At 70.8% G+C, this 55288-nt stretch carries 53 protein-coding genes and 3 pseudogenes (2 of these 56 only partly in view); 16 read left to right on the top strand and 40 right to left on the bottom strand.

Annotation, left to right across the window (positions count from 1 at the left end):
* The 5 genes from AC0KTA_RS36095 to AC0KTA_RS36115 all read right to left on the bottom strand — a co-directional run.
* Positions 1–541, bottom strand: the beginning of a protein-coding gene (locus tag AC0KTA_RS36095; protein ID WP_481052400.1) for a PP2C family protein-serine/threonine phosphatase. It extends 881 nt beyond the left edge of the window; 541 of the gene's 1422 nt are visible here — the first part of the coding sequence; it begins with the start codon at positions 539–541; its stop codon lies off the left edge, out of view.
* A gap of 320 nt (positions 542–861) precedes the next feature.
* Positions 862–1506: a LuxR C-terminal-related transcriptional regulator gene (locus AC0KTA_RS36100; RefSeq protein ID WP_481052401.1), complete on the bottom strand. Its 645-nt coding sequence runs from the start codon at positions 1504–1506 to the stop codon at positions 862–864.
* A gap of 12 nt (positions 1507–1518) precedes the next feature.
* On the bottom strand, positions 1519–3036 hold the full coding sequence (locus tag AC0KTA_RS36105) for a sensor histidine kinase (RefSeq protein WP_481052402.1): 1518 nt from the start codon (positions 3034–3036) through the stop codon (positions 1519–1521).
* Positions 3037–3063: 27 nt separating this feature from the next.
* Positions 3064–3882 (bottom strand): ABC transporter permease, encoded by an 819-nt coding sequence (locus tag AC0KTA_RS36110; protein ID WP_481052403.1) that lies wholly within the window; start codon positions 3880–3882, stop codon positions 3064–3066.
* Entirely contained in the window at positions 3879–4718 is an 840-nt protein-coding gene (locus AC0KTA_RS36115) for an ABC transporter ATP-binding protein (protein WP_481052404.1), read from the bottom strand. Before AC0KTA_RS36115 ends, AC0KTA_RS36110 begins: the two co-directional genes overlap by 4 nt.
* Before the next feature lie 500 nt (positions 4719–5218).
* Here AC0KTA_RS36115 and AC0KTA_RS36120 point away from each other — a divergent pair, with 500 nt between their 5' ends.
* On the top strand, positions 5219–5347 hold the full coding sequence (locus AC0KTA_RS36120) for a hypothetical protein (protein WP_481052405.1): 129 nt from the start codon (positions 5219–5221) through the stop codon (positions 5345–5347).
* Between the two features lie 45 nt (positions 5348–5392).
* Here AC0KTA_RS36120 and hemC read toward each other — a convergent pair whose 3' ends face one another.
* From hemC to AC0KTA_RS36150, 6 genes and pseudogenes are all read right to left on the bottom strand, one after another.
* On the bottom strand, positions 5393–6328 hold the full coding sequence (gene hemC, locus AC0KTA_RS36125) for a hydroxymethylbilane synthase (RefSeq protein ID WP_481052406.1): 936 nt from the start codon (positions 6326–6328) through the stop codon (positions 5393–5395).
* 148 nt (positions 6329–6476) lie between these two features.
* Positions 6477–8024, bottom strand: coding sequence for an MFS transporter (locus AC0KTA_RS36130; protein WP_481052407.1), 1548 nt, complete (start codon positions 8022–8024; stop codon positions 6477–6479).
* A gap of 70 nt (positions 8025–8094) precedes the next feature.
* Positions 8095–9656 (bottom strand): annotated as a pseudogene (locus AC0KTA_RS36135) (MFS transporter).
* A 96-nt stretch (positions 9657–9752) separates the two neighbouring features.
* A complete protein-coding gene (locus AC0KTA_RS36140; protein ID WP_481056686.1) occupies positions 9753–10151 on the bottom strand; it encodes a nuclear transport factor 2 family protein in 399 nt (132 codons plus the stop codon).
* A 130-nt stretch (positions 10152–10281) separates the two neighbouring features.
* A complete protein-coding gene (locus AC0KTA_RS36145; RefSeq protein ID WP_481052408.1) occupies positions 10282–11607 on the bottom strand; it encodes a cation:proton antiporter in 1326 nt (441 codons plus the stop codon).
* Positions 11608–11611: 4 nt separating this feature from the next.
* Positions 11612–12082 carry a cation:proton antiporter regulatory subunit gene (locus AC0KTA_RS36150; RefSeq protein WP_481052409.1) on the bottom strand — a complete coding sequence of 157 codons (471 nt, stop codon included), beginning with the start codon at positions 12080–12082 and terminating at the stop codon, positions 11612–11614.
* A gap of 177 nt (positions 12083–12259) precedes the next feature.
* On the opposite strand from AC0KTA_RS36150, the gene AC0KTA_RS36155 reads away from it, so the two are divergent.
* Positions 12260–12733 (top strand): carboxymuconolactone decarboxylase family protein, encoded by a 474-nt coding sequence (locus tag AC0KTA_RS36155; RefSeq protein ID WP_481052410.1) that lies wholly within the window; start codon positions 12260–12262, stop codon positions 12731–12733.
* 14 nt (positions 12734–12747) lie between these two features.
* Here AC0KTA_RS36155 and AC0KTA_RS36160 read toward each other — a convergent pair whose 3' ends face one another.
* The 3 genes from AC0KTA_RS36160 to AC0KTA_RS36170 all read right to left on the bottom strand — a co-directional run bounded on the left by AC0KTA_RS36160 (position 12748) and on the right by AC0KTA_RS36170 (position 16466).
* Complete coding sequence (locus AC0KTA_RS36160; protein ID WP_481052411.1) at positions 12748–14313, bottom strand: serine/threonine-protein kinase; 1566 nt, start codon at positions 14311–14313, stop codon at positions 12748–12750.
* A 345-nt stretch (positions 14314–14658) separates the two neighbouring features.
* The gene (locus AC0KTA_RS36165; RefSeq protein ID WP_481052412.1) at positions 14659–14949 is read right to left on the bottom strand and encodes a hypothetical protein; all 291 of its coding nucleotides are present in this window, start codon (positions 14947–14949) and stop codon (positions 14659–14661) included.
* A gap of 200 nt (positions 14950–15149) precedes the next feature.
* Complete coding sequence (locus AC0KTA_RS36170; protein ID WP_481052413.1) at positions 15150–16466, bottom strand: flavin-containing monooxygenase; 1317 nt, start codon at positions 16464–16466, stop codon at positions 15150–15152.
* 114 nt (positions 16467–16580) lie between these two features.
* Here AC0KTA_RS36170 and AC0KTA_RS36175 point away from each other — a divergent pair, with 114 nt between their 5' ends.
* Entirely contained in the window at positions 16581–17243 is a 663-nt protein-coding gene (locus AC0KTA_RS36175) for a helix-turn-helix domain-containing protein (protein WP_481052414.1), read from the top strand.
* A 46-nt stretch (positions 17244–17289) separates the two neighbouring features.
* Here the strand turns inward: AC0KTA_RS36175 and AC0KTA_RS36180 are convergent, their stop codons facing one another.
* A complete protein-coding gene (locus AC0KTA_RS36180) occupies positions 17290–18204 on the bottom strand; it encodes a LysR family transcriptional regulator (protein ID WP_481052415.1) in 915 nt (304 codons plus the stop codon).
* A gap of 107 nt (positions 18205–18311) precedes the next feature.
* Here AC0KTA_RS36180 and AC0KTA_RS36185 point away from each other — a divergent pair, with 107 nt between their 5' ends.
* The 3 genes from AC0KTA_RS36185 to AC0KTA_RS36195 all read left to right on the top strand — a co-directional run bounded on the left by AC0KTA_RS36185 (position 18312) and on the right by AC0KTA_RS36195 (position 19920).
* Positions 18312–18752 carry a nuclear transport factor 2 family protein gene (locus AC0KTA_RS36185; protein WP_481052416.1) on the top strand — a complete coding sequence of 147 codons (441 nt, stop codon included), beginning with the start codon at positions 18312–18314 and terminating at the stop codon, positions 18750–18752.
* 14 nt (positions 18753–18766) lie between these two features.
* Positions 18767–19360, top strand: a complete 594-nt coding sequence (locus AC0KTA_RS36190; RefSeq protein ID WP_481052417.1) for a short chain dehydrogenase — start codon at positions 18767–18769, stop codon at positions 19358–19360.
* A 119-nt stretch (positions 19361–19479) separates the two neighbouring features.
* On the top strand, positions 19480–19920 hold the full coding sequence (locus AC0KTA_RS36195; RefSeq protein ID WP_481052418.1) for a DUF3592 domain-containing protein: 441 nt from the start codon (positions 19480–19482) through the stop codon (positions 19918–19920).
* A gap of 32 nt (positions 19921–19952) precedes the next feature.
* On the opposite strand, the gene AC0KTA_RS36200 is transcribed toward AC0KTA_RS36195, so the two are convergent.
* The 3 genes from AC0KTA_RS36200 to AC0KTA_RS36210 all read right to left on the bottom strand — a co-directional run bounded on the left by AC0KTA_RS36200 (position 19953) and on the right by AC0KTA_RS36210 (position 24903).
* Positions 19953–21491 carry an ATP-dependent DNA ligase gene (locus tag AC0KTA_RS36200; protein WP_481052419.1) on the bottom strand — a complete coding sequence of 513 codons (1539 nt, stop codon included), beginning with the start codon at positions 21489–21491 and terminating at the stop codon, positions 19953–19955.
* A 53-nt stretch (positions 21492–21544) separates the two neighbouring features.
* Positions 21545–22870, bottom strand: a complete 1326-nt coding sequence (locus AC0KTA_RS36205) for a carboxyl transferase domain-containing protein (RefSeq protein ID WP_481056687.1) — start codon at positions 22868–22870, stop codon at positions 21545–21547.
* Between the two features lie 143 nt (positions 22871–23013).
* Positions 23014–24903: a sigma factor gene (locus tag AC0KTA_RS36210; RefSeq protein WP_481052420.1), complete on the bottom strand. Its 1890-nt coding sequence runs from the start codon at positions 24901–24903 to the stop codon at positions 23014–23016.
* 190 nt (positions 24904–25093) lie between these two features.
* Between AC0KTA_RS36210 and AC0KTA_RS36215 the strand changes: the two genes are divergently transcribed.
* Positions 25094–25507: an SsgA family sporulation/cell division regulator gene (locus tag AC0KTA_RS36215; RefSeq protein ID WP_481052421.1), complete on the top strand. Its 414-nt coding sequence runs from the start codon at positions 25094–25096 to the stop codon at positions 25505–25507.
* 110 nt (positions 25508–25617) lie between these two features.
* Here the strand turns inward: AC0KTA_RS36215 and AC0KTA_RS36220 are convergent, their stop codons facing one another.
* Together AC0KTA_RS36220 and AC0KTA_RS36225 are read right to left on the bottom strand one after the other, a co-directional pair.
* Positions 25618–26631 (bottom strand): Gfo/Idh/MocA family protein, encoded by a 1014-nt coding sequence (locus tag AC0KTA_RS36220; protein ID WP_481052422.1) that lies wholly within the window; start codon positions 26629–26631, stop codon positions 25618–25620.
* Positions 26628–27833 (bottom strand): D-alanyl-D-alanine carboxypeptidase family protein, encoded by a 1206-nt coding sequence (locus AC0KTA_RS36225; RefSeq protein ID WP_481052423.1) that lies wholly within the window; start codon positions 27831–27833, stop codon positions 26628–26630. Before AC0KTA_RS36225 ends, AC0KTA_RS36220 begins: the two co-directional genes overlap by 4 nt.
* A gap of 579 nt (positions 27834–28412) precedes the next feature.
* Here AC0KTA_RS36225 and AC0KTA_RS36230 point away from each other — a divergent pair.
* Positions 28413–28556 (top strand): hypothetical protein, encoded by a 144-nt coding sequence (locus tag AC0KTA_RS36230; RefSeq protein ID WP_481052424.1) that lies wholly within the window; start codon positions 28413–28415, stop codon positions 28554–28556.
* A 38-nt stretch (positions 28557–28594) separates the two neighbouring features.
* Positions 28595–29068 carry a TrmO family methyltransferase domain-containing protein gene (locus AC0KTA_RS36235; RefSeq protein ID WP_481052425.1) on the top strand — a complete coding sequence of 158 codons (474 nt, stop codon included), beginning with the start codon at positions 28595–28597 and terminating at the stop codon, positions 29066–29068.
* A gap of 5 nt (positions 29069–29073) precedes the next feature.
* Here the strand turns inward: AC0KTA_RS36235 and AC0KTA_RS36240 are convergent, their stop codons facing one another.
* The 4 genes from AC0KTA_RS36240 to AC0KTA_RS36255 form a co-directional block, all read right to left on the bottom strand.
* Entirely contained in the window at positions 29074–30030 is a 957-nt protein-coding gene (locus tag AC0KTA_RS36240) for an LLM class F420-dependent oxidoreductase (RefSeq protein ID WP_481052426.1), read from the bottom strand.
* Positions 30031–30099: 69 nt separating this feature from the next.
* Entirely contained in the window at positions 30100–30516 is a 417-nt protein-coding gene (locus AC0KTA_RS36245; protein ID WP_481052427.1) for a CBS domain-containing protein, read from the bottom strand.
* Positions 30517–30556: 40 nt separating this feature from the next.
* Entirely contained in the window at positions 30557–31636 is a 1080-nt protein-coding gene (locus AC0KTA_RS36250) for an iron-containing redox enzyme family protein (RefSeq protein ID WP_481052428.1), read from the bottom strand.
* Positions 31633–31821 carry a CDGSH iron-sulfur domain-containing protein gene (locus tag AC0KTA_RS36255; RefSeq protein ID WP_481052429.1) on the bottom strand — a complete coding sequence of 63 codons (189 nt, stop codon included), beginning with the start codon at positions 31819–31821 and terminating at the stop codon, positions 31633–31635. Before AC0KTA_RS36255 ends, AC0KTA_RS36250 begins: the two co-directional genes overlap by 4 nt.
* Between AC0KTA_RS36255 and AC0KTA_RS36260 the strand changes: the two genes are divergently transcribed.
* Entirely contained in the window at positions 31754–31972 is a 219-nt protein-coding gene (locus AC0KTA_RS36260) for a hypothetical protein (RefSeq protein WP_481056740.1), read from the top strand. The genes AC0KTA_RS36255 and AC0KTA_RS36260 overlap by 68 nt on opposite strands.
* 90 nt (positions 31973–32062) lie before the next feature.
* Complete coding sequence (locus AC0KTA_RS36265; protein WP_481052430.1) at positions 32063–32419, top strand: peptide ligase PGM1-related protein; 357 nt, start codon at positions 32063–32065, stop codon at positions 32417–32419.
* 46 nt (positions 32420–32465) lie between these two features.
* On the opposite strand, the gene AC0KTA_RS36270 is transcribed toward AC0KTA_RS36265, so the two are convergent.
* Both AC0KTA_RS36270 and AC0KTA_RS36275 read right to left on the bottom strand, forming a co-directional pair.
* Positions 32466–33509 carry an SDR family NAD(P)-dependent oxidoreductase gene (locus AC0KTA_RS36270; RefSeq protein ID WP_481052431.1) on the bottom strand — a complete coding sequence of 348 codons (1044 nt, stop codon included), beginning with the start codon at positions 33507–33509 and terminating at the stop codon, positions 32466–32468.
* A gap of 121 nt (positions 33510–33630) precedes the next feature.
* The gene (locus AC0KTA_RS36275) at positions 33631–33786 is read right to left on the bottom strand and encodes a hypothetical protein (protein WP_481052432.1); all 156 of its coding nucleotides are present in this window, start codon (positions 33784–33786) and stop codon (positions 33631–33633) included.
* 662 nt (positions 33787–34448) lie between these two features.
* On the opposite strand from AC0KTA_RS36275, the pseudogene AC0KTA_RS36280 reads away from it, so the two are divergent.
* Positions 34449–34862 (top strand): annotated as a pseudogene (locus tag AC0KTA_RS36280) (MBL fold metallo-hydrolase); the annotation flags it as partial.
* A gap of 93 nt (positions 34863–34955) precedes the next feature.
* Here AC0KTA_RS36280 and AC0KTA_RS36285 read toward each other — a convergent pair.
* Entirely contained in the window at positions 34956–35279 is a 324-nt protein-coding gene (locus tag AC0KTA_RS36285; RefSeq protein WP_481052433.1) for a cupin domain-containing protein, read from the bottom strand.
* A 70-nt stretch (positions 35280–35349) separates the two neighbouring features.
* Here AC0KTA_RS36285 and AC0KTA_RS36290 point away from each other — a divergent pair, with 70 nt between their 5' ends.
* On the top strand, positions 35350–36330 hold the full coding sequence (locus AC0KTA_RS36290; protein ID WP_481052434.1) for a helix-turn-helix domain-containing protein: 981 nt from the start codon (positions 35350–35352) through the stop codon (positions 36328–36330).
* Between the two features lie 28 nt (positions 36331–36358).
* On the opposite strand, the gene ku is transcribed toward AC0KTA_RS36290, so the two are convergent.
* The gene (gene ku / locus AC0KTA_RS36295; protein ID WP_481052435.1) at positions 36359–37420 is read right to left on the bottom strand and encodes a non-homologous end joining protein Ku; all 1062 of its coding nucleotides are present in this window, start codon (positions 37418–37420) and stop codon (positions 36359–36361) included.
* A gap of 296 nt (positions 37421–37716) precedes the next feature.
* Entirely contained in the window at positions 37717–38148 is a 432-nt protein-coding gene (locus tag AC0KTA_RS36300) for a chaplin family protein (protein ID WP_481052436.1), read from the bottom strand.
* Between the two features lie 1019 nt (positions 38149–39167).
* Between AC0KTA_RS36300 and AC0KTA_RS36305 the strand changes: the two genes are divergently transcribed.
* Positions 39168–39440, top strand: a complete 273-nt coding sequence (locus AC0KTA_RS36305; protein WP_481052437.1) for a LysE family translocator — start codon at positions 39168–39170, stop codon at positions 39438–39440.
* Positions 39441–39451: 11 nt separating this feature from the next.
* On the opposite strand, the gene AC0KTA_RS36310 is transcribed toward AC0KTA_RS36305, so the two are convergent.
* From AC0KTA_RS36310 to AC0KTA_RS36350, 9 genes are all read right to left on the bottom strand, one after another.
* Positions 39452–39859 carry a hypothetical protein gene (locus tag AC0KTA_RS36310; protein ID WP_481052438.1) on the bottom strand — a complete coding sequence of 136 codons (408 nt, stop codon included), beginning with the start codon at positions 39857–39859 and terminating at the stop codon, positions 39452–39454.
* Positions 39822–40508: a hypothetical protein gene (locus AC0KTA_RS36315; RefSeq protein ID WP_481052439.1), complete on the bottom strand. Its 687-nt coding sequence runs from the start codon at positions 40506–40508 to the stop codon at positions 39822–39824. Before AC0KTA_RS36315 ends, AC0KTA_RS36310 begins: the two co-directional genes overlap by 38 nt.
* Positions 40509–40919: 411 nt before the next feature.
* Positions 40920–42104, bottom strand: coding sequence for a hypothetical protein (locus AC0KTA_RS36320; RefSeq protein ID WP_481052440.1), 1185 nt, complete (start codon positions 42102–42104; stop codon positions 40920–40922).
* Positions 42105–42254: 150 nt separating this feature from the next.
* Positions 42255–42989 carry an ANTAR domain-containing protein gene (locus AC0KTA_RS36325; RefSeq protein WP_481052441.1) on the bottom strand — a complete coding sequence of 245 codons (735 nt, stop codon included), beginning with the start codon at positions 42987–42989 and terminating at the stop codon, positions 42255–42257.
* Positions 42990–43118: 129 nt separating this feature from the next.
* Positions 43119–44147 carry a Ppx/GppA family phosphatase gene (locus tag AC0KTA_RS36330; RefSeq protein ID WP_481052442.1) on the bottom strand — a complete coding sequence of 343 codons (1029 nt, stop codon included), beginning with the start codon at positions 44145–44147 and terminating at the stop codon, positions 43119–43121.
* Positions 44148–44395: 248 nt separating this feature from the next.
* Positions 44396–44722 carry a plasmid stabilization protein gene (locus AC0KTA_RS36335; RefSeq protein WP_481052443.1) on the bottom strand — a complete coding sequence of 109 codons (327 nt, stop codon included), beginning with the start codon at positions 44720–44722 and terminating at the stop codon, positions 44396–44398.
* Between the two features lie 62 nt (positions 44723–44784).
* Positions 44785–45609, bottom strand: coding sequence for a SigB/SigF/SigG family RNA polymerase sigma factor (locus AC0KTA_RS36340; protein ID WP_481052444.1), 825 nt, complete (start codon positions 45607–45609; stop codon positions 44785–44787).
* Between the two features lie 210 nt (positions 45610–45819).
* Positions 45820–46056, bottom strand: coding sequence for a DUF6480 family protein (locus AC0KTA_RS36345; protein WP_481052445.1), 237 nt, complete (start codon positions 46054–46056; stop codon positions 45820–45822).
* 1254 nt (positions 46057–47310) lie between these two features.
* Positions 47311–48435 (bottom strand): RICIN domain-containing protein, encoded by a 1125-nt coding sequence (locus tag AC0KTA_RS36350; RefSeq protein WP_481052446.1) that lies wholly within the window; start codon positions 48433–48435, stop codon positions 47311–47313.
* Positions 48436–48685: 250 nt separating this feature from the next.
* Here AC0KTA_RS36350 and AC0KTA_RS36355 point away from each other — a divergent pair, with 250 nt between their 5' ends.
* Together AC0KTA_RS36355 and AC0KTA_RS36360 are read left to right on the top strand one after the other, a co-directional pair.
* Entirely contained in the window at positions 48686–49273 is a 588-nt protein-coding gene (locus AC0KTA_RS36355; protein WP_481056688.1) for an AMP-binding protein, read from the top strand.
* 285 nt (positions 49274–49558) lie between these two features.
* Positions 49559–50737, top strand: a complete 1179-nt coding sequence (locus tag AC0KTA_RS36360) for a LacI family DNA-binding transcriptional regulator (RefSeq protein ID WP_481052447.1) — start codon at positions 49559–49561, stop codon at positions 50735–50737.
* Between the two features lie 102 nt (positions 50738–50839).
* Here AC0KTA_RS36360 and AC0KTA_RS36365 read toward each other — a convergent pair whose 3' ends face one another.
* Both AC0KTA_RS36365 and AC0KTA_RS36370 read right to left on the bottom strand, forming a co-directional pair.
* Positions 50840–53755 carry a GH59 galactosidase gene (locus AC0KTA_RS36365; protein WP_481052448.1) on the bottom strand — a complete coding sequence of 972 codons (2916 nt, stop codon included), beginning with the start codon at positions 53753–53755 and terminating at the stop codon, positions 50840–50842.
* A gap of 135 nt (positions 53756–53890) precedes the next feature.
* Positions 53891–55288, bottom strand: a pseudogene (locus tag AC0KTA_RS36370) (BNR repeat-containing protein); it runs 8 nt beyond the window's last position.

Consider the following 55288-nt stretch of genomic DNA (forward strand, 5'->3'; position numbering starts at 1 on the left):
GCCGTACGCCGCCGTCGGCGTGCACGACCCGGAACTCGCCGTCGATCGGCTTGCCGTCGACCAGACAGTCCGTGACCATCGCCGTCAGCATCGGCTGGTCCTCGGGGTGGATCAGGGAGGGCAGCTCGTCGAGGGAGAGCGGCGGTGTGGCCGGGTCGCGGCCGAGGATCTGGTACAGCTCGGGGGACCAGCTCGCCGCGTCCGTCAGCAGGTTCCACTCGGCGCTGCCGACCCGGCTGAGCAGCGAGCCGCGCCGCGGCTCCGGCCGCACGGGCCCGGCGGGGGCGGTGGAGGCGGTGTGGGTACGCGGCAGGCCGTCCCGCAACTGCGCCAAGTGGCCGTGCAGATCGTTGAGTTGATGCACCGCCAGGTCGCAGAGGGCGCGCTGCCAGCGGCCCGCTGGGTCGCTGTGGTCGGCCACCGCCTCGCGGCGGACGGCGTCGACCTCGCCGCGCAGCCGGCGCGTCTGCGAGATGAGCGCGTCGACCGCGCCGTGCTCGTGCGACCGGTCGGGGCGGCCTTCGAACACATGGGACGGCATGGGGTGCTCCGTTGGTGATGCGGTGCGACCGGGCTTGCTGTGGGGATCGCCGGTCATGGCTCCTCGACCGGTAGCGGCGTGGCGTTCCTACTGGCCTTCGCGCGTGGCGTACGTGACTTCCCTACGTGACGTGCGTGTCGGCTTCCGTACTGACTTCAGTAACAACTCTTCGACCGGTAACGACTCTGGCACAGCGGACCGGTGCCCGTAAGGGATTTGGCAACACCCGATGCGGTGGTGCTACTGACATATGCCCCCGTCCTTCGGCGCCGGTCGAGTGCCTGTACGAGTCTGTCGAGGGTGGTGAGTCGCGCTGTGCGTCAGCTCCGCAGATAGCGCAGCACCGCGAGGACCCGCCGGTTGGCGTCGTGCGACGCGGGCAGTCCGAGCTTGTCGAAGACCGCGGCCACATGCTTCTCGACGGTGCCCGCGGAGACCACGAGGGACTGCGCGATCGCGGCGTTCGAGCGGCCCTCCGCCATCAGGGAGAGGACCTGGCGTTCGCGCGCGGTCAGGGGCGTGAGCTCGGCCGCGCGCCGGCTCGCGCCCGCGAGCTGGGTGACGACCTCCGGGTCGAGCGCCGTGCCGCCGCCGGCCACGCGGGCCAGCGCGTCGGTGAACTCGGCGATGTTCGCGACGCGGTCCTTGAGCAGATAGCCGACGCCCGCCGAGCCGTCCGCGAGCAGCCGCGTGGCGTACTTCGTCTCGACGTACTGGGAGAAGAGGAGCACGCCCGTGCCGGGGTGGTCGTGGCGGATGTCGATGGCGGCGCGCAGGCCCTCGTCGGTGTGCGACGGGGGCATCCGGATGTCGACGACCGTGACGTCCGGGCGGTGCTCGGCGACGGCGGCGCGCAGCGCGTCCGCGTCACCGACGGTCGCGCACACCTCGTGGCCGCGCTCCACCAGCATCTGGGCCAGCAATTCCCGCAGGACGGCGGCATCCTCAGCGATCACTACGCGCATGGCGGAATGTTCTCACGCGTGCAGCGGCAGCTCGACGGTGACCGCCGTCGGGCCGCCCTCCGGACTGTGCACGCGCAGCCGGCCGTCGACCGTGCGCACCCGCTGCACCAGGCCGGTCAGCCCGCTGCCCGCGCCCACCGTGGCGCCGCCGCGCCCGTCGTCGGTGACGCGCAGCCGCAGCACGCCGACGCCGTCCTCGGTCTCCTCGGCCACCGTGATCGTGGCCCGCCCGGCGCCGCTGTGCTTGATGACGTTGGTGAGCAGCTCGGCCGCGCAGAAGTACGCGATGGTCTCGATGGCGGGCGTCGGGCGGCGCGGCATGTCCGTGGCCAGCTCGACGGGCAGGACGCTGCGGGCCGCGAGGGTGGCGAGGGCGTCGGGCAGCCCGTCGTCGAGGACCGGCGGATGGATGCCGCGCGCCAGGTCGCGCAGCTCGGTGAGGGCTTCGGTGGCGTTGTGGTGCGCGAGGTCGACGAGTTGGCGTACGCGGGGGAGGTCGAGGGGCGGGGGAGTGGCGCCGTCAGGTCCCGCGCCGTCACGCCCCGCGTCGTGCGCCGCGCTCGGACGAGCGGAGCCCGCGCCGCCCTCGGCCACGCCGCCCTCACCCTGGCCGCCCCCGCCCCGACCCTCGTCCTCCGCCTTGCCGAGCCGCTCCTTGATCATGTCCAGGCTCATGGCCACCGCCACCAGACGCACCTGCGCGCCGTCGTGCAGATCCCGCTCGACGCGGCGCAGCAGCGCCACCGAGTCGTCGACGGCGAGCGCGCGCGTCTCCTCCAAGTCCCGTACGCGGTCGGCCAGTTGGCCCGGCCCCAGGAGCGCCCGCAGCAGCCGCCGGTCGGCCTCCACGACAAGGCGCGTCGCCCACGGCGCAAGCAACAGCAGGGCAAGGCCGAGGGCGAGCGCCGCGAACGTACCGGCGAAGGTGTGCACTTCGAGGCTGCCGACCGGGATCGGCGTCAGAACGGGCATGCCGCCCACGTCGCCGGACCCGGTGTCCTGCCCGAAGACGCCCCACCGCAGCGGTGCCGTGAGGTTGATCAGCCCGGTGAGCCACCACAGCACCGCGTACATGCCGAGCGCGCTCACGGGCAGCTTCACCAGGACGTACGACGTGGCCCGCCACCCGGCCCCGTCCCGCAGCCGCGCGTCGATCCTGCCGAACACCCCGGAGCCGGGCCGCGGCGGCACCGGCCCCGGCAGCCGCTCGCCGAGCAGCCCCGCCGCGAGCCCCCGGTGCAGCGCGCCGAGCCCCCGCGCAAGCCGCACGCACCCCACCAGGACGAGCACGCCGACCACCGCGCCCACCAGCGAGACCGTCAGGCCCGCGCCCAGCGCGAGCAGGACGGCCAGCAGGACGCCGCCCGCCAGGCCGAGCGGGAACGCGAGGAAGCAGTAGGCCGCCTCGGCCCAGGCGCGGCGGGTGAGCGGGGCGCGCAGGAGTGCCGCCACGCGGGTCCGGGCCGTGCCGGGGTCCCGGAGCGCCGTGCCGGGTTCGTGGAGCGGTGTGGCCGGTGAGCTGTCGTACATGGTGATCAGTGTCCCTGTGTTTGCCTGTCAGGCGTCGTTTCCCTGTCTGGCGTCGCGGCGGGCCAGCAGCCGCGCGCCCGCGCCGAGGACGGCGGCGACGTACAGACACAGCACGGCGAAGCCGGTCCAGGGCGAGAGCATGTCGGAGACGGGCTTGGCGACGGCCAGGGAATTACCGGCGATCATCGTCGGGAAGAACTTCGCGACGGTCGTCCCCGAGATGCCGCCGATGACGGCGGGCAGCACGAAGGTCACGCCGACGAGCGCGGCGATCGCGCTCGCCGTGTGCCGGGTGAGGGCGCCGATGCCGATGCCCAGGAGGCCGATGAGGCCCAGGTAGGCGCCGGAGAGGAGCACCGCCCGCAGCACGCCCGGGTCGCCGATGCCGGGACGCGGCACGCCGTCTCCCAGCGCCGCCCGGCCGGCGAAGAACGTCACGAGGGCGACCGCCTCGCCCACGAGCAGGGTGAGCGTGCCGTACACGGCCGCCTTCGCGGTGAGCAGGGTGCGCGGGTCGGGGATGGCGGCGAGCGTGGAGCGGATGGAGCCGGAGGAGTACTCGCCGGTGACGACCAGGACGCCGAGCACGCCGACGACGAGCTGGCCGAGCGCGACGCCCGCGAGGACGTTGTTCGTGGGGTCGAACTCGGCGGCCTTGGCGGCCGAGGGGACCTTGGTGTTGGCCATCGTGACGACACCGATGGCGATCATGCCGGCGACGGTGAGCAGCAGCGCCCACGCCGTGGAGCGCAGGCTGCGCAGCTTGATCCACTCCATGCGGGCGGCATGCGCGAAGCCGTAGTGCCCGGCGGGCGCCGAGGTGGTGGGGGCGGTCGGGGCGGTCATCGGTCGTTCCTCTCCGGCGCGGCGTCGACGGCGGACGCGGCGTCGTGGTGGTCGGCGGACGCGGCATCGTGGTCCGCGTGGTGTGCCTGGTCCGCGTGGCGCGCCTGGTGTGCCTGGTGGGCCGCGCCCCGGTAGTCGGCGCTCGCTCCCGTCAGTGCGAAGAACGCCTCCTCCAGGGACCGCCCCCGCGCGGTGAGTTCCCGCACGGACGTGTCCGCGAGGAGGCGCCCCTGCCCGATCACCACCAAGTGGTCCGCGGTGAGCGCCATTTCGCTGATGAGGTGGCTGGACAGCAGCACCGTGCGGCCCTCCGCGGCCAGCGACTTCATCAGCTCCCGGATCCAGCGCACGCCCTCCGGGTCGAGCCCGTTCACCGGCTCGTCGAACAGCAGCACCCCGGGGTCGCCGAGCAGCGCGGCCGCGATGCCGAGCCGCTGGGCCATGCCGAGCGAGTACGTTCCGGCGCGCCGCCCGGCGACGCCGCTCAGGCCGACGGTGCCGAGCACCTCGTCCACGCGCCCGGGCCGGATGCCGCCCGCGGCGGCGAGGGCGGACAGATGCGCCCGCGCGCTGCGTCCGGGGTGGAACGTACGCGCTTCGAGGAGCGCCCCCACTTCGCGCAGTGGCCAGCGCAGTTCGCCGTACCGGCGCCCCGCGATCAGCGCCTGCCCGGCGTCGGGCCGGTCGAGGCCCATGATCATGCGCATGGTGGTCGACTTGCCCGAGCCGTTCGGGCCGAGAAAGCCCGTCACGGCCCCGGGCCGTACCTCGAAACTCAGCGCCTCTACGGCGGTGGTGGGCCCGTACCGTTTGGTCAGCCCGTGGACCTCGATCATGACAACTCCCGCTCCAAGCCCGGCGTGCACCCGGCGTGATCAACACACCTCACGCTAGGTCCGGCACCAGCCCTGCGGGAACGCGGCTTTCCTCCGACTGACCTGGGGGTTTTCCCCCACGCTCCGGCTAACGAGCCCCCCGTGCTCCGCTTCCGCTCGTGTGGGTGATGTTGCCGCGCGGGGGCCGGGGCGACGATCCGGAGACACACCGAGACCGAGGAGGAGACCCATGTCGTACGGACGGAACACCCTGCGCTTCGCCCTCACCTGCGTGCTGGCCGTCGGCCTGACCGGCCTGGCCCAGACGGGCGGCGGAGCGCGTTCGAGCGCGCAGACCCCGGCGGAGCCCGGAATCATGGAACCGGCCTGCCCACCGCCCGGCGGTGGGACCTGCTACTTCGAGTACTACGACGACGCCGGGCGCCGCGGCATCGAGTTCAGTCCCGAGGTCGGCGCCTGCTACAACATGAGCTCGGCCGGGGCCGTCAGGGGGCACCAACATGACCAGCAAGAGGGTCCATCTGTGGCCCACAAGCGACTGCTTCGGCGGCGCGACCGCACTGGTCGACCCGGGCTTCTCCTGGAACGACCCGTCCCACCACTACTACTCGTTCCGGCCGATCCGCTGAGACAGGCCCCCGGGCGTGCCGATCCCACGCCGGGGAGCCGACGCCTCAGTGCGCGATCGAGTCGATCAGCTCCCGTGCCCCCTGCCGCAGCAGCGTGACCGCCACGGACGTGCCGAGGGTCGCCGGGTCGAGCGGCCCGGCCCACTCGTGGGCGTTGAGGACCGTCTTGCCGTCGGGTGTGAACACGCGGGCGCGCAGCGACAGATCGCCGCTCGGCTCGCTGCGGGCATAGCCCGCGATCGGCGAGTTGCAGTGCCCCTGGAGCACGTGCAGGAACATCCGCTCGGCGGTGGCCTCCCGCCAGGCGTCGCGGTCGCCGAGGCCGCTCACGGTGTCGATCGTGGTGGCGTCGTCCTCGCGGCACTGCAGCGCGAGGACCCCCGCGCCGATCGGCGGGCACATCGTCTCGACGGACAGCACCTCGGAGATGTGCTCGGTCGCGCCGATCCGCTCCAGGCCGGACACGGCGAGCAGCAGCGCGTCCGCTTCGCCCCCGGCCAGCTTCGCGAGCCGGCGGCCCGCGTTGCCGCGCATCGGTACGCAGGTCAGGTGCGGGTGGGACGCGGCGAGCTGGGCGATGCGGCGCACCGACGACGTGCCGATGCGGGTGCCGGAGGGCAGTTGGTCGAGGGTGCGGCCCGCGGGGTGGAGGAGGGCGTCACGGATGTCGTCGCGCTTGAGGAACGCCGCGAACGTGGTGCCCGCGGGCAGCGGCCGGTCCGCCGGCACGTCCTTCACGCAGTGCACCGCGAGGTCCGCCTCCCCGGCGAGCAGCGCCGCGTCGACCTCCTTGGTGAACGCGCCCTTGCCGCCGAGCTTGGCCAGGTCGCCCATCCAGCGGTCGCCGGAGGTCGTCACCGGCAGGACCTCCGTGCGGATGCCCGGGTGCAGCGCGGCGAGTTCGGTGCGTACGCGCTCCACCTGGGCGAGGGCCATGGGCGAGGAGCGGGAGACGATGCGGATCAGCTCGGGAGCGGACATGGCGTACACGATAGGCCCATCCCGTGGCGTCACCCGCATCGGAGCTTGCGCCAACTGGGTTAGCGCGCAGAGTGGTTGATGCCGCCGACAGAGGTCTGGGACACTCCGCGCGCGCCCCCGCCCCGCCGGTGCGCACGCCCCCTCCGCGCTACCCCGCGCGCCGGGCCCGCGCCGCGTCGGCCCGGCCGCATTCACCCGGCTCCAGCGGCGGCGATGTCACCGCCATGTTCGCCGTGCAGTGCGGGGTGTTGCCCTCCTCGGCGTGCCAGTCCGCGGGCCGCGGCCGGATGAACGCGAAGGCCGCGACGCCCGCCAGGACGAACAGTCCCGCGCAGCCCCAGGCCGCCTTCTCGAAGGCCGAGTCGAGCGCGGCTGGATCCGTGTACGCCGTGCCGGTCAAGCCGACCGCGAGCGGAAGTGCGGCGACGACCAGGAGCTGGGCGATGCGGGCCGCGGTGTTATTGACGCCGCTGGCGAGACCGGCGCGGGCCGCGTCCACCGACGCGAGCACGGTCGCCGTGAGCGGCGCCACGAACACGCTCATGCCGAGGCCCAGGACGACGACGGCGGGCAGCACGTCGGCGGCGTACGAGGCATCGGGGCCGACCCGCAGCATCAGCAGGACGCCCGCGGCGGCGACGAGCGGGCCCGCGCACAGCGGCAGGCGCGGCCCGAGCCTGCGGGCCAGATCCCCCGCGGGCGCCGAGAGCAGCAGCATCAGGACGGTGATCGGCAGCGTCGCCGTACCGGCCTGCAGCGCGTCGTAGCCGAGCGTCGTCTGCAACTGCACGGGCAGCATGAACAGGATGCCGCCGATGGCCGCGTACAGGCACAGTGTCATCACGTTCGCCGCCGAGAACAGGCCGGAGCGGAACAGTTCGAGCGGCAGCATCGGGTGCCGACGGCGGTGCTCGACGAGCAGGAACATCGCGCCCGCGGCGAGCCCCGCAAGACCCGGCAGCAGCGCCGCCACGAACGAGGAGTCGCCGGACGCGCCGATCAGCGCGAAGCTCACCCCCGCCAGGAACAGCGCCCCGAGGACCGCGCCCGGCACGTCGAACCGCTGCCCCGCGACGCTCTCGCCCCGGCTCTCCGGCACGTGCCGCGCCGCGAACAGGACCAGCGCGGCCAGCGGCACATTGATGAGGAAGATCCACCGCCAGCCGGGACCGTCGATCAGCCAGCCGCCGAGGAAAGGACCGACCGCCCCCGCGACCCCGCCGAGCCCCGACCACGCGCCCACCGCCTTGGCCTGGTCCCGGGGCCGGAACGAGGAGCGCACAAGCGCCAGCGAGCCCGGCGTGAGCAGCGCGCCGCCCACCCCCTGCAGCGCCCGCGCCGCGATCAGCGTGCCCGCGTCCTGCGCGAGCCCGCACAGCGCCGACGCGAGGGCGAACCACACCACGCCGATGACGAGCGTGCGCCGCCGCCCGATCCGGTCGCCGAGCGCCCCGCCGAGCAGCAACAGCGCGGACAGCGTGAGCATGTAGGCGTTGACCACCCACTGCAGGGCGGAGATCGACGCGTCCAGGTCGCGGCCGAGGGTGGGCAGCGCGACGTTCACCACCGTGCCGTCGAGCATGGCCATGCCGGAGGCGAGGACCGCGCTGGTCAGCACCCAGCGGCCGCGCGCCGAGGCCAGAGCCACACCGCCGTCGCCGCCCGTGCCGCCCGCGTCACCGGGGGACGTCGTCACGGATCCACCGCCCTCCTGACCGAAGCGCTCGCGCGAAGGAACCGGTCTACATCTCGTGAGAAGGACCGGTCTACATGTGGACGGCGCCGTCGCCCAAGTGGCTGTTGGCGGGGCGTCCCTTGCGGTACAGCACGACGGTGACGGCGCACCCGATGGCGAAGAAGAGGGCCGACCACCAGTACGCCGTCTCGTAGCTGTGCACCTGTGCCTGGGCCTGTGCCTGGGGCGTCGGCCGCTTGCCGACGAGGTAGTTGGTGGCGGCGCTCGTGGCGAGGGTGTTCAGCAGCGCCGTACCGATCGAACCGCCCACCTGCTGGCTGGTGTTGACCATCGCGGAGGCCACGCCCGAGTCGTGCGCGGCGACGCCCGCGGTGGCCATGCTCATCGCCGGAGCGAAGATCAGCCCGAGCCCGAGCCCGAAGACGAGCAGCGGCGGCAGCACGTGGGAGGGGTAACCGCTGGTGGTGCCGAGCGTCGTCAGCCACACCATCCCGGCCGCCGAAAGGCCATGCCGAGCGGCACGACCGGCTTCGCGCCGAACCGCGGCACGAGGACGTTGGTGGTCAGCACGGACACCACGACCATCACCGCGACCATCGGCAGGAACGCGAGACCCGTCTTGACGGGCGTGTAGCCGAGGATCTGCTGCATGTAGTACGTCAGGAACAGGAAGACGCCGAACATCCCGGCGCCGGAGATGAACATCGCCAGGAACGACGCGCCCCGGTCCCGGTCGAGCACCACCCGCAGCGGAAGCAGCGGATGCGCGGCCCGCGTCTGCCACCAGCCGAAGGCGGTCACGAGGACAGCGCCGACGACGAGGAACCCCCACGTGATCGGCTCGCCCCAGGCGTGCTTCTCGGCGTTGGAGAAGCCGTAGACGATGCAGAACAGACCGGCCGACACCAACACCGTGCCCGGCACGTCGAGTTTGGGCCGGTCGTCCGGCGCCCCCGGGTGCAGCAGCCGCGCGCCGCCGATCATCGCGGCCGCGGCGAAGGCGAGGTTCACGTACAGGCACCAGCGCCAGTCCAGATACTCCGTCAGTACGCCGCCGAGCAGCAGCCCGACCGCGGCGCCGGAGCCGGCCACGGCGCCGTAGATGCCGAACGCCTTCGCGCGCTCGCGCGGGTCCGTGAACGTGGTGCTGAGCAGGGACAGCGCGGCGGGTGCGAGAAGCGCGCCGAACAGGCCCTGCAGCGCGCGGGCGGCCACCAGCATCCCGAAGCTGGTGGCGGCGCCGCCGAGCGCCGAGGCCACCGCGAACCCGGCGAGCCCCGCCATGAAGACCGCCTTGCGCCCCACCAGGTCGGCGATGCGCCCGCCGAGCAGCAGCAGACTGCCGAACGCGAGCGCGTACGCGGTGACGACCCACTGCCGGTTGCCGTCGGTGAACCCCAGGTCGTTCTGCGCGGACGGCAGCGCGATGTTCACGATCGTCGCGTCCAGGACCACCATGAGCTGCGCGGTGGCGATGACCGCGAGGATCAGCCAGCGGTGCTCGTGCTTGCCGCCGGTGTGGTGGGCGGAGGGCGGCGGGGGCGGGGTCTCGGTGGACGGGGCCGGCTGTGACACCGGCTGCGGTATGCCGTCCGGTATGCCCTCGGCTCCGGGGCCGGGCGAGCGGTCCATGGGTGACCTCCAGACCCCCCGCCTAGACAGGCAACCCCTGTCACACGCTAAGCGCCCCGCCCAGGCCTCGCGACCTGGGCGGATGACGTTCCGGAATCACGCTCCGCCGAAGGCCTGCGCGACGGCCAGCGAGTCCTCGTACACGTGATGCCGGGTGACCAGGCCGTCCTCGACGGTCAGGTGCAGGGCGAAGCGCGCCCGGTAGGCGCGCCCCGTGGGCCTGGCGGTCTGCCGGATCTCGCCCATGACCACGGCGTGCTCGCCGTCGACGAGGATCTGTTCGACCTGGGTGTCCGCCGCCTCCGGCACATGGTGCTCGGCGATCCCGCCGTAGTGCGCGACGGCCTCGGCGCCGCGCGTGCGGTGCCGGATCCAGGGCGTTGCGGCCCGCCCGTGCTCGGCCTCCGGCCAGTTCAGCTTCCAGTCGACGTGCTCGGCGTACATCTCGGCGACGCGGGCAGTGTCGCCTGCGCCGATGCGGCCGAGCAGCTCCATGACGACGGCGCGGGTGGTGGCGGAGCGGGTGGTGTGGGTGTCCTGCACGGCCTGCGCGATCTGCGCGTCCTGCGTGTTCTGCGTGGCCTCGGGCATGAGGGTTTCCTCCAAGGTGCCGCTGTGCGAATGATCAAGACTCTCGCGGCCGGGTGCCTTCGGTGTCGATGACCTGGGAGGTAAGCGAGGGCGCGAGGGGCTGCACTTCGGGCTGCCCGGCTTCCGCGACGTCGGCCGGCCCGGCCCCCCGCGCACCGGACACCCCGGCATCCCGCGCACCGGACACCCCGGCGTCCCGGCGCCGGGACACCCGTCCGGCCAGCGCCGCGACCGGCTCCGCATAGCGGGCGGTGAGCGGCCCGACCACGACCAGGATCAGTACGTACGCCGTGGCCAGCGGGCCCAGGGACGGCTCGATGCCCGCCGAGACCGCGAGGCCCGCGATCACGATGGAGAACTCACCGCGCGCCACCAGCGCGCCGCCCGCCCGCCACCGCCCCTTGACGGAGATGCCCGCCCGCCGCGCCGCCCAGTACCCGGTGGCGACCTTCGTGCACGCGGTGACGGCGGCGAGCGCGAGCGCGGGCAGCAGGACCGGGGGAATGCTTGCCGGATCGGTGTGCAGGCCGAAGAAGACGAAGAACACGGCGGCGAACAGGTCCCGCAGGGGCGCGAGGAGACTGTGCGCGCCCTCCGCGACCTCACCCGACAGCGCGATGCCGACGAGGAACGCCCCGACCGCCGCGGACACTTGGAGCTGCTGCGCGATGCCCGCGACCAGGATGGTGAGCCCGAGCACGACGAGCAGCAGCTTCTCCGGATCGTCGCTCGACACGAACCGTGAGATCACCCGCCCGTAGCGCACCGCGACGAACAGCACCGCGCCCGCCGCGCCCAGCGCGATCGCGAGCGTGAGGCTGCCCGCGGCCCAGCCGACGCCCGCGAGGAGCGCGGTGATGATGGGCAGATAGACCGCCATGGCCAGGTCTTCGAGGACGAGGATGCTCAGGATGACCGGCGTCTCGCGGTTGCCGAGCCGTCCCAGGTCGCCGAGGACCTTCGCGATGACGCCGGAGGACGAGATCCAGGTGACACCGGCGAGTACGACGGCGGCCACCGGGCCCCACCCCATCAGGAGCGCGGCCGCGGCGCCCGGCAGCGCGTTGAGCGCGCAGTCCACGAGCCCGGCCGGGTACTGGGTCTTGAGATTGCTGACGAGATCACTGGCCGTGTACTCCAGCCCGAGCATCAACAGCAGCAGGATGACGCCGATCTCGGCGCCGATGGCCACGAACTCCTCGCTGGTCCCGAGCGGCAGCAGCCCGCCCGTCCCGAACGCGAGCCCGGCAAGGAGATAGAGCGGAATCGGTGAGAACTGGAAGCGGCCGGCGAAGCGGCCGAGCAGTCCGAGCGCGAGAATGATCGCGCCGAACTCGATGAGCAGGACCGCGGAGTGCACGCGATCACTCCCGGCCGAGTATCGCCGCGGCGCTCTCGACGCCTTCCCGGGTACCGATCACGATGAGGGTGTCCCCGCCCGCGAGCCGGAAGTCCGGCGTGGGCGAGGGGATGGCCTCGGCCCGCCGCAGCACCGCCACCACCGACGCGCCGGTCTCGGTGCGCAGGTGCGTCTCGCCGAGCACGCGCCCGTTCCAGTGCGAGGTCGCCGCGACCTCGATGCGCTCGGCGACGAGCCCGAGGTCGGTGGTGTGCAGCAGGTTGGGGTTCTGGTGCCCCGGCAGCAGCGCGTCCACCAGCGCGGCCGCCTCGCCGGGCGTCAGCCGCAGGGAGAGCGCGCAGGCGTCCGGATCGTCGGAGCGGTACGCGCTGAGCGTGCGGCCGCCGTCCCGGTGCGCCACGACGGAAAGCCGCTGCAGTTCGCGCGTGGTGAGGTCGTAGCGCATGCCGATGCCCGGCAGCGGCGTTCGGCTCATACGTGAAGCGGGCACAGCTCTCCCCTGGTGCTGTTGGTGACTACGTGCATATGCCACCCTATCGGTTCAAATTTTACCGATCCTTGAAGGAAGGCTCAGGTCGGGCACGCATGTCACATTCCGCCGAGCTGTGCCGTCGTAAGGGTGCAGGCATCGAAAACGGCAAAGGAGATCACCATGAGCGCCCGACTGGACGCCTTCGGCAACCCGACCATCGGCAAGGTCTTCAAGCACATCGTCGCCGCGAACAAGGTGCTCGAGGACTCCACGCTGCCGGCCACGACGCAGGAGCTGGTGAGGCTCCGCGCCAGCCAGATCAACGGGTGCGGTTTCTGCACCGACATGCACAGCAAGGACGCCGCCGCTGCCGGTGAGACCGCCACCCGTCTCAACCTGGTCGCGGCGTGGCGGGAGGCCACGGTCTTCACCGAGGCCGAGCGTGCCGCGCTGGAGCTGACGGAGCAGGGCACGCGCATCGCGGACGCGGCCGGTGGGATCACGGACGAGGCCTGGGCGAACGCCGCCAAGCACTACGACGAGGAGCAGCTGGCCGCCCTCGTGTGCGGGATCGCCCTCATCAACGCCTTCAACCGGGCGAACGTCATGATCCAGCAGCCCGCCGGGGACTACCGGCCGGGGCAGTTCGGCTGACCCTGACCGGTCCGTCAGGAACGGGTCGGGGTGAAGCCGTCCCTGACCGTGTCGAAGACCGGACGGTACTTGTCCCACTTCGCGTCCGGCGCCGAGAGGTAGATGTCGTACTCCCGACCGCCCTCGCGGCCGAAGCCGAGGTCGATGGCGCGGAACACGCGTGCCTTCCCCTTGAAGGTGAACTCCCATATACCGGCGGGCTGTTGGCGGAAGCTCGTCCGCTGCATGCGCAGCCTCCGGTACGTGGAGTAGTTGACCTTCGTGTTGGCCTCGATGTCCGAGAGGTGCTCCACCGGGTTCGAGCCAGCGGGGTCCACGACGCCGATCGTGATCTGGACCAGTTGGGACGGGTCGACGTAGGTGACCCCGTCGGGCGAGCGCTTGTTGGCCTTTCTCGTCCAGCCGTCCGGCACGGGGAAGGAGACGCCGAGTTTCCTGTTGGTCACCGGGTGGAAGCCGTCGGGCACGGGTGGCGGGGTGTGCGGCGGCGCGGTGGTGCGGTGGTTCTCCCGGGCGTCGGCGCGCGGTGTGTCGCCGCCGCCGTGCGACGTCACGTAGACCGTGGCCGTGATGGCTGCCGCCACCGCCGTCGCGGCAGCGGCGGTGGGTATGAGGACGCGGCGCTTGCGACGCGGGTGCTGCTGCCGGTCGGGATCGATCCGGGTGGGTGTGGGGGCCGCGGGGGAGGCGTTTCCGCCGGGGGCCGAGTGCGCGGGGGCGGCCGGGGCCACCGGGGAGGCCGACGGCAGTGCCTCCGTCGCTTCGCCGGACAGCGCGGCCCGCAGCGCCGACTCGGTCCGCTCCGCCGACGGCCGCTCATCGGGGTCCTTGAGCAGGAGGGCTTCGATGAGCGGTGCCAGCGGCCCGGCCTGCTTCATGGGCTCCAGGGGGTCCGCGGCGATGGCGTACGCGGTCTCCACCGCGGTGTCACGACGGAACGGCGGCCTCCCCTCCACCGCCTGGTACAGCGTGGCGCCGAGCGCCCACAGGTCCGAAGCCGGTCCCGGCTTCAGCCCGCGCAGCCGCTCCGGCGCCATGTAGTGCATGGACCCGACCATCTCGCCGGTCCTGGTGAGCGTCGAGGTGTCGGCCGTCGTCGCGATGCCGAAATCGGTGAGGACGACCCGGCCCCCGGCGCCGAGCATGACGTTGGCGGGCTTGACGTCGCGATGCAGCACACCGGCCGCGTGGGCGGCCCGCAGCGCGGCGACCATGCCCAGACCGATGCGGGCCGCCTCCTCCGGCGGAACCGCCCGGCCGCCCTCGAGGCGGTCGCCGAGCGTGACCGTGGGGAGGAGCTCCATGACGATGCAGGGCTGCCCGCCGTCGTCCACGACATCGTGGACGACGACCACGCTGGGATGTACGACGCGGGCCGCGCTGCGTGCCTCACGGCGCATGCGCTCGTAACGCGTGGCGAGCTCGTCGTCGGCCAGGTGCGGCTGCGCGTGCATCCGCTTGAGCGCGACCTGGCGGCCGAGGACCTCGTCGAGGGCGCGCCACACCGTGCCCATGCCGCCACGGCCGATCTGCTCGACCAGCCGGTAGCGCCCGGCGACGAGCCGCCCATCGTCCGACACAGCGTGCCCTCCGCCAACTCTGTTCGCGTTCGAATTCGCTTCGCACCCTAGCTGGCCACTGCGGGTGCGCGCCGGGCGGCTGTCGCTCACCGGGCAGGGGCGCGACGTCGCACGCCGCGCGATCAAGGTGGTCCAGGGCCTCCTGGGACCAGTTGCCGGAGCCGGTGCCGGAACGGGTCCGCCCGCTGTCCTGGCGTGATGACCAGAGACAGCGGGCGGGTGCTTTCCCTCGGCTGCCCAGCCGAGGCAGGGCCCACGAGACGCGGCCTGGCTGAGGCGCGGCCTGGCTGAGGCGCGGCCTGGCTGAGGCGCGGCCTGGCTGAGGCGCGGCCTAAGAAGCGCGGCTCAGTGGAGGCCCGCGACGTCGGCGATCTTGCTGAGCGTGGTCGCCGCGCCGGTGACGAAGGTCGTGGCGAGCCGGTCGGCCTGCAGCCGTTCGGCGGTCTTCATCAGGGGGCGGACGGTCGCGGCGATGCCGAGGTCGTCGATCGGGTTCTTGAGTGCCTTCGTGCTGAGCCTGTCGTTGAGGAGCTGCTTGTCGGTGTCGCGCGGCTCGGGGGCGGCGACAGCGGGAGAGGCGGCCCCCAGGGCCATCGCGACACCTGCGACACCGGCAGCGGCCTTGGCGATCTTCACGTTCGGAATCCCTTTCGTGTGGCGCGCGCCTGCGGGAATGCGACGGCCGTACCGTCGGAGCGTCATCGGTCGGACACTCTCGACGCGCGCTGCCGCAACGCGTAACCGCTCCCGCACGGGGGAAGTGACGGCCGGTCACCCGTAGGGCCCCGCGTGCACGCCACCGGCGGCTTCCGGCGCCCGCGGTCTCACGGCCGGTCTCACGGCGTGATGACGGATGCCGAGGAGTCGGATCGCATGATGTGGTCGACGTGTATCTGGCGTGCGATGAACCGTCCGTTCTCGACACAGGCCGAAATGGCCACCGGGGCAAGCGAGTTGCCGTCCGGAAGCCCGGCGTAATACAGCCCGGGGACCGCTCCGAGGATGCCCTTCTGCTGGAGAGGCGCCCCACGGTCGTCGAGCACGCTCTCCGGCAGAATCCGGTAGTCCGGCCCGAATCCGGTGCACCAGATGATCGTCGTGATGTTGTGGCGTGCCAAGTCCAGGCTGTCGCCGAAGTCGGCTATGCAATCCATGCTGACGTCGGGTGCCGGAATGTGCTCCGGCGCCACGAAACCCCGTCGGCGTATACCGTCGTCGATCTTTTCGATGACTTCCCGGAAAGAGCGGGCGGATTCCTCCGCGACGGCGATGACATTGTCCTCCAGTAGGAGGGTCAGGTCCTTCACCGCACGCGTGGAACCCACGAGGACGACGCCCTTTTCGGCCAGCGTGCCGAGATTGAGGTCCCCGCTCTTGTCCTTCACGGCGGTCACCGGCAAACCGGGCAGGAGTGATGCGCCCCCGCTGCTTTCGGTGCCCTCGGCGCGGTGCGTGACAAAGTCTTCGTACAGGGAGAGAGCAAACATCCATTCTTGAAGACTGCGCCCGCGATAGCTGCGCGGCCACGCGCGGTGTCGGCCCACCGACAGGAATACGTCAAGGCCGGCGTCCACGAGTTCGTCGGCGATTTGCTGACCACTGATTCCCGCGCCCACCACGAGAACGGCTCCGTCCGGCAAGCACTCGGGGTTGCGGTAGTAGCGCGAATGCATCTGCTTGATGAACGGGTCGACATCGGACGCCAGGTCGGGTACGCGCGGGGCCGCGTAACCACCCACCGCCGCGACAAGATTGCGGGACTCGATGACATCACCGGCGGACAGGTGAGTCCTGAACCGCACCTCGTCGCGGTCGGAGGAGTCCGGGGGGAATTCGACCTTCCGGACCGGCGTGTGCTGCCTCACGCGAAGATTCCGCTCTTCCGCGTAGCGGCGCAGATGGCGGGCCAGCTCCCGTCCCGGCATGCAGCCGCCGGGGTCGTCGCCGTCGTAGTCCCAGCCGGGAAACCGCACCGATCGATTCCCGCTCCCCACGAGCAGGCTGTCCCAGCGCTCGTGCGCCCAGGCCTGACCGATCTCTCCGCGTTCCAGGACAACGTATTCACGGTCGAGCTCCTGCAGAGCCGCGGCCACCCCGCACCCTTGCTGGCCTGCGCCGATGACGACCGTCTCCGAGTATTCGACTGCTCCCATGGTCGACCCTTTCTGCCGCGGCGGGGCCGCCGCGTGCGCGATCCGACTCGGCAACTTAGGCTTGCCTTACCTCAGACCTTGCCTTGTGAAGTCGACTTGATGTCAACTGGACGTATGACGCGTGGACTTGGGGCGCATCGGGGGGTCTCCATCGGCGAAGCGGCGGCGCTGTACGGCCTCGCGCCGTCCACCGTGCGGTGGTGGGAGCACCAGGGCGTGCTCAACCCGCCCACCCGCGACGGCGGCAAGCGGCTCTACGACGATGCCGACCTCCGCCGCCTCGGCCTCGCCTACCTGTGCCGCGTGGTGGGGCGGATGCCGCTGGACCAGGCGGCCGTCGTCACCTCGGGAAAGGTCACGCACAGCGCCTGGCAGCGCACCATCGGCGAACAAGTCGCGCTGCTGGAAAAGCGGATCGGGCAACTGGAGGCCGCCCGGGACTACCTTCACCACCTTCTGCGCTGCGAGGACGACGACATCGCGCAGTGCCCCATCCTGGAGTCCGAACTGTCCGCGCACACCCCGCGCGGGGGCATCTCCGACGCCGACCTCGTCACTGCCGCACGCGTGGCCCGCAACGGCGGGCGGTCGCGGGAGGGAACGTCATCGCGTGACGAAAACGCGGCGGCGGGCGGCCTCCCGTGTGACGAAAGCGAGGCGCGCTGTCCCGGTTGCCGGGGCCCGGTGACGCGGGCCTCCCGCGGCCGCCCTCGCACGTACTGCTCACGCGCCTGTCGGCAACGCGCCTACCGCACGCGCCGCAGCAAGCAGGCGTGACCGGCGCCTGCGGCCCAAGCAGCGCTCTGGCGTCAGCTGTCCATGGTCAGGCCGGTGCCTGCGCGGCAGTTTCGCCGCATACGGCACGGCAGCTGAGGACGAAGGCGTCGACGGCGTCATCAACCACTTGGGTGCGAGGCCGGGCGACACCGATCTGGCTGGGGCTGACGCCCGTCACGGGCCGGTAGACCACGTCCGGGCGCTGGTAGAAGCGGGCGGTCGCCTCGGGGGTGAGGCTGATGCCCTGGCCGTGGGCGATCGCGTTGAGCCATTCATCGGGGTGGTGCGCGACCGCGCCGATACGCACCGGGTGGCCCTCGCGCTCATCGGTCGCGAGCCAGTAGTCGCGCCACGCCCCCGACTCGGCGGGAGTCGCCACGAACGGTTCGTCGTACAGATCCCGGAACCGGACCCGGTCCTCCGCCGCGAGGTGATGCCCCGCGGGCAGGGCGATCCACCGTGGCTCGGTCAGCAGCACCTCGACGTCGAAGTCGTTCCGGGCAGGCACCGGCAGGCGCAGCAGCGCCACGTCGACCTCGCCGGTGGCCAGCCCGGCGGTGGGGTCGGTCCAGTCGGCCTGCCGCATCTGGACCCGCCAGCCGGGTCGGCGCCGGGCGAAGTCGGCGATGATCTGCTGAGTGTGCTCGTTGGCGGCGCTGGCCACGAACCCGACCCGTAGCGTGCGCGCGGCCCGGGTGGTGGCGGCGCGGGTGACGCGCAGCGCGCGCTCCCAAGCGGTGAGCACGTCGCCGGCGTGGGCGGCCAGCGCCTCACCGGCATCCGTGGGGGCCATCCCGGCGCGGGAACGGACGAAGAGGTCCACTCCCAACTGGGCTTCCAGCTGCCGGATCTGCTTCGTCAGCGCGGGCTGCGAGATGTAGAGCCGCTCGGCGGCCCGCGTGAGGTTGCCTTCCTCGGCCACGGCGGCGAAGTACCGCAGCAGACGTGTGTCGATGTCCATGCCGCCAGGTTATGGAAGCAGGTATTGGACGGGCACGGCGGACCGGCGGGAACGTTGATCACGCGACCGGGACAGCCCGGTACGCGATCCCGACGAGGAGCATCACCATGACGACGAGCGAAGCCGCCGACCCCAAGACCGAGGCCATCAACCACTTCTTCTCCGCCTACGCCGCCCATGACGTCACAGGGATGAGCGCGGTGCTGGCTCCGGACATCGAGTGGCACATCCCGGGCCACCACCCGCTGTCGGGCACCAAGCGTGGACTCGACGAGGTGGTCAGCTTCTTCGACCAGCTCGGCAAGGCGGGCTTCCAGGCCGAACCGGTGTTTCTCGGCAGCAACGGCGAGTACGTCGTCGACATCCACCGCGGCTGGACGACCCAGGGCGTGGGCCAGGTCGACACGATGTGGGCGCTGGTGTGGCACTTCGACGCCAACGGCCAGGTCGATCGCGTCGTCAACTTGAGCGGCGACCAGCACCAGATGGACAACTACGTCTGGGCCAACTTCCCGCTGGCACCCCTTCCGGCCCGCCTCGCCCGATGACAGAAGGAAAGAGCATGAAGATCATTGTGATCGGGGCGACCGGCACCATCGGCCGTGCCGTCGCGGACACGTTGGAGACCGAGCATGAGGTGATACGCGCTTCACGCACCGGCAGCACACGGGTCGACCTCGAGACGCCGGCCTCCATCGACGCCCTTTTCGACACCGTCGGCAAGGTGGATGCGGTCATCTGCTGTGCGGCCAGTGGTCGGCTGACGCCGCTCACCTCCCCTTCCGACGCCGAGTTCACTCACGGTCTCGAAGGCAAGCTGCTGGGGCAGGTGATGCTGCTGCGCCGGGCTCTGCACCACGTACGGGACGGCGGCTCCATCACACTCACCAGCGGCACCTTTCAACAGCCCACGCCCGGCAGCTCGTTCGGCGCTCTTGTCAATGCCGGACTGGAGGCTTTCGTCCAGGCCGCGGCCATCGAGATGCCCCGCGGACTGAGGGTGAACAGCGTCAGCCCGGGGTGGGTGAAGGAGACGCTCGAAAAGCTCGGCATGGACAACGAGGGAGGCACGCCGTTGAGCGACGTCGCCCACGCCTACATCCAGGTCGTCACAGGAGAGATGCAGGGACAGACCCTGACCCCTTCGCCCCGCTGACAGCCGAAGCGCGATCCGGTGGCTGTGGCGTTTCCCGGACACGGACGCCACGCCACCGGCACGGCGGCCGGTCACGCTGGCGGCATGACCAATACGACCACACGGCCTGGAGGCCCAGGGTGAGCCGGGGAGTCAAGCTGGGCTGGCTCGCGGCGCTGCTTGTCGTCGTCGGCTCCATCGTCGTCACGCTGTTCGGGTACAGCGGGCACTCGCGGGTGACCAGGCTGTACCAGCACGGGGTGACCGTCGAGGGCAAGGCGATCGCGGTGACCACCGACAGCCGGGGCCGCACCAGCGGCATCACCGTGCGCTACCGGCCGACGGGCCAGGCACCCCGCACGGCCGAGCTGCCCACCACGCCGAAGCTGCCGCAGGCGGTGGAGGGCCGCCCCATCGAGGTGATCTACAACTCGGAGGACACCTCCGACGTGCTCAGCACCGCGCAGCTGCACGCCGTGCAGCCGGACTGGAACCCCCTGTCGATTCTGGGCTTCGGAGTGATGGGCGCGGGTGTGGTCGTCGTGGTGAAGGCGGCGCGGCGACCCAGGAGCAGCAGCTGACAGCCGATCCGCCGCCGGACCTACGGCCGGACCTACGACTCGTACCGCGCGAGCACCGTCTCCACCGTGTCCGCCTCCTCCGCCGTCTTGTCCTCGCGGTACCGCACCACCCGCGCGAACCGCAGCGTCACCCCCGCCGGATAGCGCGTGGACCGCTGCAGCCCGTCGTAGGCGATCTCCACGACCAGCTCGGGGCGGACCCGCACCACGAACCCGTCGTCGTCGACGGCGAGTTCGCGCAGCCGCTCGGTCTGCCAGGCCAGCATCGCGTCGGTCATGCCCTTGAAGGTCTTGCCGAGCATGGCGTACGTCCCGTCCTCGCGCCGGGCCCCCAGGTGCAGGTTGGACAGCTTCCCGGTGCGCCTGCCGTGCCCCCACTCGGCCGCCAGGACCACCAGGTCCAGGGTGTGCACGGGTTTGACCTTGAGCCAGGACGCGCCCCGGCGGCCCGCGCTGTAGGGCGCGTCGAGCCCCTTGAGTACGACACCTTCGTGGCCGAGCTCCAGCGTCGCGGCGAGGAACGCGTCGGCGGCCAGCCGCGCCTCTTCGTCGGCCGGATCCGCCACGACCACGCGGCGCACCCGCATCGGCTCCGGAACGAGCCGCGCGAGCCGTGCGTGCCGCTCCCGCAGGGGGAGGTCAAGGAGATCCTCGCCGTCGACGGACAGGGCGTCGAAGAACACGGGGGAGAGGGGCAGTTCGGCCGCCGCGGCCGCCACGTCGAGCCGTGACCCCACGCGTCCCGCGATGTCCTGGAAGGATCGCGGCCGCCCGTCGCCGCCGAGCGCGATGAGCTCGCCGTCCAGGATGAACCGCTCACCTCTCAACTCATCGGCAGCGGCCGTCAGTTCGGGCAGCCGGTCGGTGATGTCGTCGAGCGTGCGGGTGTAGACGCGTACGTCGTCGCCGTCCCGGTGCACTTGGACGCGGATGCCGTCCAGCTTCTCCTCGACCGCGCACGGGCCCAGCTTGTCGATGCCCTCGCCCACGGACGGCGCGCTGTGCGCCAGCATCGGCAGCACCGGCCGGCCCACGGTCAGCCGGAACTCCGCCAGCGCGTCCGGACCCTGCGCGAGCAGGGTCCGTGCCACCGGCGCGAGCGCCCCGGCCAGCATCACGGCGCGCCGCACCTGCTCGGGCGGAGTCTCCGTGGCCCGGGCGAGCCCTTCCACGGCCACCGCGTCCAGCGCCCCCTGCCGCACCTCCCCGGTCAACAGGCCGAACAGGAACCGCTGTTCATCGGGCGTCGCCGCCCCCAGCAACTCCTGTACGAGCCGCCTCCGTTCGGCCTGCGCGCCCGCGCCCGACACCCCGGCGAGCGCGGTGAGCGCGGCGTCCACGTCCCGTACCGTCAGCGTCGGCTCGGCCGCCGGGGCCACCGGATCCTTGAGGGCGTTCCAGCCGACCCCGATCCGCCCCTGCGGCAGGCGTCCGGCGAGGTAGGGGATGACGAGCGGCACGTCGTCGGGCTCCGCCGCCCGGAACAGCTCGGCCATCAGCTCGATCTTCCGCGACCGCGCCGACGTCGCGGCCACCCCTTTGGACACCTCCGCCACCCGGACAAACAGCATGCCGCCATCCTGCAACGCGGCACCCGATCCCGCACGGCGTGAGGTGTGTGGCGTCAGGTGTGTGAGTGCGGTACGACACCCCGTACGACGCCGAGCTCCACCAGATCCTGCGGCCGCAGGCGCAGCTCCCCGGCCAGGTGCGGTACGTCCTCGTGCGGGTGCTTGAGGATGGCCGCGGCGGCCTCCGGGGCGATCACCGAGAAGTAACTGTCCGGTGTGGCCCAGGTGTTGGCGGGCGCGGCGAGGGCGAGGGCGCCGCCCGAGCCACCCTCGCCGACGACGAGGGACGTGACGGGGACGCGTGCGGCGGCGACGGCCGCGAAGACGTCGGCGATCGCGGCGCCCGCGCCCGCCCGCTCGGCCGCCGCGTCGTTGGCGGCGCCGGGCGTGTCGATGAGGGTGAGGACGGGCACGGACAAGCGATCGGCCAGGCGGATGAGGCGGGCGGCGGTGCGGTATCCGGCGGGGCGGGTCGGCGTGCCGGTCTGGGCGGCGTACGCGATGGCCCGCCCGTCACGCAGGCCGAAGCCGCACAGCATGCCGTCGTCCCGGCCGCCCGAGCGGTCGCCGCTGATCGGCTCGCGGGAGTCGAAGTAGGCGTCCAAGTAGGCGTGGGCGCGCGGGCGTTCGGGCGAGCGGGCCCGGCCGACGGCGTCCCATCCGGTGGTGGGCAGGGCCGGGTCCCCGAGGGCGCGCGGCGGTTCGGGAGTGCCGGACGCGGGCGTGGTGAGCAGCCGCAGCCAGTGCCCCAGGCGCGCGGGCAGCCGCTCCGGCGCCACGACGGCGTCGATCGAGCCCGCCGCGAGCTGCGCCTCCGCCGTGTACGCCGCCGGGTCCGCGTCCGGCGGCCGGACCCGCGACCCGGCGAAGCCCACCTGCGCGCCCGGCAGCGCGAGGACCACGTCGGCGCCCGCGCCGAGTGTCGCCCAGCCGCCGCCCGTCGTCGGGTCGCGCAGCACCGCGATCTGCGGCAGCCCCGCCGCGCGGTTCAGCGCCGACTGGGCGGCCACGCGCTGGAGTTGGCGCAGGGCCGGCATGCCTTCCTGCATGCGGCTGCCGCCGGTCGCGACGAGGGAGACGAGCGGGAGGCGGTGCTCGCGGGCGGTCGTGTACGCGGCCTCCAGACGGTCCCCGGTCCGTTCACCGAGCGAACCGCCCAGGAAGCGGAACTCGAAGGAGACGAGGACGGCCGGTCGACCCGCGATCGTCGCCCTCCCGCAGATCACCGACTCCGACTCGCCGGTACGGTCCTGCGCGGCGGCCCGCGCGTCGTCGTATCCCGCCCACGCCAGCGGGCCGTCCGGCCGCGCGGTCTCCTGCGGGTACGGCAGCTCGGCGAAGTCCGACGTCACGGCGGCGACGGCCTCGCGCGCGGACAGCCGGTCGGGGGTGCGGGGCGGGCCGGAGGGGCCGGGCGGAGCGGAGTCAGGGGCCGGGGGAGTTGGAGGAGCCGAGGGGATCGAGGGTGTCGGAGGCGTCGGAGGTGTCGGAGGCGTCGAGGGAGAAGGCACGCCTCGTACTCCTACCTGTTCGCCCCGCTTTCGTCGAGGACCCACTGGCCGCGATAGCAGATGTAGATCGGGCCGAGCCAGTGGCAGGCGGGGCCGGTGGTGGGCGGCGGGTCCACGGGCGGTGGTGTCGGCGTCGGCGTCGGCTCGGGAGGGGGTGTCGGCGTCGGAGTGGGGGGTGGTGTGGGGGTGGGAGGTGGAGTAGGCGTCGGGTCGACCGGGGTAGGTGTGGGGTCGACCGGTGTGGGGGTGGGAGTGGGCGTAGGCGTGGGGGTCGGCGTTGGCGTGGGCGTCGGGGTGGGTGTCGGAGTGGGTGTGGGCGTGGGGGTCGGGGTGGGGGTAGGCGTGGGGATCGGGTCCGGCGTGGGCGGCTGCGTGGGCTCCGGCGCCGGATCGGTGGGTTCCGGCTCGACTGGTTCCGGCTCCGGTTCCGGCTCCTGCGTGGGCTCCTCCGCTTCCGCGGAAGGAACAGATGCCTCGGGCTCGGCCTCTTGGGCGGGCTGCTCCTGCCCGGCGGGCTCCTGCGCGGGCGGCTCGTCCGCCGGAGGCCGCGGAGCCTCGGCGGCAGGGGCCTCCGCATCGGGAGCCTCTGCCTCGGGCGCATCCGCCTCGGGAGCTTCGGCCGCCGGGGCGTCCGGGGCGTCCGGGGCGTCCGGTGCATCGGGGGCGTCCGGAGCCGCCGGCTCCGCCTCGCTCCGCGGCTCCGGCACAGGCCCGCTCCCGCCCCCGTCCCCGGGCGCCTCGCTCCCGTCCCCGGGCGCCTCGCTCCCGTCCGCCTCACGGGGCGCACCGGGCGGCTGGCCCGGCTGCGCTTCCCCGCTCTCCGCCGACGTGACCCGCGCGGGGGCCGAGCCGCCGCCGACGCCGCCGCTGAGGACGAGCCCCGCCGCGACGGCGGCCGCGGTCGCCGTCGTGCCTATCGCCCCGGCCACGGCCACGGGCAGCTTCCCGCCCCCGGTGAGGACATGACGTACGCCATGAAGCAGCCCTGCCTGCCCAGGACCGCCGGACCCGGCGGCCGACGCCGCGGCCCCGGCTCCCGCTCCGGCCCCGGCCGCGAGCGGCACCAGGAACTTGCCCGCGCCGCCGAGGACGAAGAGCAGCAGCGCCGGTCCCACCAGTGCGGGCAGCCGGTCGTTGGCACGAGTCAGGAGCGCCAGGCGGGCGCGGCAGTCGGCGCAGCCGTCGAGGTGGGCGACGAGTGTCTCGGACTGACGGGGCGACGCCTCGCCGCGGATGTGCGCGGGCATCCGGTCCCAGTGGGTCTCGCAGGCCGGGCTCTCGGGCGTGCCGGGGTGGGCGCGCAGGAACGCCTGGCGCATGCCTTCGCGGGCCCGGTGCAGCAGCACGGCCGTGGCGCCGCGCCCGGCGCCGATGTCACGCCCGACCGCCTCCAGCGGCTGGCCCTCCGCCTCGGCGAGCCACAGCGCCCGCACCCACCGCTCGGGCAGCTGCCCGAGCACGCGCGTGAGCAGGTCGACGGCGGAGACGCGGGCCGCGGGGTCGCCGTCGCCGTCGGCGACGGTGGTGACGTCGATGGTCTCGGCCGCGTCGACGCCCTGCGGGTCGCGCGGAGTCTCGCGCTCCGCCGCGCGCCCGACCGACGCCGCGAGATGACGCACGGTCGTCATCAGATACGCCGGTACGTTCTGGATCTCGTGCCCGGCCGCGAGGCGCCGCCAGACGCGGAAGTGCGCCTCGGCGACCAGGTCGTCGGCGACCCAGGCGTTGCCGGTCAGCGAACGCGCGTACGCGACGAGGCGGGGGTGCTCGGCCTCATAGACGCGCGCGTACGCGGCGGTGGCGGGCCCGGACGCGTCGGCGGGGACGCCGGGAACATCCGGAGCGCCCGGCGGAAGGTCGGGAGACGCGTCGGCGGGGACGTCGGGAGGGACGTCGGACATGGCAGGACACACTCCTGTCCCACTGTGGGGGATGGGGACATGGGGACGAGTTCGGAAGCCTAGGCCAGAAATGTCCGACTTATCAGAGGGGAGTGGCGTAGGTCACAGATATCTCTCTGTGCACTCCCGTAATGCGGGCACCCGTCACGGGGTCGAAAGGGCAAGGAAGCAGCAGAAGTGGAGATCGACCATGGCCGTCACGCTCGAACAATCCGCCCGCGCCCGTCTGATCACTCCCGAGGGCCGGGAAAGGCCGATCCCTGTGACGCTGCGCTACTCCGCGTCCGATCCGCTCGCGGTGCAGGTCACCTTCCCGGCGGAGGTGTCCCTCGACGGCGCCGAGGTCACCTGGGTCTTCGCCCGCGGTCTGCTGGAGGCGGGCCTGAGCGCCCCGGCGGGCACGGGGGACGTGCACATCTGGCCGTGCGGGCGGGCGCGGACCGTGCTGGAGTTCCACGCGCCGCACGGCCTCGCGCTCGTGCAGTTCGACCGGGCCGCGCTGCGCCGCTTCCTGATGCGGTCGTACGCCGTCGTGGGCGCGGGCCGCGAGGAGGCGGGGCGCGATCTGGACCGCGGTCTGACCAAGCTCCTCGGCGGGGTGTGAGGACGGGGGTGTGAGGACCGCGGCGGGAGGTGCCGCGAGGGGACCGACGGTTGGGGGTGACCGGTCGGGGCGGCCGCTTGGGGTGGCCGGTTCGCGCGGCGGGGCCGGCCTCAGCGGTAGAGCGCGGGGCGTTCCGCCAGGTCGACCGTGACCCGCCCGCCGTCCCCGAGCGCCCGGACGCCCGCCTCGGCGACGGCGGCCGCCGCGTAGCCGTCCCAGGCGCTCGGGCCCGCCACCCGTCCCGCGCGGGCGTTGGCCACCCACTCACGCACCTCGCGGTCGTAGGCGTCGGCGAAGCGGACCACGTAGTCCTGTGCGATCTCCTGCTGCGCGCGGCCCGCGGACCGCACCACCATCGTGGGCTCGTCGCCGATACGGGCGCTGCCGCTCTCGCAGACCGCCTCGCACGCCACTTCGTAGCCGAAGCCGCAGTTGACGAAGATCTCCACGTCGACGAGCGCGCCGTCCTCGGTCTCGAAGAGGACGAGCTGCGGGTCGAGCAGCCCGGCGGGCGCGCCGGAGGACGGCCGCGGCCGCGCCACCGTGACCGCGGTGAGCTCCTGGCCGAGCAGCCAGCGGGCCGCGTCGATCTCGTGCGAGACGGAGCTGCTGATCAGCATCGCGGAGGTGAAGTGCGGGGGAGAGGACACGTTGCGGTGGCGGCAGTGCAGCATCAGCGGCCGGCCCAGGGCGCCGGAGTCGAGCAGGGCCTTCAGCCGCCGGTACTCGGCGTCGTACCGGCGCATGAACCCCACCTGGATCAGCCGCCGCCCGCTCCGGACCTCCGCCTCCAGGACCCGCAGCGCGGCCGCCGCGTCGGCGGCGAGCGGCTTCTCGCACAGCACGGGCAGGCCGCGCGCGAGCGCCGCGAGCAGCGCCTCCTCGTGCGCGTCGTCGGGCGAGGCCACCAGGACCGCCTGCACGCCGGGCTCCGCGATCGCCGCGTGCGCGTCGGCGTGCACGCGCACCTCGTCGAGCCCGACCACGGCCGCCTTCGCCCGCGCCCGGTCCGGGTCCGCCACGGCCGCCACCCGGGCCCCGGCGACCGACCGGGCCAGCCGCCGCACATGGTCGGCGCCCATGTGGCCCGCACCGAGGACGGCCACCCCCAACGGCTCACTCACTGGACGAACTCCCCTCCCGCGCCCCTGCGTCGGGCCACCGTAGCCGCCCGCCGCCGCACGATCACCACGCACCCGGTGACGACGACCGCCGAGCCCACGCCGACCAGGACGAGCGCGGGCCAGTCGGAGCCGCCGTCCGACGCGCCCGGCGGCACGAGCTGGGCCGCCGCCCTCCCCGCCCGGTCCGGCGCCTTGCGCGGACTGGCGGGCAGCAGCGAGCCGACCGGACTCACACGCCCGCCCGCCGCGAACCCCCAGTCGAGCAGCGACCTGGCCTCCTCGTACACGGTCAGGCCGCCCCGCTGCGGGTTCATCACCGTCACCAGGACGGTGCGCGCGCCACGGTGGGCCGCGGCGATGAGGGTGTGCCCCGCGCCGCTGGTGTAGCCGTTCTTGACGCCGATCAGGCCGGGGTAGCGGGCCACACCGTCGGCGCCGGTCAGCAGCCGGTTGGTGTTCTGGATCGGGTACGACCAGTCGCCGTCGCTGGGGAAGCGCGCGAAGGCCGTCGAGCAGTAGCGCGCGAACTGCGGGTCGGCCAGGCCCGCCCGGCCGAACACCGACAGGTCGTACGCCGACGACACCTGGCCGGGCGCGTCGTAGCCGTCGGGCGACACGACGTGCGTGTCGCGGGCACCGAGCGCGCGGGCCTTGGCGCGCATCTGCCGCGCCGTGCGCTCCCAGCCGCCGTTCATGGCGGCCAGCACGTGCACGGCGTCGTTCCCGGAGCTGAGGAACACCCCGCGCCACAGGTCGGCGACCCGGTAGCTGCGGCCCGCCGCGACGCCCACCAGGCTGCTGCCGCCGCCGACGCGGGCGAGCTCGGTGTCGGTGACCGTGTGCCGGGTGTCGGGGTGCAGCCGGGGCAGCGCCGTCAGCGCGAACAGCGACTTGAGGGTGGATGCGGGCGGCAGCCTGCGGTGCGCGTTGTGCGCGGCGAGCACCTCGCCCGTCCGGGCGTCGGACACCATCCAGGCCAGGGCGGACAGGTCACGGGGGACCGGCGGGGCGTCGGGGCGTGGGCGTACCTGGGTTCCGGGCCGGTCGAGCAGGGACGAGGAGTACGCGGGCGCGGGCTTCGGCGGCGCGGGCTCGGCGCAGACGGCCGGTCCCGCGAGGCATACCAGGGCCCCGGTGGTGAGGGCCGTGGCACGCAGGACGGGGGCGCGCCGGACCGGGCGCGAAAGGTACCTGATGACCATTCAGCCACCGTAGGAGCGGGCTCCCAGCTGCGCAGATCGGCTTGGCCCGGGTGGATGTATCCGGCCCTCGGGCCGCGCCGCGCGTGCGGCCGCACGGCCCACGCCAGCATGGCGAGGGCGATGCCCGCGCACACCGCGTCGCTCACCAGATCGGCCGTCAGAGTGCCGCCGCCCTCCGGACGCGCGGGGAGGGCCGCCCACACGTACGTCAGGGGCGCACCGCCCGCGAGCCCGCACACGTGCCGCGGCCCCCACCCCGGCCACCGCGACCAGCGCGAGACCGCGACCACGCCGCCCACCGCGACGAGGAACCACCGCCCACGCGGCGTCACCAGCCCGCCCTGGCACGAAACTCAGCTGGAGAAGCAGCCGCGGTATTCCGTGCTCTTTCCCCGCGCAGCCTGCCGTGCCTGCGCGGATCGACTGTCCTGAACCGGCAACGTCGGCGGCAAGGGCCGCCACCTCATCTTGATGCCCCGGGCACTGTAAGAGGGGCGCTGCTGCGCGCTGAGGGCGACGCAGATCGCCCAGGGCAGCGTCGAAGAAGCGTGCGCGACGTGGACCAGCGTCCTGGACGCGATGGAGGACGGGATCTACTCCGGCCGGGCCCGCCAGCGGGTCCTGGACATGCGCCACCTGCTGTCGCCCTACCGCAAGCGCGGCATCCCCGCGGTGGGCGCGCTCGATGCCCGCGCGGCCTCGTACCTGGCCCAAGTAGATTGATCACACGCGTCGTTGAGAGCGAGTCGAAGGGCTGGGCCATGGCTTTGGAGATCAAGCCGATCGGGGAAGTCGTCGCGGGCCGTACCGAGGTCGCCGACGACTACTGGGGCGGCATCGAGTCCGTGATCCAACTCGACGAGGACGAGTTCCCCCTCGACTCCGTCCAGGGCCTGGCCGAGTTCTCCCATCTGGTGGTGGTGTGGCACTTCGACCAGGCCTCGCCTGACGATGTCGAGTACCACGCCCGCAGCCCGCGCGGAAACCCGCAGTGGCCGGCCACGGGCACGTTCGCTCATCGCAACCACCGGCGCCCCAACCAACTCGCGCAGTCCTTCCCGCGGCTGCTCAAGGTCGACGGGCTCAGGCTGCTCGTGACCGACCTGGACGCCGTGGTCGGCACGAAGATCTACGACCTGTCGCCGTACTTCGAGGAGATGGGGCCGCGCGGCCGGACCCACGAGCCCGCCTGGCCTGGCGAGATGCTGGCCGACTACTGGGCCGAGAAGGCCTGACCCACTCAGCCCGCGAACCCCGGAAGGACCTCGCTGCGGTAGAAGTCGAAGAAGCCTTGCTGGTCCTTGCCCATCTGATTGACGCAGACGGTGTCGAACCCCGCGTCGACGTACTCCTTGAGCGCCGCCGCGTGCGTCTCCAGGTCCGGCCCGCACGGCACGGCGGTGCGCACCTGGTCGGGCGTGACCAGTTCGGAGGCCTGCTCGAAGTGGGGCGGGGTGGGCAGGAGCTGCGGCAGCTCGCCCGGCAGTTGTTCGTTGGCCCACAGCCGATGCGCGGTGGCGATGGCTTCGTCCTCGTCGGCGGCCCAGCACACCTTGAGCCCGGCCTGCACGGGTTTCCCTCCTCCGCCGCTGCGGCGGAAGCGTTCGATGCCGTCGGCGTCGGGGGCCATCGTGATGAACCCGTCCCCGATGCGGCCCGCAACCTCTGCGGCCTGGGGGCCGAAGGCCGAAACGTCGATGGGCACGGGCTCGTCGGGCACGGTGTAGAGGCGCGCGTTCTCGACGGTGTAGTGCTTGCCGCGGTGGCTGATCTGCTCGCCGGTGAAGAGCTGCCGCATGACCTGAACGGCTTCCTCCAGCATCTCCAGGCGCACACTGGCCTCGGGCCAGGGGCCGCCCAGGATGTGTTCGTTCAGGGCCTCGCCGGACCCGACGCCGAGGCGGAAGCGGCCGCCGAGCTGGACCGCGCTGGTGGCGGCGGCCTGGGCGACGACGGCGGGGTGGACGTGGACGGTGGGGCAGGTGACCGCTGTCTCCACGGGCAGCGAGACTGCCTGCGACAGCGCGCCGATCACCGACCACACGAAGGGGCTCTGGCCCTGCTGGTCGTTCCAGGGGTGGTAGTGGTCGGAGATCCACAGCGAGGTGAATCCGGCCTGTTCGGCCATTCTTGCCTGGTCGACTAGTTCGCCGGGGGTGTGCTCCTCGGCGGCGAGGAAGTATCCGAAGTTCGTCATCGCGCCTCCTGCGGGGAAAGGACGTCGGCCCCACCGATGCGGGTGGCCCCCGCCGATTAGGGTCAGTGGTCAGTCCGTGGACAGGGCCTCGATGAGCTGTCCGGCCTTGGGATCGCTCAGGGCGCGAGCGGCGTCGGCGAGCGAGACCATGCCCACCAGGCGTCGGCCGTCGATGACGGGCAGCCGGCGGACCTTGTGCGAGGCCATGGTGGAGAAGATCTCCTCGGCACCGTCGTCCGCCCCGATGGTGACGGCCTCGCCCGGCGCGAGGGATCCGACGGTGACGGCGGCGGGATCCTTCCCCTGGCCCAGGACCTTCACGACGATGTCCCGGTCGGTGATCACTCCCTTGAGCCGGTCGTCGGTGCCGCAGATGGGCAGCGCGCCGACGTCGAGCCGGGTCATCTTCCGGGCGGCGTCCAGGACGGATTCCTCCGCTCCGGCACACTCGGCACCCGCGGTCATGATGTCGCGTGCGGTGGTCATGAACGATTCCCTTCTCGCGGCACGCGGGCTGGGGTTCGCCTCACGTGAGGTACGTCTGCGGTGTGCGGCCTCGGGCCACGGCCCGGGTGCCCGCCCCCGGTGCGCCGTAACGCCCCGCGGCGGGCGCCTGCGCGACCAGGGCGGAACGCCCGGTGTTCCAGGCACCCAGCAGATGGCGGGCCAGCCGCCCCTCGACGAGCCCGGTGGCGTCGGCGCCGAAAGCGACATCGGCGTCGAGGTGGGGCTCGTCGGCGAGCAGGCCGGTGACGAGTTCATGGCGGACGACCTGTTCGTGGACGGCGTCGGCTTCGACGTGCTCGGCGTAGAAGTGCTCCGCCGCGGCGCCGACGTCGAGTCGGCGCATCGCCGCGGCCAGGTGCCGGGAGCCGGGCGGCGAGGTGATCTCCACGGCCGCGAAATGCCCGATCAGCGCGCCGCGCAGGGCCCGGTGGAGGCCGAAGAGGGACATCAGGTTGACGGTGGCCAGGGCCGGCGCGGGCGCCCGGTCGAGATAGTGGCCGTAGGTGTTGTCCAGGCCGAGGTCGGTCATGAGGTCGGCGAAGAGGCGGGCGTGGATCTGCTCGGGGCGGCCGGCTCCGAACTCGTCGTACTCGACCGCGACCATCGCCGCCTTGGCACGCCCGCGCAGCCGCGGCACGACCCACAGATGGGGGTCGGCCTCCTTGAGGTGGTAGAGCGAGCGCAGGGCGGCGTACTCGCGCACCTGCCACAACTCGCCCTCGACTGCGAGGTGGTGGCTGACGCTGCCGGTGTGGTCGACGGGCTCGACGAGGAGTTCGTCCAGGGCCCGCGCCGCGGTCCGGCCGCCGGGGGTGCCCGCGCGCAGGGCGGCCAGGAACGCTCCTTCCAGTTGGCGCCGCAGCGCGAGGAGTTCGGGGTCCCATTCGTGGTCGTCGGCGACGGAATCGAAGCCGCGGTAGTGGAGTTCGTACAGCACGTACAGGGCGAGGTGGAGGTCCTCGCCCCACGGGTCGGCGGCCCGGGCCTCGGCGTGCAAGGAGCGGGCGTCAGCGTGCACGGCGCGGATACCGGGGCCGTCGCGCAGGGCGCTCACCACCGCGTGCGACAGCGGGCCCCGGGAGGGCGGCAACGTGGTCACGGAGTGTCCTCGGAGTCGTGGTGAGGGCCGTCCGCCTGCCTCTCTTTCGGGCTTCGGCGGTGGCTGGTGTCGCACCAGGGCGGCGTACGAGTGCGACGGCAGGTGCACACGGCGACCGTGAAGCGGTCCGAGCGCGCGACGGTCCCGTCGTCGCAGACGACCTCCACCGGTCCTTCGACGAGCACCGTGCACGGGTCTGTCGCCGTCAAACCCGACCGCGCGGCCGGGGGTCACGGGGTGCGCTTCCTCACCGAGCCGGGGTCCGAGGCGGAGGCGGAGGTGGCGGCGGCGAAGGTGACGGCGGACGTGGCGGGCGCGCAGGCCGCAGGCCGCTGAGTCGTCGAACGCCGCATCCCGCACCGGTCCTCCCTGAGCGCCCAGTTCAGCGTCGAGGGGTCCGGCACCCACTGGGAGTTCGACGGCACAATGACCGTCCACGACGGCGGGTTCACCGGTTACCGCAGTCCGCTGACCGCGCCGGTGGCGGCCGAGGCCAACATAACGCGCACCGCCACCACCACCCCGTACGCGCTGGTACGCCGACTGACCGAGCCAGCAAGCCGACTGAGCGAGGCGGCGGAGCGCGGCGACGTGGCCTGGCACACCGGCCAGCTGCCGGACGGCGCCGACGCGTCCTTCACGCAAGCACACGCCCTGCTCACCGAAGCGGGGCTCGACTACCGCGCGGCCACGGGGGAAGGCGTCGTGCTCTACGCGGACGTTTCCCCCGGCGTCCCCGTGCGCTACCTGGTCGTCGCGGCCACGACCGACCGCGCGGCGTAACTGGAGAGCCTCGCGCGCCGAGTGCTCGACAGGCACTGAACTCCGTTCACCGGTCGGGCCGTTGGTTGTACGCGTCTGCCGCCTCCTCGTTCATGGCATTGCCCAGATCCTGTGCTCGCCCAGCGACGGGCCCCTCCGGTGGCGCTATGTCCTTGCCTTCTCGAAGAGGCTCACGTTCGCGCGGCCCCTTCGGCAGCATCCGGGCAATGAGGCCGTCGACACGGGTCGCCAAGGCGGGAGCCACACCGTGGGCCAGATCCGCCGCCCGGGCCGCGGGCGTCAGTACGAGCCGGGTTCGCCGGCGGACCAGCGCGTTCACGATGCGCTCGGCCGCGCGTTGGGCGTTCATCGAGAGCAGCGGGGCGCCGGCCAGGGCCGAGAACCAGCCGTACTCCTTGGTGCGCTCACCGCCGAACTGCGCGTGCAGGTGGGATCCCGTACGCATCAGGCCGGGGTAGACGGCCGTCACGCTCACCCCGTCCGGGGCCGTCTCCGCGTGCAGTCCCTCGGCGAGCACTCCCGTAGCCGCCTTGGCGCAGGCGTACGGCAGCAGATGGGGAACCCCGAGCAGGCCGCCCACCGACGAGATCAGCGCGAGGCGTCCGCCGTGCGGGCTCTCGCGGAGGTGGGGCAGCGCCGCCAGCGCGGTGTGCACGGCGCCGAAGAACATCGTGTCCATGGCCGCTGCGAAGTCCCGGTCGTCGATCGATTCGAGCGGCGCGACCTGGATGATCCCGGCGTTGGCGACGACGATGTCGGGTCCGCCCGTGGTCTCGTGCACCCTGCTCATCATGGCGTCGACGGCCGCCTTGTCGCGGACGTCGCAGACGGCCGTGTGCACGGCCACCTGCGGATTGCGCTGCAGGAGCTTTGCCCGCGCGTCGTCGAGTTCGGCCTCGTCACGGGCGGCCAGGGTGACCGCGCTTCCCCGTGCCGCCAGTCGGTCGGCGATCAACAGGCCGAGACCGCGGGATCCCCCCGTGACGACGGCGGAGTGCCCCGTCAGGGCCGAGGGGCGATCGGAGAGCAGGTGGCGGCTGGAGCGGGCGGGCGATGCGCGGAGGGTGCCAGGGACAAGACGCGCGCGCATGGCGAACCTCTCTGTGTGTCCTCTTCCGTGGCGGCTTGAGTACCTCGGACCCGCCACGTGAATCACTTCGCCGCGCCGCCGCGCGCTGCGAGCAGTGCCGCCCCACCACGGGGGCTGTGCGCTACCAGTAGTGCCGTCGGCCGCGGAACGCGTGTCCCATGCCGCCGAGGACCCACAACACGGCGCCGACCGCGACAAGGATGATTCCGATGGTCCACAGAATGTTGATGCCTGCCACGAAGCCGATGATCAGCAGGACCACGCCGAGAATGATCATGACGCCTCCGATCCCGGAAGGTCTCCGTTCCAGTCTCGTACCGCGCGTACCCCCGCGCAAACCCCTGGATCGAGGGCCCGCCACGGCACCTGGAATCGATCACTTCCGCCGACCCGACTACCGGACCGTCGAGCACCCTCACGTGCGGAGACAGGTCGTCCAGGGCTGCCTCTTCCGCGCTCTTCTTCGCGATGTAGTCGGCGATCAACGAGGGCGGCTCGGGGAAGGGCGCGAAGCGGGTGAACGGGTTCGTGGTCACGCTGCCTCCCGACGGCGGGCGCACGCAGCAGCGTGTGCTTCGGTCCTGCGGCACGAGGCAGCCCTCCCGCGCCGTGGGACGCGGCTCGCGGTCGTTACGAGTCGAAGTCCCCGTTGTGGCATGGCGGTCTTCTCCGCCGTCGTCACCACTGCGGTTTACCTGCTCGGCCTCCTGAACGTCGGTCTTGCTGTCAGCGGGGTCGGGGAGGGAGCGGATTCCACACCTATGTATGAGTGCCGCAAAGTGCCCCACCTGTATGAGTGCCGCAACGTGCCCCACCGTCCGCAGCGGGGACGTGTGTTGAAGCATGAGGTGCGGTTCATTCCGCTGCAGGTCATGTGCCGAACGGCCGACGGACGCGTGTTCGCCAGCCAGGTCGTGCCCGCCCGGCGGCGCGACCAGCGGCCGCCGCCCCTATTTCCCGAACGCCGAATACCTGCTCCAGCGGGCCGAGTTCGACGCCCTCGACGAGCTCAACCCGCAGCTTCGCGAGTCCCTCACCGACCCGCTCGAGGCGGCCGGCCGGCTCCGGCTCCTCGACGGGGACACGCCGCTGCGCACCCGGCGCGCGGTCGCCACGCTCGGTCACACGCCCGGTCACCAGAGCGTGCTGGTCGACGCCGGGCGCGAGCTGGCGCTCGTCACCGGCGACCTCCTGGTGCACGCGCTCCAACTCCTCCACCCCGAGCTCGCCTACGCGCACGAGATCGACCCTGAGGCGGCCAGGCACTCGAGGGAGCGCATGCTCGTCCGCGACACCGCCACCACGCTGCACCTGGCGACACTGCATCTGACGGAGCCGTTCATCTCGACGTGATCGCGGGCGCCCGAGCCGTCGGAACCGTTCGGCGCGGGGCAGGCCGCGAGGGCATGCAGACGCTCCTCGCGCCGGTACGTTCTGACGAACCGGCTACGGGGTGAGGATGCTGATGCCCAGCATGCGTGCGCCGGTCTCGGTGCGCGGGCGATGCGTACTGCCCGGCGCGAACACGACATAGCTGCCCGGCCCGAGCCGCTGTCCCCGGTCGATGAACTCGCCCGAGATCACGTAATAGCGCTCTTCGCCCTCGTGTACGTCCACCTCGGGCCATTCGGTGCCCGGTGCGAAGTCGTACATCCAGCCGCGGGCCCACTGGGTGGCGGGCAGCCGCCGCCGGATGATCCCGGGGACGACCTCGACGGGCTCGGCCTGGTCAACGTGCAGGATCTGGACGTCATTTGAGTCTCGCGTCATGCCCCGATCTTCGCGCGGCCGTGCAGTCTCGCCCAGTGTCTGGATTGACACCCACAGGTACTTTGCTGCCATGGGCGTTCATCGAGTGGTCGCGCTGGTCCTGCCGCCACAGTCCACGTTCGAGCTGGCGTGCGCGGCCGAGGTCTTCGGCGTGCGCCGCCCCGGTCTGCCGAGTCGTTACGAGTTCGTGGTGTGCGCCGAGCGCCAGGGAGCCGTGCCGACCCTGGCGGGATACGACATGCTGGTCAGCCAGGACCTCACGGCACTCGGCGCGGCCGACACGGTGGTCATCCCCGGCTGGCAACGCCGTGAGGAGGCCGCCCCGCCCGCAGTGATCGACGCGGTCCGGCAAGCCCACCGTCGCGGCGCCCGCGTTGTCGCGATCTGCACGGGTGCCTTTCTGCTGGCCGAGGCCGGGCTACTGGCCGGGCGCAGGGCGACCACGCACTGGCGGCTCGCCGGCGAACTCGCCACCCGCTTCCCCGAGGTGCGGCTCGAACCCGACACCCTGTACATCGACCTGGGCGACATCGCCACCAGCGCGGGCACCGCCGCCGGCATCGACCTGTGCCTGCACCTGGCCCGCGCCGACCACGGCGCCGCCTACGCCGCACACATCGCCCGGCACATGGTGATGCCCCCGCACCGCGAGGGCGGGCAACTGCAGTACAGCACCACGGCCCCCGCCGACCACCCACCACAATCTCTGGCCCCCGTCCTGGACTGGGCCACCGAACGCCTGCACCAACCCCTCACCGTCGACGACCTCGCCGCACACGCCGGGGTCTCGCCACGGACCCTCGCCCGCAGATTCGCCGACCAGCTCGGCGTCAGCCCCGGCCGATGGCTGCTCCAGCAGCGCGTCGCGGCGGCCCGGGCCCTGCTGGAGGAGACGACACTCCCCGTGGAGACGGTCGCGGCACGAGTCGGCCTGTCCTCAGCCGCCAACCTCCGCAGACGCTTCCACGCCCTGGTGCACACCACGCCCGCCGCCTACCGGCGCTCCTTCGGCCGCCACGAACATGGCACAGACCCGCGGCCGGGCGACTGATGGGGCCCTCCACTTGCGATCACCGGGGTCAGGCGGCGCTTTTCCTGCGGCGCCGGCCGTGGGTGAGGTGGTCGATGAGTTCTTTCCGGCTCATCTTGGAGCGGCCCTTGATGTCCTGCTCGGCGGCCCGTTGGTACAGCTCCGCCTTGCTCATCTGCTGCAGCTCGCTCCTGCCGCCGTTCCGGCCGCGTGGTGACGCCGTCTTCGACGGGGACTTCTTCGCGCTGGCCTTCGCATTCCCCTGCGCCTTGGGCCCCTTGCGGGCGGTGGCCCTCTTCTGCCGCGTCGCGGTCGGCTCCTTGTCCTTGCTACCGCGGGCCGTCTCCAGGCTGCCCCGCAGGACCTCCATCAGGTCGACGACGTTGGTGGCATGGGGCGCTTCATCGGCCGCCTCGATCTCCTGGCCCTCGGCCTTCGCCTGCACCAGCTCCCGCACCTTGTCCTGGTAGGTGTCCTGATACCGGGTCGGGTCCCACGACGTGCTCAGGGTGTCGATCAGTTTGAGCGCCATGTCCCGCTGCTTGCCCTTGCCGACGCGGGCGGAGGGCAGTTCCGGGAGCTCCTGGCCAGGGTCGCGGACCTCGTCCGCCCAGTGCAGCGTCTGTAGCACCAGGATCTCGTCCTCGGCACGCAGAGCGGTCAGGTACTGCTTCCCGCGCATCACAAAGGTGGCGATGCCAGCCTTGTTCGCCTTCGCCAGGGCCGCGCGCAGCAGCTCGTACACCTTTGTGTACTCCTTGCCGCTGGGAGCGATGTAGTACGTACGGTCGAAGTAGACCGGCTCGATGTCGCCCAGGTCGACGAAGTCGCTGATGTCGATGGCCTTCGAGCGGCCCGGCGCGATGTCGTCCAGTTCGTCGGGCTCGACGACGACGTACTCGCCCTTGGTCACCTCGTAGCCCTTGACGATGTCCTCGGTCGACACTTCCTTGCCGGTGCGTTCGTTGAGCCGCCGGTTACGGACCCGGTCGGCGGTGCCACGCTCCAACTGGTGGAAGTGCACCGTGTGGTCCTTGATGGCGGTGTACAGGCCGACCGGCACGCTGACCAGCCCGAAGGTGATCACGCCGGTCCAGATCGCGCGTGCCATGACCGTCCACTTCCCTTTCTGCTGTCACCGTCAGCGCACCCAGTGCAGAGGGTCCTGCTGACCACGCTGGCGCCCCTGCACGCGCAGCGCGCGCCGGGAACGTACGAGCGGAGTAGCCGCAACCGTCGTGCGGGCCGGCAGCCAGACCTCGTGAATGCGGACGGCCGACGACTCTCCGACCGTGTTAAGGCGCTCCCTGTGCGAAGGGTCTTGAGCCCGGGCCGCCCGGCGTTGTTTTGGCAGAAGGCGTGTCCCGCGCAGGTTAATTGAGTGCTGCTCTCGCTCTCCGCGAGCGTTCAAGTCTGAGACAGCGCGTCCCCGATAGTCAGGGAACGCGTGCACTCAATTGTCAGGGTAAAGGGCTGCTTCAGCAGTTCGAACTTGGGAGCCCACTCCGCGAGCGCGATGTGTTCAAACTCCATTCCACCCTGATCCGGACTAGCTGCACAATCCGGGAGGGTGCTTGTCGGGTCGGGCAGGTCGGCTCCACCGCACTGGTTGAAGGGACTGCCGACCGGCAGTCCGGCGAGGTTGCCGTCGACAGCTCCGGTGCCGTGGGTCGTTGCCCCATCTGCGCGGGTGCCGTGATGGTTGGTACAGCTGGTGCCGAAGGCTGGAGACAGAAAGTCCCCCACCCCTCCTGCCGACACCGGCGAGGCCGTGGCCAGCGTCGCGCCTGCCGCTGTGGCGGTGAGGGCGAACGTGGTGACTGTCTTACGCATGGTCATGCCCGGGGGAACGATCATTGATCACTGCGGTCACCGGTCTGGTGGAGTTTCCAAACAGCTTCTGCGCGACGTCAAATTTCACCGACATCGATCACTCCAGACGTCCCGGGGGGCCTCCCGAAGGCATCGACAAACGCCTCCCTAATTGGTCGGCATAGCCAGTCAGATAGTGCGCGAGTGCCGCATCTGCGCCTCCGCCCGCGGCCGAAAGGCGGGCGGCCATCTCGTAGAAGCCGGCCACCAGCCACTCCATCGTCGACATCGCGAACGTGTGCCGGCCGTCGGGTGCCACCAGTCGGCGACGCTGGCCGGGCCCCAGCGTCCGGCCAGGACACCCAGCTGCCATTGACTCGCCAGCCTCGGTCATTCATCTCGCAGGGGGAGCCGTCGCATGTCAGCAGGTAGGTGAACTCCTGCAGCCGCGTCACCCGAGGAGAACACAAGGTCCCCGGCCGCCCGTTGCGGGCCAGATGGCGCCCGCGGAACGGCCTGGCCCCGCCTCCTCAGTGCCGTCCGGACACAGCCTGCCAGCCCGTTCACGAAGCGGCAGCGAAGTCATCCTCCAGGTATTTGATCTTCACGTGAGCGTGCGCACCGCCGCCTGGCGTGATTCACCAGGATCGGGCGGGTCGTCTCCGAGTAGACGGCCATGGCCTGCCGGTAAGTGAACGGCACCGCCGTCGCGTACTGCTCGCCCACGGCCCACCCACCGGTAGAACTTCCCCAGCACACTCATGTGCTGGTTGCAGGTCGCCGCCCCCAGATACTGCTTCGGATCCCGGCTCGACCGGTCCACCGCGTATGCGCTCAGCAGGTACCTCCCCCACGACGACGGCGCAGGACACCCGTCCGACGGCCGTAGTAGCAACCACTTGTTGGCCACCGCCGCGGCCCGCGGCCCGCGGCCGTCCTCGAAGCGCAGCGTTCGAGCGATGGGTCCCACTACTCGATGCAGCAGGGACGGCGACGGACGGCGGCACGACGGCCCGTCTGCATGGCGTCTGGCGCGGCAGGAATTCATGCTGGCCGCGTCGAACCCGAAGGCCCTCATTTTGTTCACCGTTTTTTTGCCGCAGTTCCTGGCGCGCGACGCCGACAGCGCAGCTATTCTCTTGCTGGCCCTCGGCGTCGCCTATATCGGTGTCGAGTTCTGTTGTGCTTTCGGTTATGCGGCGTTGGGGAGCCGTCTGAAGAGCATGGGGATCACCCGGCGGGCTCGGCGGTTATTGGATGCGCTGACGGGGGTGGCGATGCTGGGCCTGGCCGGCTGGTTGGCAACCGAGCAGCACTGAGACGAGTGCCGTCAGTGGTTGCCGAGCGGGAGGATCGGGATGCCTTCCCGGCGGCAGTAGGTGGCAGGTCGCCGGACGGCTTGGTGCAGGGAGCGCCAGTTGCTGATGGTGCGCAGCAGCCCGTCGTCAGGCGCGCTGTGCCAGAAGCGGTTCTCGTCCTGGTTGCCGAGGACGGAGCAGAACAGGGATACGGCCAGGGTGATGCGGTGGTCACGGGTGACGGGGGTGACCGCGTGATACACACGGCTTCCCCGGGTGAACATGGTGTCTCCGACGTGCTGGAACGGGGCGGTGTGCACGTCGGGGTGGGCCGATCCCTTGGCGGTGATCTCCTCGCGGTGGGCGTCGAACTGCCGGGGATGGCCTCGGTCGTAGATGTAGTCACCGCCTTCGTGTTCCTCGTGATCGGTGAGTGTCATGGTGAAGACGTAGTTCATGCCGTCGAGGTGCCACTTCGCGACGGGCGGAGCCTGTGAGGGGGCGGGAGGCCCGTAGTAATTTGATCTGGACTCCCGCGTAGTGTACGAGCGGAAGTGCATGCTGTCGGCTTGTGGTTTCCGCCGCGTCCAGCATGGCATTCCACTGCACGGTCAGCTGCCCGAAGAAGGCCCGGACTGCTTCCGGTGCGTGTTCGGGAGCCGCAGGTGCCCGTAACTGCTCGAAGGGCACGGCGTCGCCGTTCTCCAGGAGGTTGATCAGGGTGCGGTACGGATGCAGAGCGGGATTGAACTGTCTGGTGGCGGTGTGGCGGCCGACCATGATGGACCGGTCGAAGAGCCGCTGGCGCTCAATGCGACTGCCTGCCGCTCGCGCTGCCGTGTGCACGCAGTTCCGAAGGCTGTGGCCGTCCCAGAACGTCATGGGGACGTCCTCGGCCGGCTGCTCGCTGTGGAAGAAACTCATCCGGTACGGCCAGCGCGACTCCTTCCACCGCGGGGCCCACTCCAGGGAATAGCGCCCCAGCACGTCGATGACGACGACGGACCGGGTCCGGTTGCGGCGGACGGCAGAGAAGAGCTGGGTGAGTGCCGACTGCAGTTCGTCGGCGGTCAGGTGGGAGTAGGGCACTCTGCAGGAAAGGCAGATGTCGAAAGGGCTGTCAGGCAGATCGGTACGGATGTCGCCGTGCCATAACTGGGCGTCGTCCTCGTCGTGCTGAGTACGGGCGGCGAGTTGGAGAAGTCCCTCGTCGAGGTCCAGGCCCCGGTAGGTGGTGCACCTTCCCGTGTGCGTTCGTCGGCCGGATCGGGAACCGGCCTACCCCTCCTCAGCGATGCCCCGGTGCGGGGAGCCCGTGCGTGCCGCCTGAATCAGCACCCTGTGCGACATCCCGTGAGGCCCCGTCTTTCAACCTGCCGATGCAGGAGCGCAGTCACTTGTGGGACGACGGGTGAGAGCCGTGGATGTCAAGGTTGAAAGACGGGTTCCAAAAGAAGCTCAACGGGACCAGGGCCACCGCCCCTTCGGCATGCTCGTTGCCTACAGCCGCTGTGCCTTCCGATCCAGCGCCCACACGTAGTACCAGCGGTTCTCCCTCAGGTCCCGCGGCGTGTTCTCCGCGAACGCTTTCACGCCCTGCCACAAGCCCAAGCCGCCGAGGCCAAGCGCACCCACGACCGAGGACAGCGCGGGTCCGTAGACCGCGACCAGGACCACGGGCACCGTGCCCATGGCGGCCTCGGTAGCGCCCACCCAACGCTTCCGGCGGATCTGCCGCATCTGCGCCGTCACCTCAAGAATCCCGTCTTCGATGTCCCTGCCGGTCTGCCGCAGCGCCGCGTCCGCCTGGTCAGCGTTTATGTCCGCATCCATCTGCTCGAAGCTTGTGCGCAGGAAGTTGCGAAAGCCGCGGTAGGCATCGAACTCGCCGATGGTGATCTTGCTGAAGTCCCTGAGTCCGACGCCGTCGATGAATGGAAGCTCGCAACGCAGTACCGGCCGCACGAGCCTGCCCATCTCTGGCTCATGTCCGGATGCTTCGACGGCCCGCCGATCCCTGGCCAGGAACCGGAGCGCATCCAAGCACGCAGGTCTCTCCTGGATCACACGGTCTTCCCGGCTCACGCGCTGCCGCCGCACCCTCATCTCCCACGTCGGCAAGTACCACGCCAGACCACAGCTCAACAGCGGCTCGGCCTGCGCCAGCCACCTCCCGAGCGCCGCAGGATCCGGCACCCGCACCCCGACCTCGAAGTCGTCACGCTGCCACTCCAACCTCCGCCCCCTGATCCTTAACTGGTGACGCCGGCGCGTCGGAGAACTGTGGTAGTCCGGCCCCGCGTACGTCTCGTCACCTTTGAACAAGGAGTGAAAATCACCCGTCCCACCGTGCGAGAGAAGGAGCGTGTCCGCGACAAGCACTGCCCGTTTCGTTACAGAGTCGAACATGTTGTCCCCTGCCGCGAGGGCGACGTGATACCTGTTCTCGGCCAGTTCGCTCATATTGCTGACCGGAGCGAGGAAGCTAGTCCGGTTGAGGCCAGCGCGCAGCCGAGTGGTCAGCCTGTCGTCGTCCAGAAGTGTCGCCGCGTAGTGCAGCGCAGCCTTGTGCGGATCAAAGCGCGGATTTCTGCCATCGAGCTGCCAGCCCAGGCTCCGGTAGTAGCGGCGCATCTGCCGCGCTACAGCTCTGTTTTGCACCGGGTCCGGCTTCCCCCATGGCATGACACCTAGTATCCATACGCAACATGCCATGCGCCCACCATGCCGAGGTACGGGCAAGCGTATGACCGAGGGGGCTGCTGGGATGCGAGGCCGTCGGCCAGAGGTGAGGCTGGTGCCATGACCGAGCCCCGTGTGATCGTCTACCCGCCGTCAGAGACCGGTGGCCGCAAGGTACGTGTCGGCGATCAGATACTCGGCACCGCGTACAGCCTCCGGGACCTCACGGTGTTCCTGCAGAACGCCGGGCTGAGTGGTTGGGACGAAGTGGATGTCGCCGAGTCGGGTCTGATCGAGTGGTATGAAGGCGGGCCAGAGGTGTGGAATTCCTGAGCAGGCGAGGAAGAACTCGTCGGCACAGAGCGCGACGTGGAGATGGTTCTCGACGAGCCCTACACCACGCTGCCACGTGCCTTCGTGGTCGGGATCTATGCCGCCCGCCGGCCCACGCTCGCGGCGCGATGCGGCCCAGGCACCCCGATGCCGCAGACTGCTACGAACAGCTATGTAGACGTCGCGCCGCGCGTTCGTCTGGGCTGCGGTTTCCTTCCTGCTCTGCCTGGACTCCCCGCTTCCACCGCGGTACCGCAGCCGCCAGCTCCTGGCGGACCTCCTGTGACATCGGCCAGCCCAGGACCCAGTCGATGATTTCCCGGCCACCGCACGGAGCTTGATGTTGCGGTGCTGAGAAATCTCTTTGAGCACGTCCCATCCGGCGGCAGGCGGCAGTTGGTGCACGGCGATGAGCACCCCGATGGCTTGGTCGATCACCGCATGCGACTGAACCGCCTGGCGCAGCTGCGCGTTCTCCTTGTTCAGGCTCGCGATCTTCTCACCGGCGGTTTGAGAGGCAGGGAAAGGGGGCGGCTGCTCGAGGCGGGAGAGCATTGGGAACCTCATAGCGCGGCGTGAACAGGGGCCTGCCTTCACCGGTGCCCGGTCTCGGCTCTGGCACGCGTGCCTCGCTGGCAATCACACGAAAATGGGGCCTGAGCAGCGGTTCTGCCGACGGGCCCCTCAGGGCACCGGTGAGGGTTCGGCCACGCGAAGTAGCCGTGAGCCGCCCGCCGTTGCGTCCGGTTCCTGTGTCAAGTCGTCGTACGGCTCCAAGTCGGCCCAGCAGTCGGTCCCCTCCTCCAGGTGGTGCAGGAGGACGCCCTCGCGGAGGGCCCACGGGCAGATCATCAGTGTCTTCACGCCGCTCAGTTTCATCGCGGAGTGCCCGACGATCGCTCCGGCCAGGCTCTGCCGGGCCCGAGGGGCGGAGATGCCCGGCAGCTCGGCCCGCTCGGCGGCGGAGAGCACGGCCAGACGGTCGATCGCTCGGCGCAGGTCGCATCGGCGCAACACCCGCTCGACGAACGGGCCATCTCGTCCCGGAGCGGCACCGCACAGCCGGCCCAGTTGCTGGAACGTCCGTGAGGTCCCGACGGCGGTGTGCGGGTTCTCCCAGCGGATGCGGGTCGAGACGTCACGCAACTGGTGGCGCGCCTTGCGGCGCAGGGCAGCCACTGCCGACGGCGGTGGACGGTCCGTCGAGCCGAAGAACTCGTTGGTCAGCCGGTTGGCGCCCAGCGGCAGGGAGACCGCGTACTGCGGCGTCCTGCCGCGGCCGAAGGCCACTTCGAGGGAGCCGCCGCCGATGTCGAAGAGTGCCAGCGGGCCCGAGCGCCAGCCCATCCAGCGCCGGGCAGCCAGGAAAGCCAGCCGGGCCTCCGTCTCACCCGACAGGACGCGCAGGCGCAGGCCGGTCCGGCTGTGTACCGCCCGCAGGACCTCCGATCGGTCGGGCGCGTCGCGCATGACGGCGGTCGCGAAGGCCAGCGGCTCCGGCGCGTCCCACTGCCGCGCCACCTCCCTCGCCGCGCTCAACGCCTTCACCAGGCGCTCTGTGGCCGCTTCCCCGAGGCGGCCATCGCTGCCGACCTGTTCGGAGAGACGTAGCTTCCACTTCGCGGTGTGCACCGGCAGCACCACCCCGTCCTCCACGTCGCACACAGCCAGTCGGACGGTGTTGGAGCCCGTATCCAGCACGCTTACTCTCATGGGCTCCGGGGTACCCCTCGCGGGGCACGTGATGCGCCAGGAGCAGAACGTGAAGGCCGCGACGTGAGCAGATCGAAGGACGTCAGCCAGCACGGGGGAAGGGCTTGCTCGGGCTCGGCTGTCGGGCTCCGCCGCGCGAGGAGGGAGCTCTCCCGGACGGAGCCCGACGCAGCCAGGGATTGGGGGGCGATGGTCTGGGCCTGCCCACTGCGTGGCGGCATCGACGCCCGCTCGGAGCGGTTCACCCCTCAGCGGCCCAGGGCCTGCTTGAGTTCCTTCTTGTTCATCGACGAGCGGCCGTCGATGTTCTTCTTCTTGGCCTCCTCGTACAGCTGGTCGCGGGTGGGACCCTGCGCGCCACTGTGCGAGCGTTCGCCGCCGCGCTGGGATGCGGACTTCTTGTCACGCGTCGAGGTTTTGCTGGCGGACTGGGACTCGCCCGCCCGCGCGCGTTCCTTGTTGACCGTTCGGGAGGCGATTTCCTTCGCGCGCTTGGTGGATGCTCCGCGGTCCTGTGCGCTTTCCTTGATGTGCTCGTACTGGCGTTCACGCTTCTTGCTGGATCCAGCAGGCATGGGACAACCTTTTCTTCGGTTCTGATTCTTGTGTGTGGCTGCGCGAGCTGCCGTGTCCTTGGCTACCCGGCCACCCCTATCGCCTCGGCACGGACCTGGCGGCAGGACTTGGTGATGAGGCGAGAGACGTGCATCTGCGACAGGCCGAGCTGCTCGCCGATACCGCTTTGCGTCATGTCCCGGAAGAAGCGCAGGTACAAAATGGTCCGCTCCCGCTCCGGCAGATGGCTCAGCCCCGCCTTCGCCGACACGCGATCGAGCACCAGGTCGAACCCGGGATCGGCCGCGCCCAGCAGGTCGTCGAAGCTCACGCTGCCCTCGACCGAGGTCGCCATCTCGGCATCAAGGGACAGTGACTGATAGGCGTCCATGGCTTCCATGGCGTCGTGGACTTCCCTCGCGGTCAGGCCGGTGAGTTCCACCAGCTGCGCGACGGTCGGCTCCGGGCTGCCCGGCGCCTGGGCGAGCTCGCGGCGCGCCAGGCGGACTCGATTGCGCAGTTCCTGGACGCGGCGCGGCACGCGGACGTCCCAGGTGTGATCGCGGAAGTGGCGGCGCAGCTCGCCGGTGATGGTGGGTACGGCGTAGCTTTCGAAGGCGCCGCGCTGGGGGTCGTAGCGGTTGACGGCCTTGACCAGACCTATCGCGGCGACCTGGCGCAGGTCTTCCAGGCTCTCGCCCCGGTTACGGAACTTCTGTGCGATGCGGTGTGCCATCGGCAGCCAGGCAGCGACGAGTTCCTCGCACAACAGGTTCCGCTCCGGGCCCTGCGGCAGCCCGGCCAGGTGACGGAAGGACGCAGCGGTGTGCGGGCTGTCGTCGTGCGCGCGCGGGTCGCGGCTGCTGGCGGACGGATCCCGGGGCATGGGAATTCGCTCCTCGGCCATGTCTACGCGGTGTACGGAACACCGCGGCGCGGCCATCGTGCAGCCCCGACAGAGGGCTCGCGCGAGTCGGCGATGCCGCTCCGCGAACGCGCCTCCTGCCCGAAGCACGATGATCGCCTGCCTTTCCACTCTCCGCGCAAACGAGCGTCCCCGCCTCCTGAGACCGCCCGCCGGGTCAATGGGGCAGTGGGCCGGCGACGGCCGGCATGGTCACAACGACAGTGCGAACGCCAGCAGCCCCACGGCGACCAGGACGACGACCGCCAGGATGATGACCAACGGCGCTTTGGCCCAGCCGGTCGTCGGGTTGTGCGTCTCCTCCGGCCCCGCACCCGGAGTACTCCCCTCTGCAGGAGGCGTCTCGCCCGGCGGCACACCGCCTCCCGGTTCAAGCCCCGGCGTACGGCGGGGGTCCGGGTCCGGATTTCTGCTGCTCGTTCCACTCATGCACCCCGAGTGCCCGCCGAGCCGTGATCGACACGCTCTCGCGATGATCTGCGTTGACCCACGCCGACCTGGACTGTTGCCTGCTGTCGTCGGCGGCCTGATCAAGTTGGCCCGGTGGGTGCCAGACCGGCGCCGATCCGGCCTGGGGGCACCGCGTTCACGGAGAACTCAAGGCCCACGGACGGTGTGCTGGTGTCCTTCGTGCGCCGCAGTCTTCACCACGGCCAGTACGAGGACTGGCCGTCACCAGCCACCACCTGGTGGGCAGTGCGCCCGCGCTCCGGCCGCCGCCCGCAATGACGTCGCCATGGGCTCCGACGGGCTGCACGGCTTACGGGCCACCAGACCTTGGATCCGCCGCTTTCGGATTTCCGGCAGATGCTCGAGTGCCCACCTGTTTGGTCGATCCGGCCCTTCGATGGAGCACGCCCCGGGTAGTTGTGTGGGTACGTTTAGTGAGTGAGTGGCTGGTGTTGTACCGCTTTGCGGATCCTCCTTCGGTCCGCGGCTGCCGTGCTGGCTTCCCTGCTGCTCACGCTCAGCGGGGAGCACCATGTCGCAGCGCTTCGCTCAGGGCCTGTGGAAAGTGGAGGCGCGGCGACGGCCGAGCTGTGCATTGGTGAGAGTGCCGCGTTCGTCCCCACACAGCGGCGCCTCTCCCGATCTGCCCGGGACAGTGCGCCTCGTGGAGCACAGGCACGCCAGGCGTATCCCACCCCCGTACGCCACAACCACCCCTGTACTACGCATCAGCCGAAGATTCTTTGGCAAGAGCGTGCGGCCCTTGCCGCTGCTCGGGCTCACTATCGCGTCCTGCGTTGCTGACCGTCCCGGCCCCGCTATCTGCGGGAACGGCGTTGTTGACGGCATACATCACTGCAGGAGAACCACCATGGCCATTGATCCCGCGCGCGCATTGGACGGCTACCTGCGCGCGCAGATCCAGCCCGTCCATCACTCACCTCCCGCCCCCGAACCTGTTCGCCGCCCCGCGGGCGAGGGCGGTGCTGTCCGCGACTCGGGAGTGGCAGGGCCACAGCCTGAAGCCCAGGTCGCTCCCGCCGTCCGGCGTCGGCGTAACCTGCTTGCCCGGGTCCTGCCTACGCTTCACGCATCTGCGCGTCCCAAAGACACGCGGCAGACATGAGCACCGGCGGGCGGCGCGGCCCTGCAGCCCCGGGCACGACCGAGGCAACGACGGGGCGGCCCGCCTCTTCAGTTGCTCAGGTCGCTCAACGTCAGTGGCTCACTCGCTTACACCTTTTGCAGGATGTAGGTGCCAGTGCCGTCGGCCTTGCCCGTGCTGTACTGCCGCATGCGCTCGCCGTCTGCGATGCGTTCCTGACCGATCATGGAACCGGTCTGCTTGACCTGCAGGCCGACCTTGTCCGACCCGGGAACATCCCGGTAGACGTAGAAGCGCTGCAGATCGTCCGTGGTCCGGCAGGTGCCCTCCTGGAGCTTGCCGCCCTCCCCGGTCGCCTGGCCGGCTTCGAGGGTCAGGCATTTGCCGCTCGCGCGGGAGATGAAGACGTACTCGCTCTTTCCATTGCTCTCCGGGCCCCGGCACACGTTCCACTGCTGTCGCGGGGAACTGGACCACCCGCGGAGCCCGAAGTCACCGGCGCCGTCCTGGTTCCACCAGAAGAGCCTGCCGTCCGGAGTCCCGATGCGGTAGGAGCCCGCCTCACACGTGAACCCCGGCGGCACGCCGTTCACCGCTGCCGGACCTCGGTCTGCCGCGGTCGCCTTGGCCGGCGTCGGCGTCTTCACGGAGGAGGGCCGGTCGGTTGCGCCCTCACAGCCGAGCTTCTCCTGCGCCTTCTTCATGAGGCTGTTGGCGGGCACGCTGTCCTCGCACCGGATCACACCCTCCTCGTTCTCGGAGAAGGTCGTGTAACTGCTGCCCGGCCGCTCGACCCAGCGGGTGGCGAACTGCCCGCCGCCCAGATCCACCCGGTCGCAGTTGACGCTCGCGTAGGTGCCGGTGACCTTGCGCGTTCCCTTGTACACGCCGTAGTAGCCCGGCTGGTTGAAGTTCCAGGTGATGACCTGGGCTTCGCTGCTGGTGCTGCCGGTGGACGTGGCCACCGTGCGGTTCACGCTCGCCCCGGCCTGAAAGAGGGTGGCGATGTTGAACCCGGTGTTGATCGTTGTCGAGGTGCTGACCTGGACCGTGATCACGGTCTGGGTGCTCAGGGTGACCGATTGGCTGCCCGTCGTTCCAGAGGTCACGTAGTAGGACTTGAAGTGCGTGATGACCGGCTCGACCACCGCGCTCTTGATGATCGGGTGTCGCTTGCCGAGATCATCGGCGGTGCACGGAGTGCCCGGCTCGGGGGTCTCCGCCGCGGTGGCGGGCCCGACTGCGGCGGTCACCGCTGCGACTGTCGACGTCGCCACGAACGCCAGGGCGAGGGCACATCTGCCCCAGCGACCAGGCGCGGATCTTAATCGACTCACGTGGGTCTCTCCTCTGCCATCTGCCGGGCGCCCACCCACCAGGCGGGAGGAGCCCGGTGCGCGAATGCCGTGTGCGGGCACAGCTCAACCGCACCGAAACGGCGCGTCAAGGCCGATGACCGGGAATGACGGGTTCCGGACTCGTCTGTCGCATTTCCGCACCGCGATGCAGGACAGCCCGGGCGTCGCACAGACCCCTGTCTGGAAATGCTCCGGAACCTGTCGACATCGAGTGTGCCGAGGGCGACGCCACCGTTCTGCACTTCACTCCGGATCCACCGGCAGTCTCAAGGCCGCGATCCAGACGTACGGCAACCGTCTGGTCCTGCTGCGCAAGGTGGTGATGAGCGCCGACACCCGGGTCGGTCCCGGCGACAAGAAGATCCTCACCGGTCCCGTCACCCACGCCTCCGGGATGCCGCTGCTCGGTATCTTCTTCGCCGGCGGCTGCGCGGTGATCCTGCCGCGCTGGGACCCCGAGGAGTTCCTCGCCACCGTCCGACGCGAGCGTGCCACCCACGCGTTCGTCGTCCCGACGATGGTCAACAGCGTGCTCGCGCTGCCCGGCGCCCGCACCTACGACACCTCCAGCCTGCGCCAGCTGATCTACGGCGCCGCGCCCATGTCGCCCAGGCGCATCCGCGAGGCCTGGGAGTTCTTCGGCCCGGTGCTGTCCCGGGGATACGGGTGCGGCGAGACTGCCTCTGGGGTGCTGTTCCTGCCGACCGACGACTCGACCGCAAGAAGGACATGATCGTCTCCGGTGGGTTCAACATCTACGCCGTCGAGGTCGAGTCCGTCCTGCACCAGCCCCCCGACGTCTACGAGGCGGCCGTCGTCGGCGTCCCCGGCGAGCAGTGACCGCGGCGGCGACCGTCAGGCCAATGCCGCGCTCCATTACAGAAGACGCTGAGTCAGAGATAGTGGTCGCCCATACGGAACCCACCAGAGCTCGAACGCATACGACACGATCTGATCGAACTCGAACTCGAACTCGAACATCGCGCCGAGCTCCATACCGGACGGGAGGGGACGCTCCATGGGGCCCACAGGAACTGAGCAACTGTTCGCCCTGCAGCGCCGAGAGCGGCTGATGGACCAGCTGCGGCTGCACGGGGCTGTTCGCGTACGCGATCTCGCCCGGGACCTGTCGGTCAGCGAACTGACGATCCGGCGCGACATCGCCGCCCTGGCCGAGCGCGGTCTGCTGACCCGGGTGCACGGCGGGGCCACGCTGCCGTCGGCGCTGGAGCAGGAGCCGGTGCGCCGGCGGCGGTTCGCGACGCCCGCCTTCACGCTCGGGATGGTGGTCCCGTCGCTGGACTTCTACTGGCCGCAGATCGTCAGCGGCGTCCGCAACGCCGCGGCCGCACACGGGGTGAACGTGCAGCTGCGGGGCTCCAGTTACGACCGGGCGGAGGACCGCAGACAGATCGTCCGGCTGACCGAATCGGGGCAGGTGCAGGGTCTGCTGCTCGCACCGAACCTGGACGGCGCCGACATGCGCGAGATGCACGAAATGATCGACTGGATCGGCAAACTGCCCATCCCCGTCGTCTTCGTGGAGCGGCAGACACCCCAGTGGACGCCGACGCCGCACCAGCTCGAATGGGTGCGCAGCGACCACGCGCTCGGCCTGGAGATGGCGGTCAGGCACCTGCACTCGCTCGGTCACCGCAACGTCGGGCTCGTCCTGTCGAAAGGCAGTCCCACTTCGGCTCACCTCGCCGTCGGCTGGCACCGCGCCTGCGGTGAACTCGGCCTGTCCGCCGACTTCCTGATACGTGAGAGCGTTGCGCTCAACGTGCCCGGGCACCGCGGGATCATCGGTGACATCCTCGACGGCTGCCGCCGCTCCCGTATCACCGCGCTCATCATCCACAGCGATCCCGATGCCATCTCGGTGGTCCAGTACCTGACCGAGCAAGGGATCCGTGTTCCCGACGACATGGCGCTCGTCAGCTACGACGACGAGGTCGCCCACCTCGCCGATCCGGCCATCACGGCGGTGCGGCCGCCCAAGGCGCTGGTGGGCCGTACGGCCGTCGAGATGATGGTGGCACGCCTCCTCGAAGGCAGCCGTCGGCCCGTCCAACGGGTCGTAGTCCTCCCGGAGTTGATGATCCGCGCCTCATCGCAGACCTCCCCGCAGCACCCTCTGTCCGGCAACGCGAACCGGTCCGCGCCGCGCCGCCCGCTCCCTGGACACCGCGGATGAACGGGCCGGCCGACGGCCCCGACAGCGATGCCGTCGGGGCCGTCGTGTTTCATACGCGCGGCTGGGCGCCGATCCTGATCCGGCGGGCACGCCAGGGGCCGCTTACCGCGCGGTGGCCTCCTTGCGCACCAGCTGGTCGTACGCCGCCTTGAGCCTGCTTGCGATCTGCTCGGCGCCGAGCACATCGAGGCCCTGCTGCCCGGCCACGGCGGTCTTCGCCGCGGCGGAGGCCTGCGCGAACACCCGCCAGGAGTCGGCCGTGTAGTCGTCCTGCTCCGGCGTGCCGACCTCCGCCAGAGCACGACGGACCGGTCCCGTGTCGACAGCGCCGTCCACGTCGCCGGAGATGGCGTTGAGGGCGTCGACGACGAGCTTTCCGGACTTCAGCACGAACCTCGCCTCGTGCTTGCCGTCCGGCAGGCCGCGCAGCGCGTACGTCGCCAGGCGCTTGTCGGTGGCGGCGGTCTTCACGTCCTTCGCGGCCAACGTGCCGTCGATGTAGACGTCGAGGACTGCGCTGCCGTCGTTGCCGCCGATGACATCGATACCGGTGCCCTTGAACGGGACGGTGACGGACGTGCCGGCCGCCGTGCTCGTCGACGTCGACCGGTACCAGTCCATCGCGTCGCCGAAGGAGGTCTTCTTGCTCCATGTGCCCTCGTAGGTCACCGAGCCGTCCATGTTGTCCAACTGGGTGTCCGCGTACGGCGTGTACCCGTCGATCTTCTCCACCTTCAGGTCGTCAAAAGCGGTCTTGTGGAAGTCGCTGCCGAGCTTGACGCGGCCTGCTGTCTGCGGAGTCGGGTCCTCGTACGTGTGGACGGGCTTCCCGTCGACGAAGGCCGTGATCGTCGCGCCCCTCGCCTCGATGGCGAGGCGATAGCTGTCCGACGCTGCGACCGTTCCCGTCTTGATCGCCTTGCCGTACTCGTAGAACGTCCATGCGCCGTCCGGGCCGACGCGCACGTTGTAGGCGGCGTCACTGATCGCCATGCCCTTCTGGTGCCGGACGCCCAGGGCGGCGAGTCCGCCGTCCCGGTCCGGGAAGGAGACGTCGACGGCGGCCTTGTAGTTCTCCCAACGGAAGTCGCCGACCGTGGTGTTGGGCGTGTTCTTGTTCCAGGCATGGGTGTCCTTCATGGACTGGTCCATGTGCTGGTACAGCACGCTGTTGCCGCGCGCGTCCTTGCCGACCTCCCAGGCGCCCGTCTGGTCGACCAGGTAGCGAGGCTGGTTGCCGCGCGCCTTGAGGTAGTCCTGGGACACCTGGCGCGTGCCGTTGGCCGTCCCCACCCGGACCTTGCCCTCCTCCTCGTAGCCGAAGTCGTCGGCGTACAGGAGCTTGTCACGGGTGTTGTGCTGCTTGCCGCTCGTATCGGTGTCGAGCACGGTACGGTCCCCGGACCGGGGCAGCCGCTGCTTCGTCTCCGGGTCGTTGCTCCGGTCGAGCGTCGTGAGGGTCGCGATCGATCGCGGCTTGACCGTGTACGTGTAGTAGCCGTCACCGTCGGGGCGGATCTCGTCGACGAGGTGCTTGAAGTTCGCGTCGTAGGCCTGGCCCTTGTCCGCCGCCCGAGTTTCCCAGATCTCCATGGCCGGGTCACCGAGCCGCATGTTCTCGGCTCTGAGCCGGTACGTCTTGGGTTGGTCACTGTCGTTGACGACGACCGTCGAGAAGTCCTTCTTGCGGGGATCGGCGAGCGTCATGTAACTCGGGGCCCCGTTCGAGCCGTCGAGGTCGACGGTGCCGCTCACCCCGCTGTAACTGGCCTCCGGCACGGTGCGCCAGATACCCGCCGTGTTCGAGTCGTTCTCCCAGCCGGTCTTCGCGAACTGGGTGAGGTGCTGCATCACGTAGAGGGACGCGTCGTAGTGGAGGTGGCCCGACCAGGGGTCGCGGGCGCTGACGAGTTCCTTGTGGCTGTACTGCGCACCTTCGTAGAAGGAGCCGATCGCCGGCTGGAAGATGTAGTGCGTCCGCTTCGAGTTCGCGTACGACTTGATAGAGCGGTTCGCGAGGTCGAGGGCGCTCTGGACGCCGCCGATGCCGGTGCTCGATCCGTTCGGGCCTTCGGTGTTGTTGACGCGGTAGTCGGTGTAGCCGAACGAGGCGACCCCTTCGCTGTACCAGACCTCTTTGTCCGCGTGGTGCTTGTTCTCGCCGGTGGCCAGCTTGGTGTACGGCAGATGCGTGTCGCTGTCGACGTCCCCTTCACGCCGGTCCTCGGTGTTGTAGTGATAGCCCACCGCGTCGACGATGCCGAAGAGTTCCTTGTCGCTGAGCACGGACGGCCCGATGTGATGCGTGTCGTTCTCGTCGGAGGCGATGATCTTGATGTCGCGGTAAGCCCTCCCCGCCTTCTCCCGCTGGTCCGCCGGGATGCCGTACCTCGGATTCGCGAAGTCCTTGTCGGTCACCATCGCGTTCTTGTACCGCTTGATGAAGGACTCGTCCGGATTCCGCGTCTCGTTCTTGTCCGGATCGACGTAGTCGACCATGTACCCGTACTTCTCGTACGCGTCGAGGATCGTCTCCTTGTACCACTTGTACATCTCGTCGTCGCCCGAGCCCTTGTCCCATTCCTTCTGGACCCATGCGGGCATTTCCCAGCGGAGAATCGAGACCTTCAGCTCCGGGTTGACCGTCTTGGCGTCGGCGGCCAGCTGGAATCCGGGAGAGCGCGACGCGTCGGCGAACTCGTCCGGAGTGCGCATGGTCGCCGGATCGGCGCCGGTCGACGTGTTCGTGTCCGATCCCATCTCGACCTTGACATGGTTGATCAGAGGGCGCTTCCCGCCGAACAGAACCCTGACCAACTGCCAGTACCGGCCCGGGTGCTGCGCCTTGTAGTCCATCAAGAGGTTGCTCGTGCTGTTGCAGCTGAGCACGCCGAGGCCCTTGTACGGCAGGCCGTTCCGGTTGTCGCTGCGCACGTCGTTTCCGTTGATCACGACGTCCACCGGTTCGGCCGCGGCGTGGGTGGGAGGCGCGGCGATCAGCCCTGACCCCAGTGTCACGGCGGCTGCCGCAGCGAGCGATGCCCATCTCAGTCTCTTGTGCATACTCATCCAGCTTCGACTCCTCAGCCTTCGTGGTGGCCTGCGCGTGGCGGCCCAAGGGATGCGCGCCCTCGGTGGGACGGGGCCCAGCGATCAGCCGAGGCGAACGTCGACCACCCGGATCGCCGATGGTGTGGTGCCGGTGGAGCGTTGTTGGTATTGGAACGACAGGACGCCGTCCACCGCCACTCTGGATGTGTCGATATTGACCTCGCCGAACGCGTTCATCGACGGTCGGTCGAAGACCAGGGTCCAGTCGGTCCAGCCGCCGGCCTTGCTCGCCGAGACGATCCGGCCACGCGGCATCACCAGGTAGGCGTTGTCGTTGCGGTCGAAGACAAGTTTCGTGCGTTGCGTGCTCCCTGGCGCGACCGGGACCTCGCGTTTGGTCCATGCGCCGTTCGAGTTGCGCACGACGTGGAAGGTGCGGCCGTTCTGGGTGCGTTGCTGCGCGTAGTTCGAGACGCACTGCGTGAACCGCCCCGGCACGTAGCTGATCACGACGTGGGGGGTGCCGGTGGAGTCCGCGTTCTGGCCTCCTGGTTCATCAGGCCGTGGTTCGGGTCCAGGGGGTCTGCGATCAGGCCCGGCGAGTTGACCGAGACCCGCGCGCCGCCGGTGGTCCCGACGACCGTGCCCGCGCCGTTGCGCCAGGTCCGACCCCGATCGTCGCTGTAGACGTAACCGGTGTCGTGGTTGGTCAGGCCGCCGGAGTTGCACAGCACCCCGGTGTTGCCCTCACGCCAGGTGAACGCCGCGTGCAGCCGCCCACGCCGGTCGTAGGTGAGACCGTGCAGATACATGTTCCGCGTCGTGGACACGACACCGTTCGGCCCGGTGTAGTTCCCCGTCGCGGACGACCACCCGCCCAGCTTCCGCCACGTGCCGCCCGTGTACTCGGCCAACTCGTTCACGCCGTTGCCCGACCCGCCGGTCCGGTAGCTGAACTGCAACGCGCCCTCGGGCGTCACGACGAACTGCGGGTACGTCATGTTCCCCGGGTCGACGCCCCCCAGCGTCCGTTGCACCGCACCGAAAACCGATGACGACCACGGGTGTGAACCCGGCTGTGTGGCGAGCCCTGCCACCGACTTCGAGTAGTACAGCCGGGTGTTGTGGGTGTCCATCGCGACGTGCAGGGTGCCGTCCTGCGGCGAGATTCCGATCGAGATCACGTTGTGCGAATCGTTGACGCTCAGCCGGTGCGGCAGCACGGACTTCTCCCAACTGCCGCCGCTCAACGCACGCCGCGCGACCACGGCGTTGCGGCTGGACGTGTACCACGCCGCGTATTGGTACCCGTTGTAGGTGATCAGCGCGTCCTGAAACGCGTTGTTGTTGACCAATCCGTCGTACGACACGAAGTACAGCGCGGACTGGTCAAGCACGGTGTCCGCCAGCAGGGTCACACCTGGCGCCGCGTGCGCGGCGGGGGGCCGGAGTACGGAGGTGGGTTGGAGTACGGAGGTGGGCTGGAGTACGGAGGCGGCG

The sequence above is a fragment of the Streptomyces sp. Y309 genome (assembly GCF_056712025.1).

Bases quoted from the DNA above. Each gene is read 5' to 3' on its own strand.
- AC0KTA_RS36100 (WP_481052401.1), bottom strand. From the start codon at position 1,506: ATGCGCGTAGTGATCGCTGAGGATGCCGCCGTCCTGCGGGAATTGCTG.
- AC0KTA_RS36105 (WP_481052402.1), bottom strand. From the start codon at position 3,036: ATGTACGACAGCTCACCGGCCACACCGCTCCACGAACCCGGCACGGCG.
- AC0KTA_RS36110 (WP_481052403.1), bottom strand. From the start codon at position 3,882: ATGACCGCCCCGACCGCCCCCACCACCTCGGCGCCCGCCGGGCACTAC.
- AC0KTA_RS36115 (WP_481052404.1), bottom strand. From the start codon at position 4,718: ATGATCGAGGTCCACGGGCTGACCAAACGGTACGGGCCCACCACCGCC.
- AC0KTA_RS36120 (WP_481052405.1), top strand. From the start codon at position 5,219: ATGACCAGCAAGAGGGTCCATCTGTGGCCCACAAGCGACTGCTTCGGC.
- hemC (WP_481052406.1), bottom strand. From the start codon at position 6,328: ATGTCCGCTCCCGAGCTGATCCGCATCGTCTCCCGCTCCTCGCCCATG.
- AC0KTA_RS36140 (WP_481056686.1), bottom strand. From the start codon at position 10,151: ATGGAGCTGCTCGGCCGCATCGGCGCAGGCGACACTGCCCGCGTCGCC.
- AC0KTA_RS36150 (WP_481052409.1), bottom strand. From the start codon at position 12,082: ATGAGCCGAACGCCGCTGCCGGGCATCGGCATGCGCTACGACCTCACC.
- AC0KTA_RS36155 (WP_481052410.1), top strand. From the start codon at position 12,260: ATGAGCGCCCGACTGGACGCCTTCGGCAACCCGACCATCGGCAAGGTC.
- AC0KTA_RS36170 (WP_481052413.1), bottom strand. From the start codon at position 16,466: ATGGGAGCAGTCGAATACTCGGAGACGGTCGTCATCGGCGCAGGCCAG.
- AC0KTA_RS36175 (WP_481052414.1), top strand. From the start codon at position 16,581: ATGACGCGTGGACTTGGGGCGCATCGGGGGGTCTCCATCGGCGAAGCG.
- AC0KTA_RS36180 (WP_481052415.1), bottom strand. From the start codon at position 18,204: ATGGACATCGACACACGTCTGCTGCGGTACTTCGCCGCCGTGGCCGAG.
- AC0KTA_RS36185 (WP_481052416.1), top strand. From the start codon at position 18,312: ATGACGACGAGCGAAGCCGCCGACCCCAAGACCGAGGCCATCAACCAC.
- AC0KTA_RS36190 (WP_481052417.1), top strand. From the start codon at position 18,767: ATGAAGATCATTGTGATCGGGGCGACCGGCACCATCGGCCGTGCCGTC.
- AC0KTA_RS36200 (WP_481052419.1), bottom strand. From the start codon at position 21,491: ATGCTGTTTGTCCGGGTGGCGGAGGTGTCCAAAGGGGTGGCCGCGACG.
- AC0KTA_RS36210 (WP_481052420.1), bottom strand. From the start codon at position 24,903: ATGTCCGACGTCCCTCCCGACGTCCCCGCCGACGCGTCTCCCGACCTT.
- AC0KTA_RS36215 (WP_481052421.1), top strand. From the start codon at position 25,094: ATGGCCGTCACGCTCGAACAATCCGCCCGCGCCCGTCTGATCACTCCC.
- AC0KTA_RS36225 (WP_481052423.1), bottom strand. From the start codon at position 27,833: ATGGTCATCAGGTACCTTTCGCGCCCGGTCCGGCGCGCCCCCGTCCTG.
- AC0KTA_RS36230 (WP_481052424.1), top strand. From the start codon at position 28,413: ATGGAGGACGGGATCTACTCCGGCCGGGCCCGCCAGCGGGTCCTGGAC.
- AC0KTA_RS36235 (WP_481052425.1), top strand. From the start codon at position 28,595: ATGGCTTTGGAGATCAAGCCGATCGGGGAAGTCGTCGCGGGCCGTACC.
- AC0KTA_RS36240 (WP_481052426.1), bottom strand. From the start codon at position 30,030: ATGACGAACTTCGGATACTTCCTCGCCGCCGAGGAGCACACCCCCGGC.
- AC0KTA_RS36245 (WP_481052427.1), bottom strand. From the start codon at position 30,516: ATGACCACCGCACGCGACATCATGACCGCGGGTGCCGAGTGTGCCGGA.
- AC0KTA_RS36265 (WP_481052430.1), top strand. From the start codon at position 32,063: ATGACCGTCCACGACGGCGGGTTCACCGGTTACCGCAGTCCGCTGACC.
- AC0KTA_RS36270 (WP_481052431.1), bottom strand. From the start codon at position 33,509: ATGCGCGCGCGTCTTGTCCCTGGCACCCTCCGCGCATCGCCCGCCCGC.
- AC0KTA_RS36275 (WP_481052432.1), bottom strand. From the start codon at position 33,786: ATGATCATTCTCGGCGTGGTCCTGCTGATCATCGGCTTCGTGGCAGGC.
- AC0KTA_RS36285 (WP_481052433.1), bottom strand. From the start codon at position 35,279: ATGACGCGAGACTCAAATGACGTCCAGATCCTGCACGTTGACCAGGCC.
- AC0KTA_RS36290 (WP_481052434.1), top strand. From the start codon at position 35,350: ATGGGCGTTCATCGAGTGGTCGCGCTGGTCCTGCCGCCACAGTCCACG.
- ku (WP_481052435.1), bottom strand. From the start codon at position 37,420: ATGGCACGCGCGATCTGGACCGGCGTGATCACCTTCGGGCTGGTCAGC.
- AC0KTA_RS36300 (WP_481052436.1), bottom strand. From the start codon at position 38,148: ATGACCATGCGTAAGACAGTCACCACGTTCGCCCTCACCGCCACAGCG.
- AC0KTA_RS36305 (WP_481052437.1), top strand. From the start codon at position 39,168: ATGCTGGCCGCGTCGAACCCGAAGGCCCTCATTTTGTTCACCGTTTTT.
- AC0KTA_RS36310 (WP_481052438.1), bottom strand. From the start codon at position 39,859: ATGACACTCACCGATCACGAGGAACACGAAGGCGGTGACTACATCTAC.
- AC0KTA_RS36320 (WP_481052440.1), bottom strand. From the start codon at position 42,104: ATGCCATGGGGGAAGCCGGACCCGGTGCAAAACAGAGCTGTAGCGCGG.
- AC0KTA_RS36325 (WP_481052441.1), bottom strand. From the start codon at position 42,989: ATGCTCTCCCGCCTCGAGCAGCCGCCCCCTTTCCCTGCCTCTCAAACC.
- AC0KTA_RS36330 (WP_481052442.1), bottom strand. From the start codon at position 44,147: ATGAGAGTAAGCGTGCTGGATACGGGCTCCAACACCGTCCGACTGGCT.
- AC0KTA_RS36335 (WP_481052443.1), bottom strand. From the start codon at position 44,722: ATGCCTGCTGGATCCAGCAAGAAGCGTGAACGCCAGTACGAGCACATC.
- AC0KTA_RS36340 (WP_481052444.1), bottom strand. From the start codon at position 45,609: ATGGCCGAGGAGCGAATTCCCATGCCCCGGGATCCGTCCGCCAGCAGC.
- AC0KTA_RS36345 (WP_481052445.1), bottom strand. From the start codon at position 46,056: ATGAGTGGAACGAGCAGCAGAAATCCGGACCCGGACCCCCGCCGTACG.
- AC0KTA_RS36355 (WP_481056688.1), top strand. From the start codon at position 48,686: ATGCAGGACAGCCCGGGCGTCGCACAGACCCCTGTCTGGAAATGCTCC.
- AC0KTA_RS36360 (WP_481052447.1), top strand. From the start codon at position 49,559: ATGGGGCCCACAGGAACTGAGCAACTGTTCGCCCTGCAGCGCCGAGAG.